Origin of the sequence: Embleya sp. NPDC008237 (assembly GCF_042956465.1) — a bacterium.
In the GTDB taxonomy this organism is placed as follows: domain Bacteria; phylum Actinomycetota; class Actinomycetes; order Streptomycetales; family Streptomycetaceae; genus Embleya.
Genome location: NZ_JBIBGL010000010.1, coordinates 111822 through 168068, shown reverse-complemented (window position 1 = coordinate 168068; position 56247 = coordinate 111822). Strand labels below are relative to the sequence as shown.

Sequence of the window (56247 nt, the reverse complement as noted above, 5' to 3'; positions counted from 1 at the left end):
GCACGACCGACTCCGGGGCATCTCCCGGGCATACGGGGACTGTTCACGTGTCGACATGCGCTCCTACGCAGGTGGGCGGGCGGACGGCGAACCCGCGGCCGGTGGTTCGCCCGCCGCGGGGGAAGCACCGGCCGCATGATTCAGGCAGTGGCGAGAAATGCGCAATATTTTGCTTACGGAGCGTCAGTTGCCGTGTACGGCAAGATCGTTCAGGTCTCCAGCGGCAACAGCTCGGCGGCGAATTCGGTCAGGAACGCGGTCCACGAGCGCGGTGTGCCGGCGGGTCGGATCACGAATTTGCTCACCCCGGCATCGGCATACCGTGCGATCAGCTCGCGCGCGGCGGCCCACCCGGTGGGCACCAACTCGGCGGCGTGCACGTCCGGTCGCTGCCGGCGCAGTGCGCCGAACTCGCGGCTCGGCATGCCGTCGAACGCGACGACCAGGCTCATCCCGTAGTGGTCGTCGTCGACGGTACGCCCGGCCTCGGCCGCGGCGGCCTCGATCGTGCGCCGGGCCGCGCCGGCCTCGTCGGGGGTCAACGCGGCGCCGAGCCAGCCGTCGGCGAGCCGACCCACCCGGCGCAGCGACTGCGGGCCGCTGCCGCCGAGCCACAGGTCGAGCGGGCGGGTGGGTCGCGGGCCCACACGTGCGTGTTCGAAGCGGTGGTACTTGCCCTCGAACGACACGTCCTCGTTTTCGAGCAGGAGACGCACGACGGTGAGCGCCTCGTCCATCACCTCGCCGCGCGGACCCGGAATCGGAAACAGCGGCCGTTCGCGCGCTGTTGCGTGCCGGACGCCGAACACCGGCAGGATCCGGCCCGGCGCGAGCGCCGCCAGGGTGGCGAGTTCCTTGGCCACGGCCACCGGGTTGCGGCCGGGCAGCACGGTGACACCGCTGCCGAGCTTGAGCCGCCGGGTGCGGCCGGCCGCGTACCCGATACCGACGAGCGGATCGGGCAGGTCACCACCGACCAGATCGGGCAGCCACAGCGAGTCGACGCCGACCTGCTCCATGTACTGGACGAGTTCACCGAACGAGGCCGGGTCGGCGGGGTCGCGCGGACCCAGGCCGACACCTATGCGGAGTTTCATGCAGCCAGTTTGCGGGGCGGGCCGGTGTGGCGTGTCGGTTGCCGCGTGGGGGCTGGGGGGCTGGGGGGCCGGGTCGGCGGGTCAGGCGGTGGTGCGAGCGGAGAGGCGGGCTGCTGCGGTGCGTAGTTCGGAGATGTATTCGTGGCGTTCGGTGGGGGTGACGGCGTTGCGCAGTGGGCCGATCTGGAGTTCGTGGGTCGGGTGGCCCCGGGCGTTGCGGACGGGGGCCGCGAGGTAGCTCAGGGGGAGTGGTCGGTCCGAGGTCAACTCGGCGTCGGTGTACGGGTGGGCGCCGATCGAGGCGAGTTGGTCGCGTACTCGCTCGCGCAGCCCCGTGCGGCCCGGGTGTTCGTCCAGCAGGCCCACCACGTCCCGCAGGACGGCCAGCAGTTCGGTCGAGTCGGCGCGTGGTCGCCAGGCGGCGACGCCGTGGGCGCGGACGGTGTCCAGGGTTGCCGCCAACTCGGGTGCGTGGGCGAGCCACGCGGCACGTTCGGCGGCCGGCCGCCATGGCATCACCGAGGCCCCGGCCGGTGGTCGCAGCGGCAGCCGGGTACCCACCCGGATCCCGGCCGGCAGCCGACCCGGCCCCGGTTCCACCGCGAGGAAGACCACGTGATCGACGCCGACCAGGGACAGCGCCACACCACAGCCGACCCGGGCCGCGAGCGCGGCCAACACCTGCGCGGCGCCCGCCGGGAGCCCCACCCGCGCATGCACCGCGTCGGCGACCGCGAGCAGGCCCGGCCCCAGCGTGTAGAGCCGATCGGGCCCGCGCTGCACCCAGCCCGGCGCTTCGAGCGCGGCGAGCACGGCGGTCGCGGTGGACCGGTTCAGATCCAGCCGCGCCGCCACCTCCGACACGCTCAGCCCGCCCGGCGCGGCGGCGAGCAACTCCACGACGGCGACCACCCGATCGGTGGGCGGCGAAGCAACCATGCGGCACCCCTTGTTCGGGCTCGGGATCGTCCTTAGAGTCGATGAATATACGTCACTTCGGCGACGAATATTCGTCGGACGCCACGCGATGGATGCAGTGCGATGGATGCAGTGCGATGCGATGCGCGCGGGGTTGCGGTGTGTGTGCCGCGGCGGCGCCGACGATGCGATGCGGCGCCGAAGGCTTGGACAGGGAGTCCGGATGATCGAATCGCCCGCAGTACGCGAACCCCTCGATCCGTTCGACGCACACGCGCCATTCGATGTCGAGGGGCACGACTTCGCCTTCGACGACATTCCCGACCTGCACGAGGTGCTCGCCGCTGCGCGGGTGCGCAAGCCGTACGCGATCGTGCCGTTCCTGGGTACGCGGGCGGTGTTGTTCCTGACCCACGATCTGGTGACCGCCGCGTTCAAGGACGAGGAGTCGTTCCCGGCGTCCGCGATCTACGCCGCGACCACCGAACCGGTGCTCGGGCACACCATCCAGTGCATGCGCGGCGCCGAGCACCGGATCAACCGCAAACTCGTGGTGCCGGCCTTCCGTCGCAAGCTGGTCACCGACCAGGTCGAGGCGATCCTGGAACCGCTCGCGCACGAACTCGTGGACCGCTTCGAGTCGCGCGGCGAGGCCGACCTGGTCACCGAATTCACGCACGGCTATCCGGTCCGGGTGATCACCCGCCTGCTCGGACTGCCGATGGACGACGAGGAACGTTTCCGCCGCTGGGCCGTCGACCTGTTCCACTTCCCGATGGCGCCGGAGGCGGCCGAGCGCGCGTCGCGCGAGTTCACCGAGTACGTCACGCCGATCGTCGCGCGTCGCCGCACCGACCCGGGCGACGACCTGCTCTCGACGCTGGCCTGCACCGAGGCCGAGGGTCGCCGGCTCACCGACGAGGAGATCCTCTCCTTCCTGCGGCTGTTGTTCCCGGCCGGTGCCGACACCACCTACCTGGGCCTGGGCAACGCCCTGTACGCCCTGCTCACCCACCCCGAGCAGCTGGCCCGGGTGCTGGCCGACCCCGACGAGGAACTGGAATGGGCGGTGGAGGAGTCGCTGCGCTGGGAGCCGCCGGTCGGCCTGCTGCCTCGGGTGTGCCCGGCGCCGGTTCGCGACTGGCAGGGGCTGGGGCTGGACATACCGGCGGAGACGCCGCTGATCTTCGCGATCACCGCGGCCAACCGGGATCCGGCGCACTACCCGGACCCGGACGTGTTCGACATCGGCCGCCGGGTCCGACCGACGCTCGCCTTCGGCGACGGGCCGCACGTGTGCCTGGGCACCTGGCTGGCCCTTGCCGAGATCCGGGCCGCGCTCAAGGTGCTGCTGCAACGGCTGCCGACGATGCGCCTCGCGGCCCCGACGCGGGTCCGCGGGTTGCTCGGCACGGCATTGCGCGGGCCGGAGTCGTTGCGCGTGCGGTTCTAGCGGTTCGCGGCCCGAGGTGAGGTCGGGGCCCGGCGGACGTCGATTGTGCGCGGGGCGCCCCCCGATGGGGCGGGCGCGGCGGGACCGGCGGCGACCCGGGCGCGGCCCTAGAGTGCCCGCGCTGCCGGGATCGCGTCCGTGGCGGCGTCGATGCGTGTCACGTTCTGGAGCAGGCCCCAGACGAAGTCCGCTCGGTAGGTGCTCGTGCCCTCGGTGATCAGGCTCGCCCAGCGGCTCGGCGCGGAACCCTCCAGGTGTCGCAATTCCGGGTAGGCGCGCTCGATGTCGCCGATCACGAACTCCCAGGGCCGCAGGTCGGCCACGCTTTCGGCGGGCGGGGTCGTGGCGGGATCGGCTCGCACGAGCCACTCCTGCCAGACCCGCCCGTCGGGACCGGTGAGGATCTCGAAGCGCAACACCGGCCACAGCGGCAGCACCCACCACTGCGCATCGGCGGTGAGATCCCCGATCCGGCGCTCGGCCCGGCCGGACGGCTCGCCCAACGCGGCCCGGTAGGCGCGGCCCGGGCCGCCGACCGAGCGGCTGCGCACCATGCGCTGCCACTGCGCGTTGACCTCGCGCATCCGAGTGCGGGTGAATTCCAACTCGCGGACGGCGTCGGCGACCAGATCGGGTTGGTAATCGCCCATGCGTCGCAACAACACCAGACAGAACTGATCCGGTCCCACGCTGATCTCCGTACTTGTTCGCAGCCGGCCTCGACGCTATCCACAAAGCGAACGGCCGCGTTGTCATTCCCCGCGGGTCGATTCCGGATCGTTGTCTCCGGCACATTGTTCCGGTGGCCCGGTGGCCCGGTGGCCCGGTGGCCCGGTGGCCCGGTGGCCCGGTGGCCCGGTGTTGCGGTTCCCGGTGCTGCGTCGGCACCGGCGCGGCCCCGCGCGCCGTTCACCGCATTGTGAACGCCGACCCGAGTGCGGGCACCCGGCAACGTGTATGCCGAAGCCCCTGGGATCTGACGGTTCGTCAGCGCTATCGTGAACCCGAAGTCATCGGGCGGCCACCGGGAAGTCGGCGCCGACCCATTACATGGCAAGGGGTGGCACATGATCGACGACTACATCCGCATGCTCGGCGGGGACCGCATCGAGCATCCGGGCGGAACCCTGCTGGCCCACCTGACCCGAGTCGAGGCACTGCTCGGCACCTGGGGCGCACGCCCCGAACTGCGTACCGCCGGCCTGTGCCACGCCTTCTATGGCACCGACGGATTCGCGACCGCACTGCTCCCGCTGGACCGCCGCGCCGAACTCGCCGGCCGGATCGGCGTGGATGCCGAGCGCATCGTGTACTTCTACGGCAGCTGCGACCGGGCCGCGAGCCACGGCACACTGGTCGACGGCCCGTTCCGGGACCGGTTCACCGGCCGCACCTACCGGCCGACCGAGGCGGAGCGACGCGACTTCGCCGAGCTCACGGCGGCCAACGAACTCGACATCATGCGCGTCGCCCCGGACCTTCGGGCGCAGTGGGGCGCCGGGTTGTGGGACCTGCTGGCCGGGTTTCGTCCGCTGCTCAGCGCCGCCGCCTGGGCCGAGTGCGAACGAGTGCTCGGAGACACCAGAGCCGGCACCCGGTAACCGGCGCCGGGCCGAGGGTCAGCGGCCCTCCGGCGTCGGGCGGTGCTCGACGTACTCGACGATCGTGCCGTCGGCGTGCCGAGCGGTGACCCCGGAACCGGTGGGCACACGGCGCAGCGGTTCGAGGATCTCGGCGCCGGCCGCCGCCAGGCGCTCCAGGTAGGGCGCCAATTCGGGGACGAGCAGGGTGCCGGTGGTGGACCGGAACCGCTCCACCGTGGCCGCGGTGCCCTCGATCAGCAGGAAGCCGCCCACGGCCGACAGCGCGATGCCGTATTCGCGGAAGGTGAACCACATGTCGCGCTCGACGCCCTGGAGGTCCTCGTAGAACGCGGTCGCGGCCTCCAGGCCACCGGGCTCGACGAAGACCCGAAGGAACGCGCGCGGCGTGGCGAGCGTGGACGAGTCGTTGCTGCGGCGCCACATGATGTCGGCGGTGGGGTCGGCGTCGGTGGCGGCCTCGATGGCGGACGCGGTGGTGGGGGTAGTGGCGCGGATGGGTTCGGTGGTCATGGGTGTCGGGTTCCTTGTCGGTGCGCCGGCCGGTCGGGCGGCCGGGGTCGATCGGTACGTCCACCACCCTCGCGAGGTCGCCCGGGCCGGGCCAGGCTCCGGTTCATACGGTGAGCAACGGTCATAGGCTGGGCCGATGGGCACCGAGGAGGAGCGGGACCGCCGGCACGAGCTGGGTGGGTTCCTGCGTGCGCACCGCGAACTGCTCACCCCGGAGGACGTCGGGCTGCCCCGATCGCCGCGCCGCCGTACGCCGGGCCTGCGTCGTGAGGAGGTCGCCGCGCTGTCCGGGGTCGGCGTGGCCTGGTACACCTGGCTGGAACAGGGCCGGGTGGACACGTCGCGCCAGGTGCTCGAATCGGTGGCCAGGGCTCTGCGCCTGGACGCCGACGCACGCCGGCATGTCCTCGAACTCGCCGGTTTCCACGTACCGGCCGACTCCGGCCCGGCGCCGGCCGACGGCCTGCGGGCATTGGTCGAGGGCTGGCCGACCAGCCCGGCGCTCGTGCTCGACCGGGCCCTGGACGTACTGGCCTGGAACGACGCCTGGCGGGCGATCCGGCCCGACCCGGCGGCCGTGCCGATGGAGCGCCGCAATCTGCTGCTCATGCTGCTGACCGACCCCGCCCACGAGTCGGGCTTCCCCGAGCGCGAGACGGTCGCCCTCGACCTGGTCCGCCACCTGCGCACCCGTCCCGAGGACGCGCGCGGGCGTACCGTCGCGGCGCAACTGCTGGCCGAACGCCCGGACCTGTCGGCGTGGTGGCGATGCCGGGCGGTGGGCGTGTTCGCGGCCCGGACGGTGCAGGTCAACGGGGTCGCAGCGCGGCCCGTGCGGACGCCTGCCGGCACGGACCGGGCGGCCGAGCAGCACGCGACGCCGGTCGTGCCGCTGCGCTTCACGATGTCGCTCCTGCTGCCTGCGGAGGCACCCGAGACGACGGTGCTGGTCTGGACGCCCGCGGATGCGGTGACGGCTGCCCACATGCTGGACCGGGCGAGCGGCGGCCACCCGATGGCGGAGCGGCCGGCGGCGCCGAGCACGCTTGTCGAGGCGACGGGGTAGAGGGCGCGGGGTCGTCCGGCGGTGGCGGCTGGGCGGGGGCAGGACAGGGCGGGGAGGACAGTGCAGGGCAGGGCAGCGCAGGGCCGGGACGGGGTGGGCCGGTCGTGCCGGTGGCGGTGTGGTCGGGTTCGCTCGGGTGGGTGACCCGCGTGCGGGGCCGGCGTAGGTGACCCGCGTGGGAAACGCGAGTCGGGTGACCGGGTCGGGCGGCTCGGGTGGGGTGGTCCGCACGATGTGACGTACGCAGGCCGGCCCGGGATCAGGCGTCCTCGTCCCCCACGTGGGTGAGTCGGTCGTCGCCGAGCCTGGCCTGCACATCGCGGAACAGGATCGCGAGCAGATCCGCGAGTCGGGTCTGCTGATCCGGGGTCAGGCCGTCGATCAACTCCGCCTCGCGGCCCAATACCCGATCGACCGTCGCCTCGACCAACGCATGTCCCGCCTCGGTCAGTTCGACCTCGACCGAGCGCGTGCGACCGGATCCGGCCCGCCGCACGACCAGGCCCTCGCGCTCGGCCCGGGCGACCCGCTGCGAGATGGCGCCGGCCGTGACGAGCGAACGCCGGCCCAGCTCGCGCGTACCCAGCGTGTACGGCGGTCCACTGCGCCGCAGCACACTCAGCAGGTCCAACGTCGCCGCGTCGACGCCCGCGCCGGCCAGTACCCGGCGACGGTCGTCCCCGAGCAGTTTGGCCAGCCGCCAGATCGGCGTGACGATCCCGATCGAGGACACCGGCGTTCCGGGCCGCTCGCGCTCCCACGCGGCGGCGATCTCCTCGACGGCGTGACCGACGCGCCCGGAACCGCCGCCACCGACCGCCTCCGGATCGGCGAGCGGATCGGCGGCAGCTCCCGTTCGCCACTCGGCCGCGGCCTCGGGGTCGGCGGGTGCCCCGGCCGCGGCCCCGGTCCTGGGCTCGGTTTCGGCCTCGCCCTCGGCCTCGGCCCTGGTCTCGGCCCTGGTCTCGGCCTTGATCCCGGTCTCGGCCTTGATCCCGGTCTCGGTCCCGCCCCCGGTATCCGGCCCGTCCGCACGGGCCGCCGCCGGCGTGCGGGGCGATGTCTCGGCGGGGGGACGGGGCTCGTCGGTTGCCATGAGGCCTCTTCCCGGTGTTATGTTCAGATCTAAATTTAGATCTAAACGACGACGTGGAGGTCATCCTATGGCACGCAACATCCTCGTCACCGGTGGCGGCACCGGCATCGGACTGGCGATCGCTCGGCACTTCGCCGGGCTCGGCGCCGCCGTGACGATCACCGGTCGGCGAGCGGAGCCGCTCACCCTCGCCGCCGAGCAGACCGGGGCTCGGGCGCTGGTCTGCGATCACACCGACCCCGAAGCGCTGATCCGACTGGTGGCCGAACTGCCCGAGCGGATCGACGTACTGGTCAACAACGCCGGCGGCAACACCGACTTCGACCACGGTCCCATCGACGACCTGGCCGGGTACGCTCGCGCGTTCCGGGCCAACCTGGACGCCAACCTGGTCGGCGCGGCGCTGACCACCCGGGCCGTCGAGGACCGGCTCGCCGCCGGCGGCGCCGTGATCGGCATCGGCTCGATCGCGGCCGACACGGGAGCGGGCTCCTACGGCGCGGCCAAGGCCGGCCTGGCCGCCTGGAACGTCGCCCTCGCGGACGCCCTCGGCCCGCGCGACATCACGGCCAACGTGGTCTCCCCGGGCTACATCGCGGACACCGAGTTCTTCCGGGACAACCTCACCGAGGACCGCCGCCGGCAGTTGGTCGCCGCGACGTCGGTGCGTCGGGCCGGCTCGCCGGAGGACATCGTCGGCGCCGTCGCCTTCCTCGCCTCGCCCGCCGCCCGACACGTCACGGGACAGGTGCTGAACGTCAACGGCGGTGCGTACAAGAGCCGTTGACGTCGGAGCGGACGTGGGTCGGTCGGCGGACCCGGTCGGTACGTGCGGACCGTGCCGGGCGCCCGCGCAGCCGGAGCGGGAAACCGGGTTCGCCGGACGGGCGCCGCCCGCATCCGTAGCGTTGGCACCGAGCGGTCCCCGCACAGAAGGCAGATCTCATGGATTCCGGCATGCTGGCAGTGCCCGGAGCCGACCTCTACTACGAGGTACGCGGCTCCGGCCCGGTCCTGTTATTGATCAACGGCAGCAACGGAGACACCGGCCTGTTCGCGGCGCTGGGCGATCGGCTGGCCGACCGGCACACCGTGGTCGCCTACGACCGGCGCGGCAACTCCCGTAGCCGGCTCACCGATTCGCCCGGTGAGCAGCGCATCGACGAGCATGTCGACGACGCACATCGGCTGCTCCTGGCCCTCACCTCCGAACCCGCGGCCGTCTTCGGCACCAGCACCGGCGCCTCGATCGGCCTCGACCTGCTCGTCAGACACCCCGAACAGGTCGACCTGCTGGTCGCCCACGAGCCGCTCGTGGTGGGGCTGTTGCCCGATCCGAAGCAGTGGCACGCGAAGTTCGACAACGTCGCCGAGCTGTACCGGACCGACGGCCCGAAGGCCGCGATGGGCGAGCTCACCGCGCTGTTCGGGCTGTCCGGTCCGCCGGAGCCGGCGGCGGATCTACCCACGCCGGTGCGGGAGTTGCTCGAACGGGTGCAGGCCAACGTGCATTTCAATCTGTCCTATGAACTGTCGGCGTTCGCCCGCTTCGAACCGGACCTGACGGCTCTGCGGGGCGCCCCGCTGGTCCTGGCCGTCTCGAACGAGGGCGCGGAGACGCTGCTCTACCGGACCACGGCACTGCTCGCCGAGCGCCTCGACCTCCCGGTCGTGGAGTTCCCGACCGATCACGTGGGCTACGCCCTGCGGCCGGACGAGTTCGCCGTGGCCATGACCGAGGTGCTCGCCCGGGAATAGTCGATCGCCCGTTCGGGCCACGGCGGTTCGCCGCTTCGAGCGGCCGGGCGGGCTTGTCGGGCTCCGATGGCCTGTGTACCGCCCGGTCGTCCGGGTGGGCCCGGCGCCGCCCGTCCAGGCCGTGTCCGGCGGACGGCGTCCGAAGTCGCCGTGCGCGGGAGCCTGGGCCGTCCCTGGCATCCGTGGTGTCCGGGTATGCCGAAGCGGCCCGGCCGCGTCGGAGTGACGGCGGCCGGGCCGGGTGCGGAACCGGTACCGGGTCAGGCGGTGGCGCCGCCGTCGAGCACGAGGTCGGTGCCGACCGCGAACCCTGCCTCGTCGGAGGCCAGGTACAGGACGGCGGCGGCGAGTTCGGCCAATGTGCCGACGCGGCCGGACGGGTTCGTGTCCTTCATGCGATCCGCCCGCTCGGCCTCGGTCTCGCCGGCACGCAACGACATCGTGGTGTCCAGCGGGCCGGGGCTGACCGCATTGATTCGCACGCCCTCACCGATGTGGTCGAGCGCGGCGTTGCGGGTGAGGGCACTCACGGCCGCCTTCGACGCGACGTACGCCCCGAGGTTGGCGAGCCGGGAGTGGGCGCCGAGGTTGGACGCGATGTTCACGATGGCTCCGCCACCGTTGGCCCGCATGTAGCCGATCTCGTGCTTCATCGAGAGCCACGTGCCGGTCACGTTGATGTCGAGGGTGGCCCGGAAATCCCGTTCGTCGAGATCGGCGAGCGGGCCCACGCCCTGGATCACGCCCGCGTTGTTGACGGCGACATCGAGACCGCCGAACAACTCGACCGTGCGGGCCACGAGCGCGGCCAGGCTCTGCGAGTCGGTGACGTCGGCGGTGATCGCCGCGCCTCGTCCGCCCTCGGCCTCGATCAGCCGGACGGTCTCGGCCAGCGGCGCGGCACCGCGGCCCGCGACCACGACGGCGGCACCCTCGCGAGCGAAGGCGAGTGCGATCTCCCGGCCGGCTCCCGAACCGGCGCCGGTGACGAGGACGGTCTTGGCGGTGAAACGTGCGGACATGATTGTTCTCCCGTGTCTTGCGGTGTCGAGATGGTGAATCGGTGGACGTGGTCCATGGGTGGGCACGATCGCTGGGCCGACGCATCGGCCGGCCGGCGTGCCGTGATTCGTCCGGCCCGGTTGTCGTGGCTTCGGGTGATCCGTGTGCGGCCCGGTGGGGTCGGCCCCGACCGTGGTGTGGTCAGCGGGTTCGGGGCCTTGCGGGTCCGCGGGTCGAGCCGTGCTCGTGGTCGCCGTCCCGGTTCCGGGCCAGGCCGGCCGCCGGCAGCGCGGCCAGGAGGAAGACGGCCCCGGCGGTGCCGAAGGCCCAGGCGTAGCCGGCGATCACGTCGCCGCGGGTCGCGGCCACCGACATCAGCGCGGCCAGGCCGACGGTGGGCCCGAGTTCCATTGCGGTGTTCAGCACGCCGCCGGCCAGGCCCGCCTGATGGGCGGGAACGCCCCCGGTGGTCAGGACGGCGGTGCCGGCGAAGATCAGGGCGGCGCCGCCGGGCAGCAGGACCAGGCCGGGGAGGAGGTCGGGGGCGTATCGGGTGCCCTCGTCCAGACGGGTGAGCAGGAGCAGGCCGACGCCGCCGACCAGCAGGCCCGCCACGGTGATTCGGCTCGGACCGAACCGGTCGATCAGCGGCCCGGCCGCTCGACCGCCCGCGACCAGCGCGAGGGTGAACGGTACGAATGCGCCGGCGGTCGCGAGCGGTGACCAGCCCCGGTCCTGTTGGAGGTGGAGGGAGATCAGGAAGCTGATCAGGCCGGTACCGGTGGCCGCGAGCAATACCCCGACCAGCCCCAGGATCCGGCGCGGATCGCGGACGAAGCCCGGCGGGAGGAGCGGGTCGGCGACGCGCCGTTCGACGGCCGGGAGCGCGGCGAGCAGGATCACGCCGCCGCCGAGCGGGACGACTACGGCCGCCGACGTCCAGGCGTGGTCGCCGGTGACGGTCAGGCCGTATCCCGCGAGGGTGATGCCGACGGTGGCCAGGATCGCGCCGAGCGGATCCGGACCGGGACGCCCGCCGGCCTCGGCCGACGCGCCGGCGGTGGGCCCGGCGTACGTCGGCTTCCCGCCCGGCAGGCGACGCGGAGTCAGGAACAGGGCCAGGGCGGCCACGGCGACCGGAATGGCGAACATCCAGCGCCAGGACACCCAGGTCGTGAGCACGCCCGAGGCGAGGTTGCCGATTGCGGCGCCCAATACGGACAGGCCGCCCCAGGTCGCCATCGCCCGTCGATACGCTCCCGGTTCGGGATACACCCCGCGCAGCACGACCATCGCCGCCGGCGCGGTCAACGCGGCCCCCACACCCTGCCCGAAGCGAACCGCGACCAACACGGCGAAACCCGGGGCGAATGCGGCGACCGCGGATGCGAGGCCGAACACGACCAGCCCCACCGTGAACATCGGGCGTCCGCCGTAGCGATCCGCAAGCCGGCCGCCGAACAGCAGCAGTCCGCTGAACGGCAGCCCGTAGGCGGCACTGAGCAACACCAGGTCGGCCGAGCCCAGGCCGAACTCCCGGCCGATGTCGGGCAACGGCACACCGATGACGGTGATGGTGAAGATGAGCGTGGCCTGCACGGTGCCGAGTACGGCGAAGGCGAGGGCGGCGTGCGGGACGCTCGGCGGATCGAGGCGGGTGGTCGTGCCTGTGGCTGTAGGTGTAGCTGTACCTGCACCCGCGCTTGGGGGTGTCCCCGTGTTCGTGCCCGCGTCCGTCATGCCGGTACCCCCGTTGCCGATAGCTTTTACAGATCGATCGTTCTGGAATAAGGGCATGCGTATGACATCGAGTCGCCGGGTTCGGTGTCGGTGTCGGCGCCGGTTTCGATTCCGATCCGGTGGCGAGCGCGGCGCGTGCGTGGCTCAGGTGAGCAGTACGAGTGCCTGTCGGGTCGCGTCCCGCAGGCGGACGGAGTCCGGGCCGGCCTTGCCGACCACGCGCATCCCCTGGAGCAGGACCAGCAGGAAGCGGGCCAGTGCCTGGGGTTCCCGGTCCGGGCCCAGTTCGCCCTGTGCCCTGGCCCGGGTGAGCGCGACGGTCAGATTGGTCTCCATCTGACTCCAGCCGTACTCGACGATCCGCGCGGCGCCCGCGTCGTGCGCGGCGAGTTCGGCGGCGGTGTTGGTCAGGAAGCAGCCGAGGAATCGGCTCGGCTCCTCGGACGCCTCGCGGGCGAACCGCTCGACCAGTGCCCGAACGGCCGGCAGCACCGGGCCGGGCTGGGACAACTCCTCGAACAACTCCGGGTTGCGGCCCTCGCGGTAGCGGTCGAGCGCCGCGAGGTAGAGGTCGTGTTTGTTGCCGAACGTCGCGTAGATGCTCGCCCGGGCGATGCCGAGGCGAGCCACGAGGTCCGCCATCGAGGTCGCCTCGTAGCCGCGCTCCCAGAAGAGTTCGAGGGCGGACTGCAAGGCGGCGTCGGGATCGAATTCCTTGGTCCTGGCCACGGGCACGACTCTAGGTCATTCAAGAACGTACGGTCAAATAAGGTCGGCTCGGCGCGCCGATGTCGGCCGAACGGCAGGCAGGCCCCGGCCGTCGGCCGGCCGGTGGATGGGCCGGCCGACGGGGCTGCGGGTGCCCGCGCGCGGCCCCGGCCGTCGTGGGTCGCCGGGCTGCGGTGTCAGCCCGCCGCTCGGGTCCAGCGTTCGGCCAACCGGGCGATCCGGTGGGTGAGTTCGGGTGGGCTCTCGACGGTGAAGTCGAGGTCGAGGAAGGCGAGATGGACCGCGAGTGCGTCGATGGAGGAGGCCCCCGTGGTCAACCGGCACGTATCCGCGTCGATCGCCTCCAGGACACCGTCGGTCGCGCCGATCCGGGCCGCGGCCAGTTCCGGCGAGGCATGCAGGAGCACGGTCGCGTGGTGCGCGAAGACCCGGGTGGAGATGCCCGCACGGATGTACGCGGCGACGTCCCGCTCCGGCAGCGCACGCGGCGCGAAGTGCGGGCCGGTCGGCGTGCGCAATCGCATCCGGTCCACGCGATACGTACGCCAGTCGGCCCGGTCGAGGTCCCAGGCCAGCAGGTACCAGCGGCGTCCCGTGCAGGCGAGGCGGTGCGGCTCGGTCGTGCGGACCGCCTCGCGGCCGTCGTGGGTGCGGTAGTCGAAGCGCAGCGTCTCGGCGGAGCGGCAGGCCGCCGCGATCGCGGTCAGGTCGGCGGCGGCCACCGTCCCGCCGCCCACCGGCAGCGCCACGGTGACCGCGTCGAGTGCCTCGATCCGGTGGCGCAGCCGGGCGGGCAGCACCTGTTCGAGCTTGGCCAGCGCCCGGGCCGAGGTCGGCTCGATCCCGGCGACGGTGCCGCCGACCGCGGTACGCAGGCCCGTCACGATCGCGACCGCCTCGTCGTCGTCCAGGAGCAGCGGCGGCAGCGGGCCACCCGCGTCGAGCCGATAGCCGCCGGACATCGTGCGGACCGGGTAGCCCGCCGCGCGCAGCCGCTGCACGTCGCGCCGGACGGTGCGGGGGCTGACGCCGAGGCGTGCGGCGAGTCGGGGGCCGGGCCAGACCGGGGGATCCGGTGGAACGGGACGGTCGGCGCGGTCGCGGCGCTGCGGTTGCGACTGCGGCGCGGGGTCGGATCGCCGCCCGGCCGAGGAAGGTCGCTCGGGCCGGGATTGCCGCTCGGGTGGGGATTGGAGGAGGGCCAACAGGCGAAGCAGGCGGGTCGTACTCTCCAGCGTGTCCATGCGCTCAGCCTGGCGTCGAATGCGGCAGGTTTCCGTCCGCATTCCCTCCTAGTCTTCGGGCATGGAGACCACCACCCTGAGCGTTCGCCGACTCAACCGTGCACTGCTCGAACGTCAGTTGTTGACCCGGCGGCACGCGATCTCGGCGGAGGCGGCGCTCACGCACCTGGTCGGCATGCAGGCCCAGGCTCCGCACCCGCCGTACGTCGGCCTGTGGACCCGCCTCGCCGACTTCGTGCCGACCGAGCTGGCCGATCTCCTGACCGACCGCCGGGCCGTTCGGCTGGGCCTGATGCGTGGCACGGTGCACCTGGTGACCGCCGCCGACTGTCTCGCGCTGCGGCCGGTCGTGCAGCCGATCTACGACGCGGACCTGTATCGCAACCAGTTGCACGGGCTCGGCGACTCGAAGGTCGATGTAGCCGAACTGGTCGCTGCCGGGCGGGAGTTGATGTCCGAGCAACCGCTGACCGCCAAGGCGCTCGGGCTTGCGCTCGCCGAACGTTTCCCGGGCGAGGACCCGAAGGTTCTGGCGCACGCGCTGCGCAGCCGGGCACCCCTGGTCCAGGTCCCGCCGCGTGCGCTGTGGGGCCGCAGCGGTCAATCCGCCTGTACCACGGCCGAACACTGGCTCGATCGGCCACTGGCGGCCGAAACCGCCCCGGATGCCATGCTGTTGCGCTACCTCGCGGCCTTCGGCCCGGCCACCGTCGCGGACATGCAGACCTGGTCCGGCCTCGGCCGGTTGCGCGAGGTGGTCGATCGGCTCCGTCCGAACCTGGCCGTCTACCGAGACGAGGCCGGTCGCGAACTCTTCGATCTCCCCGACGCTCCGTTGCCGCCGGAAGACGCCCCCACTCCGGTTCGGTTCCTCCCGGAATTCGACAACATCCTGCTCTCGCACGCCGACCGCTCCCGGATCATCTCCGAGGAGCATCGCAGACGGGTCTTCACCGTCAACGGCATCATCCGGGCAACCTTCCTGGTGGACGGCCTGGTTGCGGGCGTGTGGCGGCTCACCCGAGCCGGCAAGCCGGTCTCGGCGGGTTCTCCCGCCGCCGGCGCGGCCGGCCCACCCCTGGTCCTCGACATGCAGCCCTTCCACCCGATCACCCGGGCAGCCAAGGCGGCCCTGACCGACGAGGCCACTCGCCTACTGGCCTTCACCACCCCGCACGACCACGAGATCCGCTTCGCCTGAGCGGGCCCGCGGGCGTCCGTGCCCGGTAGGCCCTCGTCCGCGCCGGCGTCGCTGCCGGTTCCGGTGCGCACCTGTGGAGTGCCGGCTTCCCGGTCGTTCGGGGCGCGATCGAAGGCGGCGAGCGGTCCGGGTGGGGCGGTGGGGTCAGACGCGGTTGCGACGGTGGAGGCGGAGGGCCTTGAGCATGGCGACGGCGGCGGCGGTGGAGAGGGCGGCGCGGATGCCGTTCCAGATGTTCCAGGTGGTCTCGAAGTCGGCGCGGGTCTTGGCCGGGTCGATGTCGCCGGCGTGGGCGAGTGCCTGGTTGAGCGGGACGTTGATGCCGGAGGTGGTCAGCACGGTGGTGGTGTAGAGGGCGAGGGCGGTCAGGGTCCAGCGCATGACGGTGGCGGTGTTCGCGTGCTTGCGGAGTTTCCGGGCGGCGATGGCGGGTGCGGCCAGGGCGGCGGTGAAGACGGTGAAGAACAGGGGGTTCTCGATGCCGGTGTTGATCTGTTGCATGGAGTGCACGAAGTCGGCGTCGTCCTTGGTGCCGAGAAGCGGCATCACGACGGTGGAGAAGGCGACGTAGGTGCCGGCCATCAGGATGTTGGCCGCGGCGCCGGCGGTGAGCCAGCGGCCGACGGTGTCCCGGGCGGCGGCGATCGAAGGGGCGGGGGCGGCAAGCGTGTGGTCGACGGCGGCCATGACGAACTCCCTTGGGAATGAAGGTGTTTGATCGGGATCGGCCTGCGGTTTCCGCGTTGTTCCGCCGTCCCGTTCTTCGATGTCCCAAGACTGTCGTCCGCGCTCGGCTCGAACAACGGCCGATCTCGGAACCGTGGTTAACCTCCGGGTTACCGATGCCGGGATCGGTCGCGGTTCACGGCCGGACGGGTACGTCGGCGCCGCGCAGGACCGTGGTCAGGTCGTGGGCCGGGTCGCGACCCACGGGCGCGGCCGGACGGCGTGCCGACAGACGGACCGTATCCGCCGGGAGCCGGGTGATCCGGCCGGAGGCGACCGTGGTGTGCGCCGGGAGGATGTGTGATTCCAGGAGGTCGCCGGCGTCGCGCCAACTGCGGGTTCGGGCCGGCGCGTGCAGCAGGTAGGCATGGTCGTTGTGCGCGGTGCGAGTGTCCGGGACGCGTCCCGCGGCGGCTTGCTCGAACAGGGGGATGGCCCGGGTCCACTGCCCGTTGTCGGCGTGGATCATCGCGTGATGCCAGGTGATCTCGGCGGTGTCGAGCCACCAGGCCCAGTCCGGATCCCGGGCGCCGACGCCTTCCGGGTGTCGGCCGTACGTCTCGCCGATCAGCCTGCGGGCCGCGGCGTGTTCGCCGTACTGATTGAGGGCCCGGGCCCGGCGCAGTACGAACAGGGTCCGCACGCCGGACGGCAGGGCGTCGTCGAGGACCGTGTCGCAGATGCGCAACGCCTCGTCCGGGCGGCGCAGGTGGATGGCCTGCATCGCGAGTCGGGAGAGGGCGAACCGTTCGGCGGAGCGATCACCGGCCAGACGCGCCGTCCGGACGGCCCGGGTGCTCAGTCGACGGGACAACGCGTGTCGATCGGCGTCGTAGGCCGGCCGGCGATCTGGTGGGCTTCGGAGACGGCGGACAGCCGGTCCCGGGACGGCCTGCCGGTCAGGGCGCCGCGCGCGCCGAGCGGACCGCGGGAGTGAGGATGGCGCCGGCGCCGAACCGGGTGTCCAGAGCCACGATGTGCGCGCTGTACTCCCGCAGTTGCCGGATCTCCTCGACGTCACGGGCGTGGTACGGCCGCGGTGCCGGATCGGTGATGGGGGAGGAGGTTCGGCGCCGACGCCGATACGGAAACGGGCGTCGACGGCACTGCGGGTGTCGGTGACGGCACCGCTGCCGCTGTCGAATTCGAGGAATCACGGTCCACGGACTGACTCTCCGCCGATGTCCTGTTCTCGGAGGCTCGCACCATGAGATCACGACGTCGGTGCGCGGGAACGACGGAGGAGTTCGGGAGCCGGGTCCGCCCGTGTGTGTTCCGCCGGGAACCGACCGGGCCGGTCCTCGACGGCCGGCGTACGCACGGTGTGCGGCGTCAGGCTCCGGGGAGTGAGGTGCCTTCCCCTGGGACCAAGCGCCGGACGGGACGCGTGTCGGAGCCGGCGAGTTGGCCCAGAAGGCGTTCGGCGAGGGCGAGCCCGGCGTCGTTGTAGATGCCGTCGTGGATCAGGAACGCCTGTGCCGGGTCGACCTCTCGCACGTAGTCCGCGGCGTCGCCGAGTTTGAGCCAGGGGGCGCCCGCCGGCACCAGCAGCGTGGGCACCGCTTCCTCGGGAACGGTGAACGCGTCGCCGGGATGGAAGAGGCGGCCGTCGATCAGGAAGCCGACGTTGTCGATGACGGCGATGTCCGGGTGGATCACGGCATGCTTCTCGCCGTACACGTGCACCGCCACGCCCTGCGCGCCGCCGATCTCGAACGTGTCGCCGTGCGTCACCGCGTGGATGCGGCCGGCCAGATCGGGGAACTGCGCGGCGACGGCCGGATTCGTCCAGATCTCCAGGTCCGGGTCGGCCGCGGCGGCGGCCCGCAGCGCGTCGGGAACGACGTGGTCGAAGTGCTCGTGGGTGATCAGTACGGCGTCGGCGCCGACCATCGCATCGGCTTCGCTGAAGGCGCCGGGATCGATCACGATGGTGCCCCGGTCCGTGGTCAGACGTACGCACGCGTGGCCGAGCTTGGTGAACTGCATGGCTGCTCTCCCGGATGTTCCTGCTTCGTGATGCCTGGTCGGTGCTGCGGTGCCCATCGGTGCCGCGGTGCCGCGGCTCCGTGGTGCCTGTTGCCGCTGCCCCCGACGATCATGCCAAGGTGATCGGGACGGGGCGGCGGAGCGGGGGCTGCGGCTGCGAGACAATCGATGCATGTACGACGACCAGCAAGAACCGACCGAGTCGATTCCGGTGGGGCGGGCGACGGATCTCGGTGCGGCGTTGCTGATGCCCGACATCGACCGGCCCCGCGCGTGGTTGCTCACGCTCAACGATTCGCCCCAGTCGTACGTGGATCTCGACCAGCCCGAGCACCTGGAATTCGAGTACACGCGGCGCCTCGGCCACGTCGTGGATCTCGTGGCCGAACCGGGGGCACCGATCGCCGCGCTGCATCTGGGCGGCGGCGGGCTGACGCTGCCCCGCTACATCGCGGCCACCCGGCCCGGCTCGGCGCAGACCGTCGCCGAACTCGACGGGGAGCTGGTCGCGTTGGTGCTGGAGCACCTGCCGCTGCCGACGGGCGGGACGATGGACGTTCGCACGGGCGACGCCCGGGCCGAGCTGACGGCGCGGCCGGACAACTCGGCCGATCTGGTGATAGCCGATGTGTTCGGGGGAGCCCAGGTGCCCGCGCACCTGACGTCGCGGGAGTTCGCCGCCGAGGTGGCCCGCGTGTTGCGGCCCGGCGGGGTGTACGCGGCGAATATCGCCGACGGCGGCGACCTCGACTTCGCGCGGGCGCAAGTGGCCACCCTGCGGGCGGTGTTCCCGGAGGTGGCGTTGATGGCCGAGCCGGGCGTACTGCGCGGCAGGCGCTTCGGCAACCTCGTCGTCGTCGCCTCCGCGATCACGTTGCCGGTGTCCCAGTTGGCCCGGCGAACGGCCGGCGACGACACGCCGGCCCGGGTGCTCTCCGGGATCGAGGCCCGGGTGTTCTCGCGCGATGTCGCGCCGGTGACGGATCGCACGGCCACCCCGTCGCCGGCTCCGCCCGGGGGCACCTTCCGCATCGGATGAGCGAGCCGGACGACTCGCCCGACCGGATGGCGCGTCCGCGTCGTCCGGGAGGGGAGCCGCGTTTCGGACGGGGCTCGGGGCTCGGGACCGGCTCTTCGGCGCGGTGCCGGAGCAGTGGACCGCCGACCGAAGGGATCCGCGAGGGAGTGGACCCGCGACGTGTGGAGTGACAGGGTGGAGTCGTCAGCCATTTATCCGTGTTTGGTGTGGAAGGTGGCGAAATGCCATGGCTGAACATGCACACGCCGCATTGATTCGTCAGGGGTACGAGGCGTTCTCCTGCGGCGACCTGGACACCCTGCGCTCGATGATGACGACCGACTGCACGCAACACGTACCCGGCAACCACAGGCTGTCGGGCGACGTCAAGGGCGTGGAAGCGATCCTCGACTACTACGTACAGCTCGCCACCGAGACGGACGGCACCTTCCGGGTCGAGCTGCGACACCTCTTCGTCGACGGTCGCGGCCATGTGATGTCGGTACACCGAGCAACCGGCAAGCGCGCGGGCAAACTGCTCGACCAGATGGGCGGCATCGTCTTCCGCATCGTCGGCGAGAAGATCACCGATCTCGACGAGTGCGTCGAGGACATGACGGCGGCGGAGGACTTCTGGGCCTGAAACGACCGCGATCGGGCGGCAACCGCCGCTCCGGCGGCGCCCAGGCGGGTGTCAGCCGGTGGTGGCGGGGCGGGGTCGGTCGGCCGTGGGCGAGGTGAAGGCGCGGCGGTAGTCGGCGGGGGAGATGCCCAGGCGGGCGGCGAAGTGGTGGCGCAGGTTGGCGGCGGTACCCAGGCCACTGCGCTCGCCGATCTGCTCGATGGGGAGGTCGGTGGTCTCCAGAAGCGACTGGGCCCGGGCCAGGCGCTGGGTGAGCAACCATTGCAGCGGCGTGGTTCCGGTGGCGGCCTGGAGGCGGCGGAAGAAGGTACGCGGGCTCATCCGGGCGCGGCGGGCCAGGTCGTCGACGGTGAGCGGACGGTCGAGGTGGGCGCCGGCCCAGTGCAGCACCGGGGCCAGGCCCTCGTCGTCGGTGGCGGGGACGGACAGATCCACGAACTGGGCCTGGCCGCCGGGTCGGTGGGCCGGGACCACCAGTCGGCGGGCGAGCTGGTTGGCGATGTGGGCGCCCAGATCGGTACGCACGATGTGCAGGCACAGGTCCAGGCCGGCGGTCATGCCGGCGCTGGTGAGCACGGCGCCGTCGTCGACGTACAGCACGCTGTCGTCGACGGTGACCTTGGGATGACGGCGGGCCAGATCCTCAGTGTGCGCCCAGTGTGCGGTGGCCCGGCGGCCGTCCAGGAGCCCGGCGGCGGCGAGTGCGAAGGCACCCGTACACAGCGAGACCATCCGCGCCCCGGCGTCGGCCGCGGCGCGCAGGGCGGCGAGGAATCCGGCGGGCAACTCGCGGTCGTGATCCACGCATTCCTGCGGCACGGCCACCACGATCACGGTGTCCGCACCGGCCAACGCGTCCCATCCGTATGGGGTGCGAATCCCGAAACCGAAACCGGATCCGCTCCCGTTCGCGTTCCCGCTTCCGGAGTCGCCGGCCTCGGCCACAGTCGGCCCGGACCGAGTCGGCCGCTCCGCGCAGACACGGAAGTCGTACCACCGATCCGTGAGTTCGGGCTGAGGAGTGCCGAACACCGCACACGCGAGCGCCAGTTCGTACATGTCCCACGGCGGGATGTCCGTGTCGTCGATCACCGCGACGGCGACGGATCCCGGTCCGGTCGCGCGGGCGTGCGCAGGTCGGTCGTGCATGACGAGACAGCCTAGTGCCGCGCCCGGCAACGTTCACCCCGTCGCGGCGCCCGGCACGGCACCTCGCCGCCCCGCCGAAACGTCCGAGTACTCCAGTACGAGAACGTTCCGGCGGCACGCCGATGCACCGCACCGAACACCGCGACGGGGCAAACGTTGCCGGGCGCGGCACTAGAGCATCGGTGGCACGAATTTTTCGCTCACAGGCATTCCTGCCACTGTCCGCGCCTTCCGGGCGCTGCGAGGGTTGTTCGCGTCGCCGGAAACGCCGGCCGCCGAGGGCGGCGAAGCGGCGCGACCCATGCACGAACGGGCACGAGTGCCCGGCGCCACGAACGAAGGACGAACATGAAGCACGAAGCCGAAACCGAAGCCGTGACGGTCATCGGACTGGGATCGATGGGCCGCGCGCTGGCCGAGGCGTTCCGCGCCGCCGGCCATCCCACCACGGTGTGGAACCGCTCCGCGGCGAAGGCCGACGAGGTGGTTGCCCGGGGCGCCGTGCGCGCCGACACCGTGGGCGCGGCGATCGCGGCGAGTCCGCTGATCGTGGTCTGCGTCCTGGACTACGACGCGATGCACACGATCCTCGCCGCCGACGAGGCCGCACTCGCCGGGCGGACACTGGTCAATCTCGCCTCGGGTTCACCCGAACAGGCCCGGGAGACCGCCGCGTGGGCGGCTCGGTCGGGAGTCGCCTACCTCGACGGCGCGATCATGTCCACGCCGCCCGGGATCGGCTCGCCCGACTCGATGTTGCTCTACAGCGGCGATCCGGCCGCGTTCGCCCGGCACGCCGCGACCCTGCGAGCGCTCGGCGACCCGGTCGACCTGGGGGCCGACGCCGGCGTCGCGAGCCTGTACGACACCGCGCTGCTCGGGCTGATGTGGGCGGCGCTGACCGGCTGGTTGCACGGCTCCGCCGTGGTCGGCGCGGACGGGGTGAGGGCGGCCGACTTCACCCCGATCGCCAACCGCTGGTTGAGCCACGCCGTGGCCGGCTTCATCGGCGAGTACGCCGCGCAGATCGACGCCGGCACCTACCCCGGCGACGACGCCACACTGGACGTGCACCTGGCGACGATGGACCACCTGGTACACGCGAGCCGAGCACGCGGCATCGACACCGCGCTTCCGGAGCTCTACCGCCGATACACCCGACGCGCGATCGCCGCCGGCCACGGCTCGAACGGCTACGCCCGACTGATCGAGGAACTCCACACGTAACCGCACCACCCCGACGACCCGCACCCGCCCCCGGCGCGTCGGCGGTGCCTCGCTACCCGGCGCCGAAGGCGCCCGACAAGCGGCTCAGACCTCCGCCGGCGTCTCGTTGTACACGCCCGCGTAGTCCTGACCCGACAACTTCTGGATCGCTTCCATGATCTCGTCGGTGATCTCGCGCCGGGCCCGGGCCACGTCCTTGCGCTCGTAGTGGTGCGAGAAGTCGAGCGGTTCGCCGAAGCGGATCAGCGCGCGCGGCGACAACTTCGGGATGTTCGAGCCGATCGGCTGGACCTGGTCCGTGCCGATGATCCCGACGGGCACCACCGGGCAGCGCGCGGCGAGCGCGAGCCACGCGACGCCGGTCCGGCCGCGGTAGAGCCGGCCGTCGCGGGAGCGGGTGCCCTCGGGGTAGATCCCGAACGCGTCGCCGCGTTCGAGCACCGAGAGCGCGGTCTCCAGGGCGGCCTTCGCCGCGCTGTGCGTGCCTCGGGGCACCGGGACGGCGCCGATTCCGGAGAAGAAGGCATTGCTGACCCGGCCCTTGAGCCCGGGGCCGTCGAAATACTCGGCCTTCGCGAGGAACGACACCTTGCGCGGCATGACCACGGGGATCGCGACGCTGTCAACGAACGACAGGTGGTTGCTGGCGATGATGACCGGGCCGGTCATCGGTACATTCTCGCGGCCCTCGGTCTGCGGGCGATAGATCGCCTTCGCGGTGGGCGCCACGACGCCATGCATGAACTTGTCGATCAGCACGGATCCCCCGTGGGAGTGGGTGAGGTCTGGAAACACGCGCCACCTTATCGAGTCTGCGGCACCCCCCACGACGCGTGTACCCACCTGCACCGTTGACGCAGTGTCAAAAGTTCGTCACGACCGCGGATCGGGGTGATCGGTGCCGCTCCGCGCGGCCGTGTTCACACCCGTCGGGCGAGCGATTCCAGCAGCAGGTCGAGCACATCTTCGAAGGGGCTGCCCGCCATCTCCTCGGCCAGGTGCCGGCGGACCGTGCCGATCGCCGGATAGTCCGCGTTGGGCAGCGTGTTGTACGTCTCCTCCCAGGATCGGTCGTCGGCCTCGCGCACCTCGGGCGCGAGTGCGGTGTAGGACGCCTCCAGGGCCGCGTGCGCGAGCACGGTGTCGATGAACGCGCGGTAGTAGCGGACCGCGTCGGCGGGGGAGAAGCCCGCCGAGAGCAGCAGCGCGACCCCCATCTCCACGGCCCGGAACTCGTTGTGTCGCCGGGTCACCCGGGCCGCCGCGATCGCGGCCACGCGCGGGTGGCGCAGATAGCCCTCGCGCACCCGCAGGCCCAGTTCGCGCAGCGACGCCACCCAGTCGGGGCCCGGTCGGTAGCCGATCAGCGTCTCGCCGATCAGGAAGTCGGCGATCGCGAGCAGCAGGTCGTCGGTACTGCGGAAATACCGGTAGATGGCGGTGGGGTCGCATCCGAGCGCGGCGCCGAGCTTGCGCACGGTCAGCGCCTCCGCGCCTTGGTGCCCGATCAGGCGTACCGCACAATCGACAATGACATCCTCGGACAAAACCGTCCCCGACTTGGTCGGCCGGCGTCGGCGACGTTCACTCACCACCCGGTCCGCTCGATCCCCCCGGCCCACCTGCTCCATGCGCTCCACACGTTCCTCCGAAGCCGGCTCGGCGTGCGCCGTGCCCGATCTCTCCCGGCCGCCCGGTCCCCGAGCCGCTGTCTCGGTCCCCGAGCCACGGCCCTCGGTCCCCAAGCCTCCTCGGTCCGCCCACCGATGTCCTCGGTACCCATGTCGCCGTCCGCTGCGGCATCGTGCTCGCGCAGATCTTATGTCAACACCATTGACGTAATTCTGACGCAGGCTGTTTCATCGGCGTCCACCCCCTGTCAGCTTTAGCCTCCCTTGGAGCGCCGATGTCCACGAACCTGCCCCGGGACGATCAACCGCCCGCGCTGCGCAAGTCGCTCGGTGTCGTCGACGGCATCGCGGTCGCCGCGTCCAGTACGGCGGCCACCACGAGCATCGGCGTCGGCATGGGCAGCCTGGCCGCCACCGTCGGCCTGGCCACACCGGCGATCATCCTGATCGCCTTCCTGCCCATGCTCGGCATCGCCGGCGCGTACGCCCGACTCAACCGGGTCGAGCCGAACTGCGGCAGCGGCTATGTCTGGGTCGGCAAGTCGATCGGCCCGTATTCCGGATTCCTCACCGGCTGGGTCGCCCTCGCCGGATCGATCATCTTCCTCGCGTACACCAGCGCGATCACCGGTTCGGTGCTGCTCCAGTTCGCCAACAAGGCCGGCTGGCACGAGTTCGCCGGGCTGACCCTGGACCCGAACTCGACCAAGCTCAGCACCGTCCTGGGCCTGGTCGTCCTGGTCGTGGTCACCGTGCTCGCGATCACCGGCGTGCACCAGGCGACCCGGTTGCAGACCTATCTGCTCGTCTTCGAGTACTCGGTGCTGTTGATCTTCTGCGTCTGGGCGATCGCCTCCGGCGAGCAGCCGTTCTCGTTCTCCTGGTTCAACCCGTTCGAGATCGACTCGGCCTCGGACTTCGCACAGGGCCTGGTGCTCGCGGTGTTCTTCTTCTGGGGTTGGGACGCGGCGTTCAGCGTCACGGAGGAGACCAGGAACCCCGAGGACTCGGCCCGCGGCGGACTGATCGCGCTGTTCGTGATGCTCGGCATGTTCCTGCTCGGCGCGATCGCCTTCCAGCGCGTGATGACCGCTCCGGAACTGGCCGAGAACGGACCGCAGGGCCTGACCTTCCTGGGCGCGCACCTCGCCGCCGACCCGTGGGCGAGCCTGCCGCTGCTCGCGCTGATCTTCTCCGCGATCGCCTCGCTGCAGTCCGGCGTCATCCCCACCGCGCGCGGCATGCTGGCGATGGGCCGCGACCAGACGCTCGGCAAGGTGTGGACCCGGATCCACCCGACCTTCGGATCGCCCGCGGTCGGCACGCTGCTGATCATGGCGATCGCCGCCGGCACCGCCGTCCTGGCGATCGGCATCCCCAAGCTCAACGACATGATCCTGGCCGCGGTCAACTCGATCGGCCTGATCGTGGCCTTCTACTACGGCCTCACCGCCATCGCCTGCGCGGTTCGCTTCCGGCCGACCCTGCGCACCGACCGGCGTGAGGGCGTGCGTGCGGTGGTCATCCCCGGGCTGAGCGGACTGGCCCTGCTGGGCGTCGGCGCCTACCTTGCGTACGACTACCTGACCATGAGCGACAGCTTCGAACTCAGCCCCGACAACGGCTGGTTCATGTTCTCCGTGCCGGTGGTGGTGATCGTCAGCGGGCTGGGCTTCGCCGCCTACGCCAAGTACGTCCGCAAGTCGCCCTACTTCGAGACGGGCCGGGGCACCGACGGCGACGCGATCGAGCTGCCGATGGACCGTTACAACGACGCCGCCGATTTCGACGCATTCAAGTCCGAGGGAATCGTATGAGCACGACCGAGCAGACCGTCCCCGCCGCCTCCGCCGCGGCCCCTGTTCCCGCGGGCACCGTCGGCTCCGCCGCCGCGCGGTCCGCCTCCTCCGCGGCCGCCGACCTCGTCTTCACCGGCGGCGCGGTGTACACCGTCGACGCGGCGCGCAGCCGGGCGAGCTCCGTGGCCGTGCGCGACGGGCGGATCATCGCGGTCGGACACGACGAGGTGCGCGACCTGATCGGTGATCGCACGGAGGTCGTCGATCTGGCGGGCAGGCTGCTGATCCCGGGCTTCCAGGACGCGCACGTGCACCCGGTGGGCGGCGGCGTGGAAATGGGTCAGTGCGACCTGTCCGAGCACGAGACGCTCGCCGACTACCGGCAGGCGGTGCGGGCATACGCCGACGCCAACCCGGACGCCGAGTGGATCACCGGCGGCGGATGGTCGATGGAGGCGTTCCCGGGCGGCCTGCCGCACCGGTCGATGCTCGACGACCTGGTTCCGGACCGGCCGGTGTTCCTGCCCAACCGGGACCACCACGGCGCGTGGGCCAACAGCGCGGCGCTGCGGCTGGCGGGCATCACCCGGGACACCCCGGACCCGGCCGACGGCCGCATCGAACGCGACGCCGACGGTGAGCCGACCGGCGTGCTCCAGGAGGGGGCGGCCGATCTGATCGGTCGGCTGCTGCCGCCGCTGACCGCCCAGGACCAACTGGCCGGCCTGCTCCGGGCGCAGGAATTGCTGCACTCGCTGGGTGTCACCGCGTGGCAGGACGCGCTCCTGGGCGCGCACGCGAACATCAGCGATGCGAGCGCCGCGTACCTGACGGCGGTGGACCGCGGGCTGTTGACCGCGCGCGTGGTCGGCTCGTTGTGGTGGCAGCGCGACCGCGGGATCGAGCAGATCGACGAACTGCTCGCTCGGCGCGAGGCGGGTACGCGCGGACGGTTGTCCTGTACGACCGTCAAGATCATGCAGGACGGGGTCGCGGAGAACTTCACCGCCGCGATGCTCAGCCCGTACCTGACGTCGTGCGGGTGCGCCTCCGACAACAGCGGGATCAGCTTCATCGAGCCGGAGGCGCTGCGGCGGTACGTCACCGCCCTGGACGCGCACGACTTCCAGGTGCACTTCCACGCGCTGGGCGACCGCGCGGTCCGGGAGGCGCTGGACGCGGTGGCCGCGATGCGCGCGGCGAACGGGTGGAAGGACACCCGGCCGCACCTGGCCCACCTCCAGGTGGTGCACCCGGCCGACATCGCGCGGTTCCGCGAACTCGGCGCGAGTGCGAACATGCAGCCGTTGTGGGCCGCCCACGAGCCGCAGATGGACACGTTGACCATCCCGTTCCTGGGCGCGGAGCGGGCCGGGTGGCAGTACCCGTTCGGCGCGCTGGCGCGCAGCGGTGCGACGCTGGTCGCGGGCAGCGACTGGCCGGTGTCCAGCCCGGACCCGATCCAGGGCATCCACGTGGCGGTGAACCGGCGGATCCACGGGGCGGACGCGCCGGTCTTCCTCCCGGAACAGCGGCTTGACCTGCACACCGCGCTGGCGGCGTACACGGCGGGCAGCGCGTATGCGAACCACCTGGACGACACCGGCAGCATCGTGGTGGGCAACCACGCGGACCTCGTGGTGCTCGACCGCGACCCGTTCGCGGCCCCGGAGAGCGAGATCGGCGCGACCCGGGTGTCGGAGACGTTCGTGGGCGGGGAGCGGGTGTTCGGGAGGTAGGAGCCGAGGCTTGGCCTTGGCCGGGGGCCTGGTCGGGTCCGGACTCGAAAGGGGGCCGGACCCGGCAGCTCCAGGCTTGATCGGTGCGGTGCGGCGCGCGGCTTGACCGGGGCCGGGATTGCTCCGGTCCCGGCCTGGTCGGCTCCGGGTGTGGCCGGCCCGGGATGGGTCAGGACGGATCGTCCGCTTGCCGGGTGGCGGTGCGGACGAGTTCGGCGATCCGTTCCCGCTGTGCCGGCTCGGCGGTGAACGTGACGATCTTCTGGTCCGGCCGGTCGGCCACTTGCAGCACCACGTGGGTGAGGTCGAGGCGCCCGAGGAGCGGATGCCGAAGGCGCTTCCGGCCGGAGGACAGCGCGCTCACATCGTGTCGGGGCCACCACGCATCCGCTTCCGGCCCGGCGGCGCGCAGCCGGCGGATCAGGTCGGCGAAGGCCGGATCGCCCGGGTGGTGGTCCGCGGCGGCGCGGAACCGGGCCAGCGCGCCGACGGCCTCGACCTCCCAGTCGACGAGCCGGGTGCGCGCCTCGGGGGCGACCAGGGTCCACCAGACGATGTTGCGTTCCTCGGGCGGCAGCAGCGACCAGTCGGTCCACAGCGCCCGGGCCGCGTGGTTGGCGGCGAGCACGTCGAAGCGGCGGCCGGTGACGTAGGTCGGGTCCGGGTCGAGGCGGTCGACCAGCGCCGCGACGCCGGGGGCGAGTACCTCGGCGGCCGCGCCGACGGGCGCGGCGGTCGGCTCGCACGTCGCGAGGTGGATCAGATGGGCGTGTTCGGCCGGTTCGAGCCGCAGCGCGGCGCCGAGCGAATCCAGGACCTGGCGGGACGGGCGCACGTCGCGGCCCTGCTCCAGGAACGTGTAGTACGTGGTCGAGATCGACGCGAGGCCGGCCACCTCCTCGCGGCGCAGCCCGCGGGTGCGGCGGCGGGTGCCCGGCGGGAGGCCGACGTCGACGGGTTGGAGCCGGGCCCGGCGAGAGCGCAGGAAGTCGGCCAGTGCGCGGGCGGGTCGATGCGGGGCCGGGGGATCGGCGGCCGGGAGGTCGGGGGCCGGGGGATCGGGGCTCGGGTGATCGAGGCCGGGGCGATCGGGGCCGGGGTGACCGGGGCCGGAATGGTCGGGCGGCGCCGGGTTCGGAGCGGTGGGCATCCTGGCGGTTCCTTGCGGGTTTCCTTGATCGATTTCGATGGGTTCTGCTCGATAGCGGTCGGATCTGCTTGAGATCCGGTTGATCCTGGTACCACTGTTACCAGTAAAAGCGGTCTCTGGATACCAGTGTGGGGCCTGTCTAGGGTCGTCGACATGACCACCATCAAGACGCGAACCCCGGGACGACAGGGGCTCACCGTCTCGGCTCTGGGCCTCGGGTGCATGGGCCTGTCGCAGGGTTACGGAGCGGCCGACGACCAGGAGTCGATCGCGCTCGTGCGGGCGGCTCTCGATCTCGGGGTCACGCTGCTGGACACGGCGATGAGCTACGGCTCGGGCCACAACGAGGAACTGCACGGCCGGGCCATCGCCGGCCGCCGCGACGAGGTCGTGTCGGCCACCAAGTTCGGCATCGAGCGGGGCGCCGACGGCACGCCCAGGGTGAGGGGAACGAAGGCGTGAGTGTGAAGACTGTCGACGAGTGGATCGAGATCGACGTGCCGGGCGCGCCGGCGCCGATGTCGGGGTATCTGGCCCGGCCCGACGGGCCCGGACCGCATCCGAATGTGCTCGTGGGCTTCGAGATGTTCGGCATCACCGGCTATGTACGAGGCGTCGCCGACATGCTCGCCGGGCTCGGATACCGGGCCCTGGTACCGGACTTCTACCATCGGGCGGGCCGCCGCATCGAGTTGCCCGCCGACCTCGACGGGCGGGCGCGCGGGCTCGACCTGGTCGGTGGGCTGACCCGGGATGGTGTGCGCGCCGATGTCACGGCGGCCATCGCGGAGTTGGGCCGGCGGTTCGGCGACGATGCGCCCACCGCGATGGTGGGGTTGAGCGCGGGTGGGCACATCGCCTACTACGCGGCGACGCAGGTGCCGTTGGCGGCCCTGGTCGCGTTCTATCCGGGTTGGCTGACCGGCACGGAGATCGGCTTGGGGCGGCCGGAGCCGACGGTGACGCTGACTCCGTCGATCGCGCGGTACGACACGCCCGTGCTGGTGCTGATCGGTGGAGAGGACCACCTCTACCCGGCCGCCGAGCGGGATTCGATCGCGCGGCTGTTGGCCGAGGCCGGAGTGCGGAACGAGTTCGTGGTGTACCCGGACACGCCGCACGGCTTCGCGTGCGAGGAGCGCGATACGTACCGTCCGGCCGCGGCAGAGGACGCCTGGGCGCGGGCCACGGCGTTGCTCGCGGAGGCGCTGAAGGGATAGCGGCCGGGCCGACGGCGGGCTGCGAGTGCCCGCCGCCGGCGGAGTGCGGGCCGGGCGGGGTCGACCCGGTCAGTCGGCGGCGGTGTGCGCCCGGGCCACCGTGAGGCTGTCCTCGTAGACGTGGTAGCGGCTGATCAGGCCCGCCTCGACGGTGACGTGCAGCGCGCACCGCGCCCGGAAGGCCGTACCGGTGGACGCGGCCGTACGCCGGATCTCGGTCAGCAGCACCGCGTCCGGACCGTCGACCAGGATCCGCAGGTCGGGTGTGGTGCCCGGTTCGTCGGCTTCCTGCGGACGGTCGTCGGTGTGCGCCGCGGCCAGTTCGCGAAAGTGCGCGGCGACGTCGGCGCGGGTCGAACGCGGCCGGATCCACGGTGTCGACGGGTGGCCCTCGGCCGGCCAGTCGAGCAGCCAGTCCACGCCGTCGGCGAAGAGTTCGGCGATCCGCTCCGGGTCTCCCGACCCGACGCGGCGGACGAATTCGGCGACGACGGCATACGTACCGGGCGTCGGGTCGGTCGGCACGGTGAACTGCTGGTCGTGCCGGATGCGGCCGTCGGGGCCGAGTCGTACGACCACCCGCCCGGTCCATGCCACGTCGCCGCCGGCCGCCGGAACCATGTGGGTCGTGAAGGTGATGGCGCCGTGATGACCGACCGCGTCCCCGGCCGCGCGGAAGACGAATCCGCCCTTGTCGACCAGCTGTTCGTAGGCATCGGTGACACGATCCAGGAGCGCGTCGTGGCCGATGTGCCGTCCGGACGAGATGGTTTCCATCCCGTCCGGCGCCCACAGCGCCTGGACGGCGGCCCGCCGGGCGTCCGGGTCCGGCTCGTTCCACACGGCCACGTAGCGGTCGACGAAGTCGTCGATGTCGATGTCGGTCGGGGCGGGGGCGGAGGTGGGGTCGACGGTTTCGTCGGTGGGGTGAATGGCGTTCATGGGCGGAACGTAGACGCGCTCCACTGACACGTTGTGTCAGTGGAGTCGGGCAGACTCGCCGGATGCGGGCGAGTCGGCTGGTCTCCATCCTGTTGCTGCTCCAGACCCGAGGGCGGGTCACCGCTCGGGAGATCGCCGACACCCTGGAGGTCTCGGTCCGGACGATCTACCGGGACATGGAGTCGTTGAGCGCGGCCGGGGTGCCGCTGTACGCGGATCCGGGCCATCGCGGCGGATACGAACTGCTCGACGGATTCCGCACCCGGCTGACCGGCCTCACCACCGGCGAGGCCGAATCGTTGTTCCTCACCGGTCTGCCGACGGCCGCCGCCGATCTGGGCCTGGGCACCGCGGTGACCGCCGCACACCTCAAGCTGATGGCCGCGCTCCCGCCCGAACTGCGGGACCGCGCCGGGCGGATCGCCGAATGTTTCCACCTCGACGCGCCCGCCTGGTACGGCGCCGACGACCACACCCCACACCTGACCGAGGTCGCGGATGCGGTGTGGAACCGGCGACGGCTGCGCATCCGCTACCTCCGCTGGGCCGAGCCGCACGAGAACACGCGGGTGGTGGACCCGTACGGCGTGGTGCTCAAGGCGGGTGCCTGGTACCTCGTGGCGGGACACCGGGAGGCGCCCGTCGACGCGGGGGCGGGGGCCGGGGCGGCCTCGGGGCCGGGCATGGGCGTGGAGGCGGTCGGGGGTGGTCCGGCCGGAGGCTCGCCGGACGGCGGCGCAGACGGAGCCCGGATCCGTACCTATCGGGTGTCGCGGATCCTGGATGTCCAGGCCCGCGCGGAGACGTTCGAGCGACCGGTCGGGTTCGCGTTGGCGACGTACTGGGAGGACTACCTGGACCGGTTCGACCGCCGCCGACATCGCGCGTCGGCGACCGTGCGGGTGTCCCCGAGCGCGATGAAGCGGTTGGTGGACGTGCTGGAGCCGGTCGTCGTACGCGCGGCTCGCACGAGCGCGACCCGGCCCGACGCCGACGGCTGGGTCGAGGTCGTCCTCCCGATCGAGTCGGTCGATTCGGCGATCACGACCCTCCTCCCGTTCGGCGGCGACGCGGAGGTGCTCGGGCCACCGGAACTGCGGTCGGCGATGCGCGCGGCGGCGGCGGCCTTGGCGCGGGTGTACCGGTGTCGCGACGCGGGCACCGGGACGCCCGAGTGGTGATCGGGCGATTTGTGAAGATCTGCCGAGGCTCCGCAGAAGCCCCGCAGAGTCCCCACGGAGGCCCCGCCCGAGATCCGCCGAGGAGATGGCCGCAAACCAACCGGATGCGGGACTTCCGGATATTGCATTCTTTGCCGCGGCTATACGTATCCCGGCGAACGGGAGCCGGTTCGAGCGTGCACAATCAAGCCTTTGCCTGTCGATCATGAACGACGCCGAGCCCCGATGGGGCCGACGCTTCGTGCCGCCGGCATGACCATTTCGTGCGCAACCGACGCGTTGGCGAAGCGGGTTGTTGCTCGGGGCACAACCCGGAGTCGCGGACGGCGAAGCCGGATCGTAGGGTCTCGTGCATCGTGATCCGCAACCGGCCGAGCCGCGTGCGCGGCCGGGCGGCGGGGTTGTGGAGTTGTGAGGCTTTGAAGGAACGGGGAGGCCAGGTCACCGCCGCTTGCCGGATTCTGCCGGATCCGGTCGGAGCTTTGAGGAAGACGGGCCTGCGGTCCGGGGTGTTCGGGCCCTCGGGCCCGGTCGGGACCGGACGCCGCCGAGGCGATCGGCTCGGCTGCCGGGCGATCGAGTGGATCGAGAGACCACCGGATCGCATGGTTGGACGCCGGAGTGATCAAATGTCCGAGTGACTCTGCGGGGCGCACGTCCGATCCGCCCGCGTCCCGCAGTTGGCCCGATAATTGGGCCGGGCCAGGGCCCGTCCATCCCGATCCCGCCGCGTCGCGCCCGGCGGGATCGGGGGACGGGCTCCGGTGCTCACGGCGTCATCGGGCGGGCATCGGATGCGACGCGCCCGGGTCGAGATCGCGCGACCAGGCCACCTCGCGGCCCAGTCGGCCGCTCGCGCGGAACAGGGCCACCTGGTGCGTGTCGGCCAGGACCGCCAACAGTCGGGTACGGTCGGCCGGCTCGAAGCCCAACCGCTGCCGGAACGGACCCGACCGCCGGCTGAACAACCACGCCCGCCGGGCACCGGCCGCGGCGGCGCGGCCCAGTACGAAGCGAGCCGGTTCGAGCCCCAGACCGCGCCCCGAGCATCCTGATCCACCGCGACGCTACGAATCAGTGCGTGATCGCCGGCGGCCGACAACTCCTACCCCGCGCTGCCGCACACCCTGCCGCCGCCGTCCCGAAGCAACCACAAGCGCACTTCGGCCGCATCGAGCCCACTGAGCGTGAGATCGGCCCGAACCAGGAAGTCGAGCACATCGGGAAGGTCGGCGGGAACGAAGGGGACGAGGGCGGACGCGGCGGTCCCGACGGCCGGCACACCGCCGCCGACACCCGCGCCTCCCCGGTCGGTGCCGGTGGGTCTCCTGGAACTCCCGGCGTGGATGGTCTCGTCCGTATGCGCGGCTGCCCCGACGTCCATGCCGCCGAGTCTAGGAAGCAATCGCGGCACGAAGAGGGTGGGGGGTCAGGGTCCGGGGGCGGTGGGTGGAGGGAGCAGGGCGGTGGCCAGGGAACGGACCGAGGTGGTGAGGCGGGCCGGGCCGCCGTTGTCGGTGATGTGGCGGACCAGGTCGGCGTCGAACATGCCGAGGAGGGTGTGGGCCACGAAGTCGACGTCCAGCTCGGGGTGGGAGTGGGTGAGCAGGTTGGTGATGTGAGCGTGCCAGCGCAGGTAGGTCGGGTCGGTGTACTTGTCCTCGGCGCAGGCGCGTTCATGTGCGGCCAGCAGGACGATGTTGCCTGCGGCGAGTTCGGCGAGGGCGTCGAGGAAGGCCGGGAGGCGTACCTCGGCGGGGGCTTCCGGGCCCAGAGGTGGTGGGCCGTCGGCAATCGCCTCGCCGAGTACGAGGGCGCGTTCCTCGAGGAGGGCGCGGAGCAGGCCCGTGCGGTTGCCGAAACGGCGGAACACCGTGCCTTTGCCGACGCCCGCCGCCGCCGCGACCTTGTCGAGGGAGACGTGCTCGAAGCCGTGTTCGGCCAGCAGGTCTTCGGCGGCTTTCAGGATTGCGCGGCGGTTGCGCGTGGCATCGGCGCGCTCGTGAACCGGCTGGGACACAGGGGCTCCTGGGAGGGGTCGTCGCACGGGGCTCGACGGACAGGGGTGACTCGGCAGGGGTGTGCGGGTGGCTTCCGCAGTGTTCTTCGAGGATGGGGTTCTTGAACAATCGGACTGGCAGTCCGTATATTACTCGCGGCTATCCGGACTGACGGTCCGTATGGTGGTGAGTGGTGTTCGTGGTTCCGTGCGGCCGGGCGGTCTGCGATCGAGGTGATCGGTGGTCGGTCGGGTAATCGAGGGGGCAGGTATGGCCGTTCGTGCTCTGGTGGTCGATCCCGAGGCGACGGGTGGGATCCGGGAGGCCGAGATATCCGAGCCGGAACCGGGGCCGGTCAGGTGTTGGTCGAGGTGCGGCACGTGTCGGTCAACCATGGTGATGTGCGTACGGGCGTGTGGCCGGCCGGGACGGTGCCGGGATATGACGCGGCGGGCGTGGTGGTCCGGGCGGCGGCGGACGGACGTGGGCCGGCGGTCGGTAGTCGGGTCGTGGCGTGTGTGACGGGTGCGTGGGCGCAGCGGGTCGCCGTCGGGGTCGACGCGCTGGCGGAATTGCCCGACTCCGTGGATTCGGCGGTGGCTTCGGCGCTGCCCGTGGCCGGGCTCACCGCGCTGCGGGCGCTGCGGGCGAGTGGTCCGGTGGCGGGTCGGCGGGTACTGATCACCGGTGCGGCCGGGGGCGTCGGGCGGATGGCGGTACAACTCGCGGCCCGGGCGGGCGCGCGGGTGATCGCGTCCGTCGGTACACCGGAACGCGGCGCCGGGTTGACCGAACTGGGCGCGGCCGAGGTCGTGGTGGGCCCGGAGGGGGTCGACGAGCCGTTGGATCTGGTGCTCGACACCGTCGGCGGCCCCCAACTGGTGACCGCTTGGGGGAAGTTGGCGCCCGGAGGCGTCGTGCAGAGCATCGGTTGGGCCTCGGGGGAGGCGGCGGTGTTCCCGCCCTATTCGACCTTCGCGGTGGGAGCGGCTCGGACGCTGAGCTCGTTCGGTGACGCGAGCGAGCCGGGGGCCGATCTCGCCACGCTGGTCGGGCTGGTGGCCTCCGGTGAACTCGTGGTCCAGATCGGTCTGCGCGAGCCGTGGGAGCGGGTGGGGGAGGCGTTCGCGGCACTCGCGGGACGACGGGTGGCGGGGAAGGCGGTGCTCGACGTGGCGCCGGCCGATGCCGCTCTCGCGAGGGGTTGAGGGCGGTCGGTGCACGCCTGGGGCCTGCGCGGACCGGTTCGGCGGTGCGCGGAGGGGGCGCGGGCGATCGGTGGTCGGGCGGGGTGGATTGCCTTACGCGGTCGGCGAAATCATCTCGCGTCGATGATCGGCCGGCGGGTGATCATGCCTATGGTTGACGCGATCGAACCAGCGTCTTGCATGGGGGACCGTTCATGATCGTCGAATACATCCGCTACACGATCGCCGAAGCGGACAGCGCCGAGTTCGAGGCCGCGTACGCACGCGCGGCCGAGTCGCTCGCGGCCGCGCCGGAGTGTGTGGACTACGAGTTGAGCAGATGTCAGGAGGAGGCGTCCGCCTACATCCTGCGGATCCGTTGGACCTCGACGGACGCGCACCTCAACGGCTTCCGCAAGGGCGAGCACTTCGCCGCGTTCTTCGCCGCGATCCGGCCGTACGTCACCGCGATCGAGGAGATGCGGCACTACGCGGTGACCGACGTGGTGGGCAAGGGCGGTTCGACCCCGACGCTGTACGAGTGGGCCGGTGGCGCGCCCGCGTTCGAGCGACTGTTCGGCACGTTCTACGAGCGGGTGGCCAAGGACGAGATCCTCGCCCCGGTGTTCGCGAACATGGACCCGCACCATGCCGAGCACGTGGCGTCCTGGCTGGGCGAGGTCTTCGGCGGCCCGTCCCGGTACAGCACCGAGTTGGGCGGCCACCGGCACATGGCCTCGCGGCACCTGGGTCGAGGGATCACCGAGACACAGCGCCGTCGGTGGGTCGCACTGCTCCTGGAGACGGCCGACGACGTGGACCTGCCGGCCGACCCGGAGTTCCGCGGTGTACTCGCGTACTACCTGGAGTGGGGCACCCGGATGGCGATCCTGTACTCCGGGCCCAACCCGCCGCCGCTTCCGGAGTCGCCGATGCCGCGCTGGGACTGGGGGCAGACTCCGCCGTACCTGGGCTGACCAGATCCGGTCTACCCGATCCCCGCCGGGCTCGGCGGGGATCGGGTCCGGTCCATGCGTGGTCGCCGAGGACGGGGCTCCTCGGCGACCGGCGCGGGACGCGTCCCATGCGCGGCCGGGGCGCGCTCGACCCATGCAGCCGGTTCACCGTCAGCCGTGCGCGGATCACGCTCCCGCGGCGCGGGTGGTTCGGGGCCCGCCGCCGGTGGAATACCCAAAGGGATCCAGGACGGATCGAACACCGGTGACGATCGAGCAACCCGACGCCAAACCTCCGGGTCCGCTACGCGCGTCGGCCACGGAGCGCAGTCGACCGACTCCTTGCACAATCGTCCACATATGCGGCCAAACGGGCGCGGCGCGTGGTAAACCCAAAATCTGGGTAATGGTAACCACTCCGCTTGGCAAGGATTCCCGCTTCGAGTCGACCGCCCCCTCGTCGCACCGGTCATCGACACGGCAGCATCTGCGGCGTCGATGTCACTCGTGACAGATCCGTCACATGGAGGAACACCCACGTGAAGAGACACACTCTCGTCGCGTTCGCAGCCGCCACTACCTTGGTGGGCGGGCTCCTGACCCTCGCGCCGCCGGCTTTGGCGGACGACTCGCCCGCACCCCAGGCCGAGTCCGCATCCACCCCCATTGCCTGGAAGAACTGCGGCAGCTCGAACTACCCGACGCTGGAATGCGGTTCACTCCAGGTCCCGATGGACCACAGCAACCCCGGCGGTCGGCAGATCACCATCGCGGTGTCCCGGATTCCGCACACCGCGGCGAAGTCGCTCGGCCCGCTGCTGGTCAACCCCGGCGGCCCCGGTGCGCCGGGTCGAGGACTGGCCGGCTACGTCGCGAAGAACCTGCGCCCCGAGGTGGCCGCGCAGTTCGACGTGATCGGCTTCGACCCTCGCGGTGCGGGTGCCAGCGAGCCGCACCTGGACTGCGTACCGGGCTTCAACAACCCGGTCCGCCCGGACACCGTCCCGGACAACTTCGGTGAAGAACTGACCAACATCAAGCGGGTGTACCAGTACGCCCAGGCGTGCGGCGACAAGTACGGCGACTTCCTCAAGCACATGAACACGCCGGCCTCGGCCGCGGACATGGACTCGATCCGCGCCGCCCTCGGAGCCAAGCAGATCAGCTACTTCGGGTATTCGTACGGTACTTACCTCGGTGCGGTCTACGCCAAGCTGTTCCCGAGCCGGGTCAAGCGACTGGTGCTGGACAGCATCGTCGACCCGAGCAAGGACAGCATCTGGTACGGCGGCCAGCTCACCCAGGACGTCGCCTTCAACAACAACATGAAGGCCTTCTTCGGTTGGGTCGCCAAGTACGACGCGAACTACCACCTGGGTACCGACCCGGCCAAGGTCGAGCAGGCCTGGTACACGATGCGCGACAAGCTGAGCAAGAACCCGGCCGAGGGTGTCGTCGGCGGCGCCGAGGTCGAGGACGCGTTCGCGCAGGGCGGCTACAACGACTCGACCTGGGCCGAACTGGCCGAAGGCTTCTCGGGATACGTGGTCGACAACGTCACCGCTCCGCTGCGTACCGCGTACGAGGATCTGGCGGCGGCGAGCCCGGGCAACGACAACATCAACAGCGGCTACCTGGCCACCCAGTGCCGGGACGCGGCTTGGCCCAAGGACTGGGCGACCTGGCACCGGGACGCGGTGAAGACCTACGCCAAGGCGCCGTTCCTGACCTGGAACAACGTCTGGTTCAACGCGGCCTGCGCGTTCTGGCCGACGTCGAGCCTCAAGCCGGTGAACGTCGCCAACGACAGGTTGCCCAAGACCCTGCTGTTCCAGGCGACCAACGACGCCGCGACCCCGTACGAGGGTGGCGTCACGATGCACCGCCTGCTCCGTGACTCGGCCCTCGTGGTCGAGCAGGGCGGCCGCAACCACGGCATCTCGCTCAGCGGCAACAGCTGCCTGGACGACTACCTGAACGAGTACCTGGTCACCGGCAAGACCCCGAAGGGCAGGGGCCACGGCCCGGCCGACGCGGTCTGCGGGAAGCTCCCCGACCCGGTACCGAACCCGGCGGAGGCGGACCTGAAGACCGCCGCCGCGCCGAAGCTCGCCAAGACCGACCTGTAGGTCTGCAACACGGCAACACGGCAACACGAACGCCAAGGCAAGGTGTCAGGGCACCACGCCGACGCGACAACCGCACTGCGCGTACATCCGGGCCCGCCGCGAAATCGGCGGGCCCGGGTGCGTTCCCGGGCGCCCCCCGAACTCCCGCCAACCGCACGGTGGTTCACACCCGTTGTGCGCGCCGGTGCGATGTGGCCGACCTCGTCCTGCCGTAAGGTCTGCTGCCGAGGTTCCGGTGAAGGGGGACGGCGGTGCACCTGACGGGTGTCGGCAAGCGATATGCCCTGCGCGGCCCATGGGTGCTGCGCGGAGTGCACCTACACCTGCCGCGCGGTGGGCTGGTCCGGGTCGAAGGCGACAACGGCAGCGGCAAGTCCACACTGTTGCGGGTCGTCGCCGGGGTCTGCGAACCGACCACCGGCAGCGTCACCGAACGTGGCTCGGCCGCCTACGTCCCCGAACGATTCCCGCCCGAACTGCCGCTCACCGCCCTGCGATACCTCACCCACCTGGGCCGACTGCACGGTCTCACCGGCCGGGAGAGCCGGCGGCGGGCCGAGGACTGGGCCGAGCGGCTGGACTTCGCGGACAAGGTACGGGCGCCGCTGCGCGGGCTGTCCAAGGGCACCTGCCAAAAGGTGGCGGTCGCCCAGGCGTTCATGGCCGAACCGGATCTGCTCGTCCTGGACGAGGCGTGGACCGGACTCGACGCCCCCTCGCGCGACGTCCTGGACGGTTGTGTCGTCGAGCGGGTCGAGGCCGGCGCGACCGTGGTCTTCGTCGATCACGACCCGCGCCGCCTGGCGGACGAGGTGACCGACACGTACCGGGTCGAGGCGGGTGCGGTCGTGCCCGCGATCTCCACCGCGAACGCGATCCGGGTGGTGATCGACATCGACAGCGGCCACCGGCCCGAACTCGACCGCCTGCCCGGCGATCCCGTCCGCGAGGAGACGCGACCGGGCGTGCTTCGGCTGCACAGCACCACGGCGCACTCCAACGCGTTGTTGCGTCATCTGCTCACCGCCGTGCCCGGGGTGAGCGTGCGCGCGGTGCACCGGGAAGGAGACGGCGCGTGATCTCCGCCGTGGTGCGATATCAGGCCGCCCTGGTGTTGCGGTCCCATCGATGGGTGCCGCCCGCGCTGGTCTACGCCGCGGTGATGGCCATCGGCGCGGCCGGCGGCGACCCGTTGCTTGCCTCGTTCGGGTGGGCCGCCGCCGCGATCATGCCGATTGCGGTGTGGCTCACGCGGGTGTCCGTCACGGTCGAGCCCGCGGCGGCCCGACACACCACCTCGGCCGCGGTCGGACCCGGCCGTGCGCATCTCGCCGCGCTGTTGATCGCCCTGGTCCTGACCTGTGTGCTCGCCGCGCTGTGCACCGCGGCCCTGGTCGCCTCGACCGATCGGATCGCCAACCACGCCACGCACGGCGTGAGTCGGGGCGAGGCGATCGCCGCGGGAGCGGTGGCCCAGCTCGTCACCATCCTGGCGGGCGTCGCGATCGGCGCGCTGACCAACCGCCCGCTGATGCGGCGCCCCGCGTACGCCGTCCCGCTCGCGGCGCTGGCCACCCTGACCGCACTGGTGGTCACGGGCAGCCCGGCGGCGCGCGTCCTGGAGGTGGTCACCGAAGCCGCCAAGCACGACCGGGTCGACCTGCCGATCACCCAACTCGCGATCGTGGCGGGCGTGTTCGTGCTGTCGGCCGCGGCCGCCTGTCGAGTCGCGTCCCGGGTGGAACACGACTGAGCCGCATCGCGTCCGCACCGGGTCAGGATGCGCCGAGCCACTCGGCCAGGTAGGGCGGGATCTCCTGGTCCCGGTCCGGGCGGATCGGGCCGCGGGTGGTGGTCAGCGGGACCACGCCGGCGTAGTGCGGCAGGTCGAGGTCGTCGGGGTCCTCGGCCAGGCCGTGGTCGCGGATCTTCGCCGCGACCCGGTCCAGTTCCAGTCGGAAGACCGCGGTCTGCGCGTTCTCCTTCGGGTTGGGTTGGCGGACGTCGTCGGCGCGACCCGGGACCAGGTGGTCGATGATCACCCGGTAGGCGTGCAACTGCTCGTCCGGGTCGGTGACATGCACCAGCGGGCCGTGTGCGATCACGCAGCGGTAGTCCATCGAGTGGTGCATCGCCGAGCGGGAGAGCACCACCGAGTCCACGTGGGTGACCGAGACCGCCACCGGCAGGCCCTCCGCGCCGCTCGCGCGCGCGGCCAGGGCGAGCTGTCCGCCGCTGGAGGTGTGCAGGTACAGCCGTTCGCCGTCGCGGCCGAACGCGAGCGGGAGCAACTGCGGCAGGCCGCCGAGGGTGAACGAGACGTGGGCGAGGAAGCCGGCGTCGAGGATCGCGTGTACCGCCTCGACGTCGTAGCTCATGCGGTCGCGGTGCCGATGCGGGGTGGTGGCCGCGGTGACGGGGTAGTCGGTCATCCGAAGATCCTTTGTACTAGTTCAAAATGGTGATTGGGGTAGTACAATAGAGCCGGCTCCGGGGAGGATGTCAACGGCATAATCCGACGATCCGCCGGATGTGAACCCGCGGCCGGAATCCGCTCCCGGATCCCGGCTTCGCATCCCACCCCCGGAAGCCGCCACCCCGGCATCCCGCAGCCACACCCCGCAGCGCGACGCCCAGACGCAGGAGAACCATGGCCATCACCGGTCGCACCGCCGCCGACATCGCCGCATCCGTCGAACGCGACCTGCACGCACGCGAACTCGCACCCGGCGACGCGCTGCCGCCGGTGCGCGCACTCGCGGCCGAACTGGGCGTCAACGCCAACACCGTCGCCGCCGCGTACCGCACCCTGCGCGAGCGGGGCATCGTGGAGACCCACGGTCGGGCCGGCACCCGGATCCGGGCCCGCCCGGCGACCACCCGGCGCGACGACCTGGGCCCCGGCGTGCCACCCGGCACCCGCGACCTGTCCAACGGCGAGCCCGACCCCGCCCTGCTGCCGTCGCCGGCCTTCCCCGATCCGAGCGGCTGGCGACCGCTCTACCTGCACGGCGCCCTGTACGAGCCGTTCGCCGACGCGGCCCGGGTGGTGCTGCGCGCCGGCGGCGTGGACACCACCCACCTGGCCGCCACCTCCGGCGCTCTGGACGGCATCGAGCGCGCGCTCACCGCGCACCTGCGGCCCGGCGACCTGGTCGCGGTCGAGGATCCGGGCTGGGGCAACCTGCTCGACCTGCTCGCCGCGCTGAACCTGACCCCGCGGCCGATCCCGGTCGACGACGACGGCCCCGACCCGGCCGCGACCGAGGCCGCGCTGCGCGCCGGCGCCCGCGCGTTCGTGGTCACCAGCCGCGCGCAAAACCCCACCGGCGCCTGTGTGTCGGCCGAACGGGCCGCCGAACTGCGCCCCATCCTGGCCGCGCACTCGCACGTGGTGCTCCTGGAGGACGACCACGGCAACGACATCTCCGGCCTGGACCTGCACACCCTCACCGGTGTCGGCACCCACTGGGCGCACATCCGCTCGGTGTCCAAGGCCTACGGGCCGGACCTGCGCTGCGCGATCCTGACCGGCGACGCGGTGACCGTCGACCGGATCGGCGGCCGGCAGCGGCTCGGCCCCGGCTGGGTCAGCCACGTCCTGCAACACGCGATCGCGCACGCGTGGACCGACCCCGACGTGGCCGAACAAATCCGACTCGCGCGCGAGACGTACCGGGTGCGCCGTACCCGACTGATCGACGCGCTGCGCGCCCGTGGAGTGGCCTCGGTCGGTCGGACCGGGATCAACGTGTGGATCGAGGTGCCCGACGAGACCACCGCCGTGGCCGGCCTGCTCGCCCGGGGCTGGGCGGTCGCCCCCGGCTCGCGATTTCGGATCACCTCCGCGCCCGGCCTGCGGATCACCGTGTCCACCCTCACCGCCGAGGAGACCGAGCGGTTGGCCGACGCGGTGGCCCTGGCGGTACGGACCGGGAATCGGCGGCAGACGCGGTGAATCCCCGGGGCGGGTCATCGCGTGGGCGAATCATCCGATATGAATCCGGTATGAGAGGTGGGGCAAACCGAACCACCAGGTCGGGGGGTGTCACCCTCGATCCGGGTGCCCCGCGCCGGGGAGCATGAGCACACTCCACCATCACGACCGTTACGCCCCCGAGGATGCCCCCATGCACACGTTCCTGAAGGCCCCGTTCACGAGACGAACGTGGGCCGAGGCCGGCTACGCGATCCTCACCTTCCCGCTCGCGATGTTCGGCTTTGCTGCGATCTTCCTGTTCGCGGTCTTCGGGGTCGCGCTGACCGTCACCCTCGTCGGCCTGCCGATCCTGGCCCTCGCGGTGATGGGCGCACGGGCCTGGGGCGGTGTGCACCGGGGGCTCGCGCGCGCCATGCTCGGGGTCGAGACGCCGCCGCTGCGCACGTTCCGGCCCAAGCGCGGCCCGCTCGGGCTGCTGGGTTCCTCGCTGGGCAACGCCGAGGGCTGGCGGGCGATCGCCTACCACGTGCTCAAATTCCCGCTGAGCGTGCTGACGCTCCTGGTGACCGGCACATTCTGGTGCTACGGGCTGGTCATGCTGGCGTACCCGCTGCTCCTGGTCGTGTTCGACCCGCACACCACCGACGCGCACGGCGTCGACCGCCGCTCGGGAATACAGATCAACGAGCTGTACTTCGACACCTGGCCGCTCGCGCTGCTGGTGAGCCTGTCCGCCATCCCGATCCTGCTCATCGCCCCCTGGGCGGTCCGCGGGGTCGTCCACCTCGATCGGCTGCTCATCCCTGCCCTGCTCGGGCCGACCAAGTCCGCACAGCGGGTGGCCGATCTGGAGGAGACCCGGGCGATCGCCGTCGACGACTCGGCCGCGACGCTGCGCCGGATCGAACGCGACCTGCACGACGGCGCGCAGGCCCGACTCGTCGCGCTCGCGATGAACCTCAGCATGGCCAAGGAGAAGTTGGACACCGAGGACACCGAGCGGCCGATGGACGTGGACCGCGCCCGCACGCTCGTGGACAGCGCGCTGGGCAACGCCCGCGAGGCGATCGTCGAACTGCGCGACCTCGCCCGGGGCATCCACCCACCGGTCCTGGACCAGGGCCTGGACGCCGCGCTGGCCACCCTGGCCGCATGCAGCGCGGTCCCGGTGCAGGTGCACACCGACATCGACGTGCGTCCGCCCGCCACGATCGAGACCATCGCGTACTTCTGCGCCGCCGAACTGCTCACCAACGTCGCACACCACTCCGGCGCGAGTGCGGCGACGGTCGATGTACGGGTCCGGGACGGCCGGTTGCGCATGACGGTCACCGACAACGGCAGCGGCGGGGCGAACGCGAGCAAGGGAAGCGGCCTCACCGGCCTGGTCGAACGCGTACGCACGGTGGACGGCACGCTACGGATCGTCAGCCCACCGGGCGGGCCGACCGAGGTGACGGTGGAACTGCCGGCCGGCGGGTGAGTACCGACCGGGATATCGGGACCGAGGGGTGGTCGGGGCATGGGACGATCGAGCCCATGCGCATCGTCATTGCCGAAGACGCCGCGATCCTGCGGGACGGCCTGGTTCAACTGCTCCTCGACCGCGACCACGAGGTCGCGGCCGCCGTCGCGGACGCCGACGCCCTGCGGGCGGCGGTGGTCGAGCACAAACCGGACGTGTGCGTGGTCGACATCCGGATGCCGCCGACCCACACCGACGAGGGCCTGCGGGCCGCGATCGACATCCGCCGAAGCCACCCCGGCATCGGGGTGTTGGTCTTCTCGCAGTACATCGAGACCCGGTACGCCGCACAACTGCTCGGCGGCAACGCGGCGGGCGTCGGCTACCTGCTCAAGGAACGCGTCGTGGACACCCGGGACTTCACCGACGCACTGGAGCGGGTCGCGGCCGGCGGCACCGCGCTGGACCCCGAGGTGGTCACCCAGCTGTTCGGTGCCGGACTGCGCAGCGGCGGCCTGAGCACGCTCACCCCGCGCGAGCACGAGGTGCTCGGACTGATGGCCGAGGGCCGCACGAACGCGGCGATCGCGAAGAAGCTGGTGGTGACCGAGCGCGCGGTGGAAAAGCACGTCGGCAACATCTTCACCAAGCTCGACCTGCCGCCTTCGGACACCGATCATCGTCGGGTGATGGCGGTGTTGCGCTACCTACAGCTCTGAGCGCCGGCCGGCTCCGAGCGCCGGCGCCGTGGAGCGGTGTGGGATGTCCGGATCGCCCCCTCCGTGATCCGCGCATCCCACACCGTCCTCGGGCCGACCTCGGCATCGGCCGCGGCGGCCCCCGGGGCGGATCTCCTCAGGGCAGTGCCGGTTCTTCGACCCGCACGTCGGCCCGCGTACAGTCGACCGCGTTTCGCGCGCCGAGCACGATCGAGGTGAACGCGGCCGGTCCGGGGCCGGCCGCGGGCGTGATGGTGCCCACCTCGTGCGTGCCGTAGGCGGTCTCGTCCGCACCGTCCACGCCCAGTGCGACGATCGCCGACACCAGCGCCGCCAGGATGCCCGCCGTCGCCGCGGGCACGGCGAGTCCGCGAGTCACCCGACCGCTCTCACCGGCCGGGCGGCACGCCACGCCCTGCGCACCCGTGTAACGGTGCTCCGCCGCCGCCACTCCGGCGCCGAATGCCAAGGCGTGGCCCGGTCGTTCCGAAGGCAGGTCGCCGCCCCCGGCCGGATGTGCCGCTCGTCCGTCGCGCTCCACCAGGGGATGCGCGCCATCGAACCCGTGCCGCTCGGGTCGCCGTCGAACCTGGTCGGCGCCGTGGCCGGCTGCGGGTCCCGCCGCAGCAGCCGCGAGCACGGGGCGGGCGCCCGGTGGCCGCCGCCACCGGGCGTTCCCGCATACGCCAAGGGCGCGCCAAGCCGCGCCCCCGTGGGCACCGGATCGGTGGGAGCCGTGCTTTCGCTGCGGTCGAATACACGCATGCGCGACCTCCCCCGAAACGCCGTGCCCGCCCCACCCCGGGCGGGCACGGCGTAGCGCGAGGCTAGGGCCGTTCCTTGTGGGTTTCCTGTGAACGGGTCGCCGGGGAAGGGATTTTCCCGGCGGACCGGGGCGCCGCGCGGGATTTCGGTACGTCGGCCCGCGTGCGGGACACGGCCGACGCGGGCCGGGGGTCCGACGTGCCGGGCGCGGGCGGATCCGCCGGCCCCGGGGTCCGGATGCCCAACCAGGCGCGCTCCCGGGCCGCGACCGGGTCGGCGCGCAGCGGCAGGACCACCTCGATCCGGGTGCCCCGTCCCGACGGCGGTACCCCGACGGTGACCCGGCCGCCGTGCAGCGCGACCTGCTGGGCCACCAGGGTCAAACCCAGTCCGGCGCCGGGACTGTCCGGGCCGCGCCGAAAACGCTCGAAGACCACCTCGCGCAATTCCGGTGCGATGCCGGGCCCGTCGTCGTCCACGCACACCACGCCGCAGTCCATCCCGGGCAGCACCTTCACCAGCACCCGACCCGCCCCGTGCACCAGCGCGTTGCCCACCAGGTTGTCCACGAGCAGGCGCAGCCCGGGTGCGAGTCCGTACACGACCACCTCGTGCGGCGCCTCGACCCGTACGTCGAACGTCTCCGGGTCGGTCGACTCCTCGGCACCGGGCCTGCGGGTCGGCGCGGCGCGGACCGCCGCGTGCGCGATCTCGCCCAACTCGACCGGCCCGAACGCCGATGCGTCCACCAGATCGCCCTGGGCGAGCGCGCGCAGCGCGGTCAACACCGACAACACCCGTTCGTGGCCCACCCGTAGGTCCGCGACCACGTCCTCACGCTCGGGCGAGGCCAGATCCGGATAGGTGGCCAGCACGTCCAGATCGGTACGCATCCCGGTGAGCGGGCCGCGCAGTTCGTGGTCGACGGTGGCGGCGAACGAGCGTGCGGTCTCCAGCGCTTCCCGGGTGCGCGCGGTCTGCGCCGCGTACCGGCCCAGCACGTCGTCGAGGGTGCGGCCGAGTTCGTCCACCTCGACCACGCCGGACGGCACGTGCACCGCGTCGTGCGCGCCGTCGTCCGGATCCAGCCGGGCCGCCCGGCGACGCAGCGCGCGCAGCGACCGGGTGGCCGCGGCGCCGGCGGCGAGTCCGGCCAGCCCGGACAGCGGCACCGTGAACGCGGTGACCACGTACACCCGGCGGCGCAACAGCGCGGCCTGCGCGGCCGGTTCGCCCGAGGGCACGAAAACGTACAACGAGCCGCCCGGCAGTGGCCGGGTCACCATCCGCCACGAACGCCCACCCGCGTGCACCGTCACCGGGGACGGCGCACGCGCGGGCAGCTGCGCATCCTCCGGCGGCTGGGGGCCCACCAACAGCGGCCCCTCCGGGGTGTCGAGGCGGAGGCCGACGTCCAGGGCCAGGCCCAGGATCCGGTACTGGCGGGTGCGGATCGCCTGTTGGCGCTCGTCCAGGTCGGCCCGGGCCAGGATCCGTGCGGGCGGGGTCAGGCGGTCGGCCCGTTGCTGGAGCTGCTGCTCCTGACGTTGCATCAGGTCGTGTCGGGCCCAGCGCACCACGAGGGTTCCCGCGCCCAACACGAGCAGGGGCACCAGGACGGCGACCGACAGTGCGACCCGGGTGGAGAGCTTCATCCGGAACCGCCCGAGGCACGCAGGACGAAGCCGACCCCGCGCACGGTGTGCAGCACGCGGGGTCGACCGCCCGCCTCCAACTTGCGGCGCAGGTAGCTGACGAAGGTGTCGACCACGTCCGTGCGCACGTCGAAGTCGTAGCCCCAGACCCGGTCCAGCAGTTGATCCCGGGTCAGCACCAGGCCCGGATTGCGAGTGAAGACCTCCAACAGCGCGAACTCACGACGGGTCAGCTCCAGGGCGGCGCCGTGGCAGGTCGCGACGTGCGCGGCCACGTCCACCGCGACCGGGCCGACCCGCAGGACCGGCTCGCCGGCGCCGACCGTCGGGCGCCGGCGGAGTAACGCCCTTAATCGAAGGTCGAGTTCGCGCAGATCGAAGGGTTTCACCAGGTAGTCGTCGGCGCCGCTCTCCAGCCCCGCGATGCGATCGGCGGTCTCGTCGCGCGCGGACAACATCAGGACCGGCGTCTCGGCGCCCCGGGCCCGCAGCGCGGCGCACACCTCGATGCCGCTGACGCCGGGCATGGCCACGTCCAGGACCACTACCTGCGGGTCCAGCGTGCCGGGCGGGATCGACGCGGCGGGCACGATCGGCGGTGCGGGCGCGATCAGTTCGAGTGCGCGGCCGCCGTCGGGAGCCAGGGTGACGCGGTACCCGGCCAGGCGCAGGCCACGCTCCAAGGCCCGCCGGATGGAGGGGTCGTCGTCCACGACCAGGACGTGCGGCGGGTGGTCGGTGTCCGGTTCCGCGGTCACCGGGTCGTGGCCTCCGTTTCCGCGGCGGATGCATGCGGTATATGCCGCCGGCCGAACGCCTCGATGCGATGTGTGCTGCCCATGTCGTCGGCTCGACCCATGTCGTCCCCCGGAAGGCTGTTGCCGCTGTCGCCGAAGTTGTCGGTGCACAACCTATGGCGGGAAAGCATGTGCTGTACGGCGAATGACGGCTCGTCAACGAGGTGGTGGGGAAGGGGCGTCGGGGTGGTCGGGGGGTGGTGTGCGGGGTGGGGCGGGCAGGGTCGCCCGGGGCGTGTCCGTCGCCGTGGCGGACATCCAGCGGAACCAGTTCGTGCGGGTGATCGGGATCTGCGGGTTGTGCAACAGCCACAACACGTGCCCGGCCTGATCCCGGGTCCACGGCTCGCCGGAGACCTGCGCCTTCGCCAACCGGGCGCGCAGGTCCTCGCCGTCCACCACGCGGGCGATCCGCGAGTACTCGCGGTCCTTGCACCGATGCCGGCGGTACAGCACGAGTTCGACGAGGTCGATCAGGCGGGCCCGGGCCGGGGCGTGGTGGCCGGGGACGGCGAGCAGCCGGATCAGCCGCTGCTTGGTGCTCCAGACCTTGGCATGCCGGGTCCATTCGACCGGAAACCGGGCCTCCCATTCCAGATAGGTCAGCGCGTACGGCAGACCGCCCCAGTCGGGCACCTCGGCGGGCTCGGGCGGCTCGGCGAGCAGGGCCGCGGCGGGCGTGCGCAGCCACGCGGTGCGAAAGCGCCGCCAGGCCGCCTCCTCGGCGGTGACCGAGCGGGGCACCCGCAGCACGATCGTGTCGTAGGCGGCGCGGGCCTCGCGGGTGTCCCGGGTCACCTCCAGATACCGGTCCAGGGCGCGTCGGTGCGCGATCTCGTCGTCCGACACGAGCGCGCGCATCCAGCCCAGCCGGGTGTCCCAGTCCTCGATCGCGCCGCGTTCCGTCACGCCGACGATCTACCCAGGTGTCCGCAGAACAAGTCCGCCATCGGGCGAGCCGCGCCGGGGGACTCGTCGCGGTGGACCACGGGGTGTCCGCCTCGACGGGTCTCGGGGGGCCGGGGTCGGGGCGCGTGGGGCGCTTATGGCGCTGGGTGTGTCTGCTGCGACGGGTTTCGCGGGCCCGGGCTGCGGTCTCTGCGGGGCTTGCGGCGCTGGGTGTGTCTGCTGCGACGGGTTTCGCGGGCCCGGGTCGCGGTCTCTGCGGGGCTCGCGGCGCCGGATGTGTCCGCTTCGGGGCGCGGCGAGCGGACGGTCGCCGTGCGTGCGGGGCGACGGTCCGGCCGCAGAGGGCTCGGGGGCGATGTGCCGGCGGGGGTGCTCGGGCGGGGGTGCGCCGGCGGGGGCCGGGGCGGGGGTGGGATTCGTCGGTCCGGCGGCCGGGTCAGGCGCTGCCCGTGGCGAGTTGGGGGGTGCGGGTGATGCGGCCGGTGAGCGCGAGCGGTGGGGTGTTGGGGTGGGTGGGGCGCGGGGGGAGGGCGGCGACGCCGGAGCGGTTGGGGCCGGCGGTGGCGAGTTCGGCGCGGATGCGCACCTCCATCAGGGCGCCGGCGGGTGCGGCCAGTGCCTTGGCGAGGAGTTCGCAGGCGGCTTCGGTGCGGCCCTCGGCGCGTTCGACCACTGCAAGCGCGTAGAGCGCGTAGGCGCCGACGGGGGTGAGCCCCTTGGTGCCGGTCAGCCGCAGGGCCTGCCAGGCGCCGTCGCGCGCCTCGGCGATCCGGCCCTGGGTGGTCGCGGCCATCGAGAGCGCGGCCAGGAACCACGCGGCCAGCGTGCCCTGCCCGGTGGAGCGGGCCAGCCGCAGGCCCTCGGCGGCGTGCGTCTCGGCCTCCACGGCCCGCCCGGACAGCGCGCCGGCCACCGCGAGCGGCATCAGGGCCGCGGCGAGGGCGCCCCGGGCGCCGTGGGTGCGCAGTACCGCGGCCTCGTCGAGGAGGACCTCGTAGGCGGCCTGGTCGGTGGCCGCCGCGTGGACCGCCAGCGGGGTGACCTCCCACAGCGCGATGCCCAGGCCGTACAGCCGGGCCCGGGTGGCCGGGGCAACCATCGCGGGCGAAACGCCGTCGGCGCCGAGTGCGGCCACGACGGTGCGCAGCGGATCGTCGTCGGCCAGGGGGAGGGCGGACAGGGCGGCGCGGGCCTGGGTGGTCCGGGCGCGGTCGCCCGCCTCCCATGCGGCGCCGGTCGCGGCGAGCAGGAGCGCGGCGCGGCCATGGGCCGCTTCCAAGAGCAGTGCTCCCGCTTCGGAGCGGTGTCCTTCGGCGTGCCGAAGGGCGGCGCGGAGCCGGATCGCGGTGCCGGACGAGTGCGCCGAGGCGCCCTCGTCGACGACGCCGGCCAGGTCGGTGGCGTCGGCGGTGTCGAGCAGGGTGCGGGCACGGGCCGGGAATCCCGCCTCCCACGCGGCGTATGCCGCGGCCACGTAACGGCGGCGGGCCACGGGGGCGTCCGAGGTCAGTCGGGCGGCCTGCTCCCAGGTCGCGGCGGCGGCGCCCGCGCCGAGCTCGCGGCGGGTGCGGCCGGCGCCGGCTTCCAGGGCGGCGGCGAGGTCGGCGTCGGGGCCGGTGGCGAGCGCGGCCAGGTGCCACGGTCGCCGGTAGGCGAGAGCACCGCTCGCGGCGTAGACCAGTGCTCCGTGCAGTGAGCGGCGCTCCGCGGGGGTGAGCGAGCGGCGCACCTCTTCGCGTGCCGCCGCGTTCCGGAACCGCACCCGGTGCTCGGCGGCGTCGACCAGCCCGGCCCGCAACACCGCGAGCCGAGCGCTCCGCCCGATGCCGATCCGGCGGCCGGCGACGGCCAACTGGTCCAGGTCGGCAGCCGGTTCGAGCGCGGCCAACGCAAGCAGCCGACGCGCATCCTCGGGCAACGCCGCGAACGGCACGTCCCCACCCGCGACCGCCGCACCGGAACCCGGCCGGCGCCCCCCGGCCTCGGCGGCGCCCCGGGACGTCTCCGTCGCCGGTCGCGCTGCCGCAACCGCGTCGAAAGGCCCGACGCCGTCCGGGAGTCGCCTGCCTGCGGGGCCGACTCCGTCGCCGGCGGCCGCCGTTGCCCGCTCTGCGCCGTCGGCGACCGGGAACACGGCGTCCGCCGGGCCGGCTTCCGGCCGACCGCGTCGGGTGTCCGACGCCGGGTGGCTCGTCACGGGCTCCGTTGCGCGGGTTGTGCGATCGGTGTCGGTGTCGGTGGGCGTGTCGGTGTCGTTGACGGTGGCCGTGGCCGTGTCGGCGTCGATGCCGGTAACGGTGCCCGTGTCAGCGCCGGTGTCGGGGCCGGAGGGCCGGCCGGCGGAAGCCGCCCCGCCCATGGCCGGGCTGTCGCCGACCCTGCGATCCGAGGCTGCCCGCTCGGCTGCACCGGGCTCGACCCCGCTGCCGCCGGTCGCGCTGCTGTCGGCCGCGCTGCCGACCATGGCTCCGATCGTGCCTTCGCCTGCGGTGCCCGAGGTGCCCGTCAAGCCGGCGATCCCCCCGCCCGCGCCTTCGCCCGCCGCGCCCGTCGATGCCGGCGCCTCCGCCGCGCCCGCACCGCTCGCGATCCCGCTGTCCACCTCGCTCGCGACCCGTGCGCCCGCGCCCCCGGCCGGCTTCGCCGCTGCCGAGTTCGCGTCCGCACCCGCGCCTTCCCGCGTCGCGCGAAGGACGGCGATCGGCACACCCTCGGCGCGCCGCGCGATGTAGGCGACGACCGCCGCCGAGGCCGCGTCGAGCCAGTGGGCATCGTCGACGAGGATCAGGACCGGTTGTTCCCGGGCGGCGATCAGGACCAGCGAGCAGGCCGCCGCGGCCACCACGCCGCGATCGGCCGCGCCGGGAGCCAGGCCGAGCGCGGTGCGCAGCGCCTGGGCCCGGGTGTGCGGGAGTCGACCGATTCTCGGGTGCAGGCCGGCCAGCAGTTGGCGCAGTGCGGTGTAGGGGAGGGCGCCTCCGCCGCGCGGTCCGCCCGTGCGCAGCACGGTCATCCCCTTCGCCTGCCACATCGCCTCGCCCAGGAGCGTCGTCTTGCCCGCCCCCGCGGCCCCGCGCAGCACGATCGCTCCGCCGTCACCGGCGCGCGTCCGTTGCAGCAGTGCCGTGACGGCGGCCAGTTCGTCGTTCCCTCCGTGAAGCACGGAAACTCTCCTCGCATCTCGCTCACACCCCCGTGGTGTGGCCGGCGGCCCCGCCGGATCCGGCCGGACCGCCGCACTATGAGCCTGAGCTTGCCCGTTCCCGGTCAACACATGTTCAACATTCACTCAACGTGTGAAGTCCGGACCAAGTAATTACGGACATGTGACACCGACATCGGGTCGACGTCACGCCGGCATCCGGCTGAATATCCGTCAGTCTTTCGGCTGAAGGTCCGTCCGAATGCCCGTCAGTCCTTGTACTCCGGTCGTCGCTTGTCCTTGCGGGCCCGAATGGCCTCCTCGAAGTTCTCCGTCGTCAGTCGCACGTACAACTGGGCGTGCCCCTCGTGGTCCATGTGCGAGTGCATGCTGCTCGCCTCCATGCCGGACCACAGCAACCGTTTGGTCACTTCCACCCCCACTCGACTGAACCCGATGATGCGCTCGGCGAGTTCGTACGCGTCGTCGAGCAACTTCTCGCCCGACACCACGCGCGACACCAGTCCGATCCGCTCGGCCTCGGTCGCGTCCACGTCCCGTCCGGACAACATGATCTCGAATGCCCGAGACGACCCGATCGCCCGGGGGAGCAAATAGCTGATTCCGAGCTCGCTCGCGGTGAGTCCGTTGTTGATGCCGGCCGCCCGGAAGTAGGCCGTGTCGGCGGCGATTCGGATGTCGGTGGCGGTGGCGAGGCAGAAGCCGCCGCCGATCGCCGGGCCGTTGATCGCGCCGATCACCGGTTGGTGCATCCGGCGCAGTCCCAGGATCACGTCGTCCAGGATCTCCATCGAACGGCGGGCGATGCTGGTGCGGGTCAGGCCCTTGATGCCGGGGATCCGGCCGGAATTCTCCAGATCCGCACCGGAGCAGAAGCCCCTCCCGGCACCGGTCAATATGACGACACGCGTATCGTTGTCGGCACTCACGGCTTCCAGAGCCTCACGAAAGGGGACCATGACGTCGAAGGCCATGGCGTTCATGCGGTCCGGTCGATTGAGGGTGATGAGCGTGACATGGGGGCGGGGCTTGTCGACGAGTACGAAGGACATGGGGGCGTCATCCTCGGCATGATTGAGGGGCAAAGGGCTTCGAGTCGCACGGTGTCGGACCGGGCGACCGGGGAACCGAAGAGTGCGAATCCGGTTCCGGTGCCGCCGATCGGGACGAGTCGCCCGATCGTCGACCGGGCGGTCGACCACGAACCGGCCGACGCGACACGTTCGGTGTCGCGCCCATGGTTCGGGGCGCGTGCCCGGTCCGCAGTGCGGGCCTGGTTCGGGACCCGCACGTGGTTCGGGACACGCAAGCCATTCTTGACCAAGTCAATGAAACCGCTCAAGGCCGATCCGCGGCTCTTCGACGCCTTCGCGGGCGACTACGACCGCTATGCGGGACTGTGCGACCCCCTGGGCGAGTGGCTGGCCGGGCTGCAACTGACCGGTGACCGTGCGTTGGACGCCGGCTGTGGCTCCGGCCGCCACGCACTGGCCCTGGCCGGCTCCTACACCGACGTGCTGGCCGCGGACGTGAGCGCGCCACTGATCGAGGTCGCCCGGGTGCGCCGCCCGCACGAGCGGATCCGCTACGAGGTGGCCTCGCTGACCGACGTACACGACGGCGAGGGCTTCGACCTGGTGCTGAGCATGGGCACCCTGCACCACCTCCCGGACCTGGGCGCGGCGTTGGCGCACCTGAAGTCGCTGGTCCGACCCGGCGGCGAGATCGTCCTGGTCGACAACGTGGCCACCGTGCCCGCCGCGACGCGCCGGCAGTACATCGCCGGTGCCGCCCGCGAACTGGCCCGCGACCTTCGTCACATGCGCGCCCGGGACGCCTGGTGGTTGTACCGCTTCCGCACCGGCGCGGCATGGCTGGACCACCTGATGTCGGACCAATACCTGACCCGCGCGCAGTATCGGGCCCGCTACGGCGCGGTCTTCCCGGGCGCGGACTTCGTCGACCTGTCCTTCGCCACCGCGATGCGCTGGCGCCGGGCCGACGGCTCGGCGGCGGTATAGGAGGTCGGCGCGCTGCCCGGACAGGCCACGACCCCGACCGCGCCGGTGCGGGTCGACCTGGGCGCGGTGGCATACCCGACGGCGCAGATCGACATGGCGCGCCGGGTCGCCGAGCGGCAGCAGGAACTCGCCCCCTACCGGCTGTTCTTGCTCACCCGCCCGCCGGTGATCACCTACAGCGCGCGCACCCCGGCCGCCGACCTCCCGGATCCGACGTCGCCGATCCCGTCGGGCGGTGAGTCGGACCCGGTAAGAGTCGGCACGTGTTGTCCGTCCGGCACGCGGGCGGGGTTCGGTCCGGTGCTTCGCATTCGTGTTGCTCGTCCGCCATGCGGCCATGCCCTGTTCGGCTCGGCCGACTCGGGCTCGGTGGCCCATCCGGCCACCCCCGCGCCCGCCGCCCACCACCCGTCGGGTCGGCGGCGGGCGCAGCGGGGTCAGTCGGCGCGGATGCCGGTGACGTCCCACAGGTGGTGGATCGGGTCGTGGATGAAGTAGCGCGCGAAGGACTCGACGGTGAAGGTCGTGCCGTCGCTGCGGTTGCCGGTGCGGGTCCACTGGTCCTCGGCGACCGCCGCGAACGCGTCGGCCAGCGTGGCGCCGGCCGTCGCGAGGTCGGCCGCGACCCGGATCGGGTCCTGCTCGGCGTAGCGCGACTCGACGGCCGTCGCGTCCTGGTCCCAGTTCGCGAAGTCCGGGCCGTCCTGCGTCAGCATCAGCCGCAGGCGCTCGTCGAACAGGACGAAGACGTCGCGGACATGGCACGCGTACTCGGTCGGAGACCAGGTGCCCGGGTTCGGCCGGACGCGCAGTTCGTCGCCGCCGGAGACGAGCAGCTCGTGCCATGCGGCGGCGTTCGCGCGGGTCAGGGCGGGGACTCGGGCGCGCGGGACGGCCGGGGTGTCCAGGCCGCAGTCGGGACAGGCCGACTCGAGGACCCACGTCCAGCTCTTGGTCTCGGGAGTGATCATGCGCCGAGAATGGCCCACCCGACCCGGCTCGAACAAGGCATTTCCCCGCGAAGGCTACCGTTCGCCGCGGGCTACCGGTCCGCCGCGGGGCCGGCGACGTTCGCGATCATGCGTCGCAGGACGCGCACGGTGGTGGCGTAGTCCGCGTCCGAGATGCCGTCGTGGATGTGGGCGCGCACCGAGGGGCCGATCGCCTTGACCCGCAGCCGGGCCGCTTCCCCCTCCGGGGTCGCCGCCAGCAGGTGGTCCGGCGTCTCGGCGAGCCAACCGCGGGCGACGAGCGCGGCCGACTCGGCGGCGAGGTCGTCGCCGGGCAGCAGGTACTCGCTCATGGCCGCGGTGAGGTCGGCCACGGAGCGCGGCTCGCCGTCGGGCGAGAGGTCGTCGGTGGAGAGGTGCCGCAGCAGCCAGAACTGCGGCTGGGTGAGGCCGAGCTCGGCCTGCCGGCTGCGGATGTAGGCGATCACCTCACGGTGCGCGAGCCCGGTCCAGTAGCCGACGGGCTGCCCGGCGAGTTCGGCGTCGGTCTCGGTCTCGGCGACGGTCGCGGTCGTGGCTTCGGTGTTCATCGGCGTGTCCCTTCCGGCCTGTGGTGATCATGAGACTAATCCGCACGATGGGGCTCCGAATCCGTGGCGCTACGGGGGTTCCACGGTGCCGCCGGCATCGAGTGTGGGAGCGGATCGCCCTTCGCGAACGCGGACGGTCGGGGCGCCGCCCGAGCGTGATTCGTGCCGCATGCGGACGACCCGCCCTCGCCCGGCCGCGGCACGTCCTACGATCGGGGACATGTTCGTGATCACGTTGACCTACGTCGCCCCCCTCGAGGACATCGACGCGTTGCTGCCCGGGCACCTCGAATGGCTCGACCGGCATTACGCGACCGGCACGTTGCTGACCTCCGGCCGTCGGGTGCCCCGTACCGGTGGAGTGATCCTGGCGCGTGCCACGGATCGGGCCGCGCTCGACGCCGTGCTTGCGGAGGACCCGTTCCGCCGCGAGGGCGTGGCGACGTACGACGTTGTCGAATTCGTGCCCACCAGGACCGCGCCCGGGCTCGAAGGGCTGCTTCCGGCGGACTGAAGTGCCGTCCATAGCCGTTCATTTCCAGCACATTTGATGGCGATAACTCACCAATTGAGACAACAAACGAGTACAGGCTTCCGCATTCACGCCTTCGGGTGATTTCGTGTTGAGAACACACCCGGTTCGGGCGATGGGCGTCGTCCACCCGCCGGGGCGTGCATTCCGCGCCGGGTACCCCAACCGCAGCACCCCTTCTCCGCTCGGCGCCATACCCGGGTACACCGGACACGACGGCACAGCTTGCGACAGGACGTGTGGGGGAGGCGCTGACCGATGCGCGTGCGAGAGACCCGACTGCCGGGGTGGCCTGCGGAATTGTTCGTCCCCGAACTCCCGGTGGCCACCGCCCGGCTGCGTCGACGGGTCGCCGACTCGGTTGGTCCCGACGGCGCGGTGCGCGGTCCGTGCCGCAGCCGTGTGCTCGAATCGGCACTGTTGCTGCGCCTTCTGGAGCGCACCGGTATCGAAGCCGATCACCACCGCCGGGTCGCCGGTTTCCTGACCGATTGCCTGGCCGGCGCCGAACCCCTGGACCGGTTGCTCGCAACGATTGCTTTACGCCACGTCGGCGACACCTCCGAACACGGCGCGGGCGACCTGCTCGACCGATTTCTGCGCCGGGCACCGGCATTTCTCAACGCCCGCAAGCGGG

The 56247-nt window shown here is 72.1% G+C and carries 53 protein-coding genes and 1 pseudogene (1 of these 54 cut by a window edge); 25 read left to right on the top strand and 29 right to left on the bottom strand.

All coding sequences use genetic code 11. The features are described 5' to 3' along the window. Positions 1-209: 209 nt before the first annotated feature. Positions 210-1097, bottom strand: a complete 888-nt coding sequence (locus tag ACFZBU_RS25885) for a TIGR03854 family LLM class F420-dependent oxidoreductase (protein WP_391586037.1) — start codon at positions 1095-1097, stop codon at positions 210-212. Positions 1098-1178: 81 nt separating this feature from the next. After that, positions 1179-2036: a helix-turn-helix domain-containing protein gene (locus tag ACFZBU_RS25880; RefSeq protein WP_391586036.1), complete on the bottom strand. Its 858-nt coding sequence runs from the start codon at positions 2034-2036 to the stop codon at positions 1179-1181. Positions 2037-2238: 202 nt separating this feature from the next. On the opposite strand from ACFZBU_RS25880, the gene ACFZBU_RS25875 reads away from it, so the two are divergent. Further along, positions 2239-3468, top strand: coding sequence for a cytochrome P450 (locus tag ACFZBU_RS25875; RefSeq protein ID WP_391586035.1), 1230 nt, complete (start codon positions 2239-2241; stop codon positions 3466-3468). Between the two features lie 107 nt (positions 3469-3575). Here the strand turns inward: ACFZBU_RS25875 and ACFZBU_RS25870 are convergent, their stop codons facing one another. Next, positions 3576-4157, bottom strand: coding sequence for a hypothetical protein (locus ACFZBU_RS25870; protein ID WP_391586034.1), 582 nt, complete (start codon positions 4155-4157; stop codon positions 3576-3578). 378 nt (positions 4158-4535) lie between these two features. Here ACFZBU_RS25870 and ACFZBU_RS25865 point away from each other — a divergent pair, with 378 nt between their 5' ends. Further along, positions 4536-5069: a DUF6817 domain-containing protein gene (locus tag ACFZBU_RS25865; protein WP_391586033.1), complete on the top strand. Its 534-nt coding sequence runs from the start codon at positions 4536-4538 to the stop codon at positions 5067-5069. Positions 5070-5087: 18 nt separating this feature from the next. Here the strand turns inward: ACFZBU_RS25865 and ACFZBU_RS25860 are convergent, their stop codons facing one another. Next, complete coding sequence (locus tag ACFZBU_RS25860; protein WP_391586032.1) at positions 5088-5582, bottom strand: VOC family protein; 495 nt, start codon at positions 5580-5582, stop codon at positions 5088-5090. A 136-nt stretch (positions 5583-5718) separates the two neighbouring features. Between ACFZBU_RS25860 and ACFZBU_RS25855 the strand changes: the two genes are divergently transcribed. Next, positions 5719-6648, top strand: coding sequence for a helix-turn-helix domain-containing protein (locus tag ACFZBU_RS25855; protein ID WP_391586031.1), 930 nt, complete (start codon positions 5719-5721; stop codon positions 6646-6648). Positions 6649-6907: 259 nt separating this feature from the next. Here ACFZBU_RS25855 and ACFZBU_RS25850 read toward each other — a convergent pair whose 3' ends face one another. After that, positions 6908-7420: a MarR family winged helix-turn-helix transcriptional regulator gene (locus ACFZBU_RS25850; RefSeq protein ID WP_391586241.1), complete on the bottom strand. Its 513-nt coding sequence runs from the start codon at positions 7418-7420 to the stop codon at positions 6908-6910. A gap of 391 nt (positions 7421-7811) precedes the next feature. Here ACFZBU_RS25850 and ACFZBU_RS25845 point away from each other — a divergent pair, with 391 nt between their 5' ends. Further along, complete coding sequence (locus tag ACFZBU_RS25845; protein WP_391586030.1) at positions 7812-8531, top strand: SDR family NAD(P)-dependent oxidoreductase; 720 nt, start codon at positions 7812-7814, stop codon at positions 8529-8531. 170 nt (positions 8532-8701) lie between these two features. After that, positions 8702-9502, top strand: a complete 801-nt coding sequence (locus ACFZBU_RS25840; protein WP_391586029.1) for an alpha/beta fold hydrolase — start codon at positions 8702-8704, stop codon at positions 9500-9502. Between the two features lie 260 nt (positions 9503-9762). On the opposite strand, the gene ACFZBU_RS25835 is transcribed toward ACFZBU_RS25840, so the two are convergent. The 4 genes from ACFZBU_RS25835 to ACFZBU_RS25820 form a co-directional block, all read right to left on the bottom strand. Continuing rightward, complete coding sequence (locus tag ACFZBU_RS25835; protein ID WP_391586028.1) at positions 9763-10524, bottom strand: SDR family NAD(P)-dependent oxidoreductase; 762 nt, start codon at positions 10522-10524, stop codon at positions 9763-9765. Between the two features lie 181 nt (positions 10525-10705). Further along, the gene (locus tag ACFZBU_RS25830) at positions 10706-12244 is read right to left on the bottom strand and encodes an MFS transporter (protein ID WP_391586027.1); all 1539 of its coding nucleotides are present in this window, start codon (positions 12242-12244) and stop codon (positions 10706-10708) included. A gap of 144 nt (positions 12245-12388) precedes the next feature. Beyond that, entirely contained in the window at positions 12389-12973 is a 585-nt protein-coding gene (locus tag ACFZBU_RS25825; protein WP_391586026.1) for a TetR/AcrR family transcriptional regulator, read from the bottom strand. Between the two features lie 176 nt (positions 12974-13149). Continuing rightward, a complete protein-coding gene (locus ACFZBU_RS25820) occupies positions 13150-14217 on the bottom strand; it encodes a helix-turn-helix transcriptional regulator (RefSeq protein WP_391586025.1) in 1068 nt (355 codons plus the stop codon). Positions 14218-14278: 61 nt separating this feature from the next. On the opposite strand from ACFZBU_RS25820, the gene ACFZBU_RS25815 reads away from it, so the two are divergent. Continuing rightward, complete coding sequence (locus ACFZBU_RS25815; RefSeq protein WP_391586024.1) at positions 14279-15418, top strand: winged helix DNA-binding domain-containing protein; 1140 nt, start codon at positions 14279-14281, stop codon at positions 15416-15418. Positions 15419-15562: 144 nt separating this feature from the next. On the opposite strand, the gene ACFZBU_RS25810 is transcribed toward ACFZBU_RS25815, so the two are convergent. The 3 genes from ACFZBU_RS25810 to ACFZBU_RS25800 form a co-directional block, all read right to left on the bottom strand. Beyond that, positions 15563-16105 (bottom strand): anthrone oxygenase family protein, encoded by a 543-nt coding sequence (locus ACFZBU_RS25810; protein ID WP_391586023.1) that lies wholly within the window; start codon positions 16103-16105, stop codon positions 15563-15565. A gap of 175 nt (positions 16106-16280) precedes the next feature. After that, the gene (locus ACFZBU_RS25805; RefSeq protein WP_391586022.1) at positions 16281-16958 is read right to left on the bottom strand and encodes a hypothetical protein; all 678 of its coding nucleotides are present in this window, start codon (positions 16956-16958) and stop codon (positions 16281-16283) included. A gap of 518 nt (positions 16959-17476) precedes the next feature. Beyond that, positions 17477-18133 (bottom strand): MBL fold metallo-hydrolase, encoded by a 657-nt coding sequence (locus ACFZBU_RS25800; protein ID WP_391586021.1) that lies wholly within the window; start codon positions 18131-18133, stop codon positions 17477-17479. 172 nt (positions 18134-18305) lie between these two features. Here ACFZBU_RS25800 and ACFZBU_RS25795 point away from each other — a divergent pair, with 172 nt between their 5' ends. Both ACFZBU_RS25795 and ACFZBU_RS25790 read left to right on the top strand, forming a co-directional pair. Beyond that, positions 18306-19172 carry a spermidine synthase gene (locus ACFZBU_RS25795; protein WP_391586020.1) on the top strand — a complete coding sequence of 289 codons (867 nt, stop codon included), beginning with the start codon at positions 18306-18308 and terminating at the stop codon, positions 19170-19172. A 226-nt stretch (positions 19173-19398) separates the two neighbouring features. Further along, a complete protein-coding gene (locus ACFZBU_RS25790; RefSeq protein WP_391586019.1) occupies positions 19399-19794 on the top strand; it encodes a nuclear transport factor 2 family protein in 396 nt (131 codons plus the stop codon). Between the two features lie 51 nt (positions 19795-19845). Here the strand turns inward: ACFZBU_RS25790 and ACFZBU_RS25785 are convergent, their stop codons facing one another. Then, the gene (locus tag ACFZBU_RS25785) at positions 19846-20943 is read right to left on the bottom strand and encodes a GlxA family transcriptional regulator (RefSeq protein WP_391586018.1); all 1098 of its coding nucleotides are present in this window, start codon (positions 20941-20943) and stop codon (positions 19846-19848) included. A 156-nt stretch (positions 20944-21099) separates the two neighbouring features. Between ACFZBU_RS25785 and ACFZBU_RS25780 the strand changes: the two genes are divergently transcribed. Beyond that, positions 21100-22170, top strand: a complete 1071-nt coding sequence (locus tag ACFZBU_RS25780) for an NAD(P)-dependent oxidoreductase (RefSeq protein WP_391586017.1) — start codon at positions 21100-21102, stop codon at positions 22168-22170. A gap of 84 nt (positions 22171-22254) precedes the next feature. Here ACFZBU_RS25780 and ACFZBU_RS25775 read toward each other — a convergent pair whose 3' ends face one another. Next, positions 22255-22965, bottom strand: coding sequence for a lysophospholipid acyltransferase family protein (locus ACFZBU_RS25775; RefSeq protein WP_391586016.1), 711 nt, complete (start codon positions 22963-22965; stop codon positions 22255-22257). 125 nt (positions 22966-23090) lie between these two features. Further along, positions 23091-23801 carry a TetR/AcrR family transcriptional regulator gene (locus tag ACFZBU_RS25770; RefSeq protein ID WP_391586015.1) on the bottom strand — a complete coding sequence of 237 codons (711 nt, stop codon included), beginning with the start codon at positions 23799-23801 and terminating at the stop codon, positions 23091-23093. A 275-nt stretch (positions 23802-24076) separates the two neighbouring features. On the opposite strand from ACFZBU_RS25770, the gene ACFZBU_RS25765 reads away from it, so the two are divergent. Together ACFZBU_RS25765 and ACFZBU_RS25760 are read left to right on the top strand one after the other, a co-directional pair. Further along, entirely contained in the window at positions 24077-25618 is a 1542-nt protein-coding gene (locus tag ACFZBU_RS25765) for an APC family permease (protein ID WP_391586014.1), read from the top strand. Next, positions 25615-27339, top strand: a complete 1725-nt coding sequence (locus ACFZBU_RS25760) for an amidohydrolase (RefSeq protein ID WP_391586013.1) — start codon at positions 25615-25617, stop codon at positions 27337-27339. Before ACFZBU_RS25765 ends, ACFZBU_RS25760 begins: the two co-directional genes overlap by 4 nt. A gap of 169 nt (positions 27340-27508) precedes the next feature. On the opposite strand, the gene ACFZBU_RS25755 is transcribed toward ACFZBU_RS25760, so the two are convergent. Continuing rightward, entirely contained in the window at positions 27509-28489 is a 981-nt protein-coding gene (locus tag ACFZBU_RS25755) for a helix-turn-helix transcriptional regulator (RefSeq protein WP_391586012.1), read from the bottom strand. A 153-nt stretch (positions 28490-28642) separates the two neighbouring features. On the opposite strand from ACFZBU_RS25755, the pseudogene ACFZBU_RS25750 reads away from it, so the two are divergent. After that, a pseudogene (locus tag ACFZBU_RS25750) lies at positions 28643-28948 on the top strand (aldo/keto reductase); the annotation flags it as partial. Continuing rightward, entirely contained in the window at positions 28948-29709 is a 762-nt protein-coding gene (locus ACFZBU_RS25745; protein WP_391586011.1) for a dienelactone hydrolase family protein, read from the top strand. The pseudogene ACFZBU_RS25750 and the gene ACFZBU_RS25745, both read left to right, overlap by 1 nt. 69 nt (positions 29710-29778) lie before the next feature. Here the strand turns inward: ACFZBU_RS25745 and ACFZBU_RS25740 are convergent, their stop codons facing one another. After that, positions 29779-30651 (bottom strand): nuclear transport factor 2 family protein, encoded by an 873-nt coding sequence (locus tag ACFZBU_RS25740; RefSeq protein WP_391586010.1) that lies wholly within the window; start codon positions 30649-30651, stop codon positions 29779-29781. Between the two features lie 62 nt (positions 30652-30713). Here ACFZBU_RS25740 and ACFZBU_RS25735 point away from each other — a divergent pair, with 62 nt between their 5' ends. Further along, positions 30714-31832 (top strand): helix-turn-helix transcriptional regulator, encoded by a 1119-nt coding sequence (locus ACFZBU_RS25735; RefSeq protein WP_391586009.1) that lies wholly within the window; start codon positions 30714-30716, stop codon positions 31830-31832. 776 nt (positions 31833-32608) lie between these two features. Here ACFZBU_RS25735 and ACFZBU_RS25730 read toward each other — a convergent pair. The 3 genes from ACFZBU_RS25730 to ACFZBU_RS25720 form a co-directional block, all read right to left on the bottom strand. Beyond that, positions 32609-32764, bottom strand: coding sequence for a hypothetical protein (locus ACFZBU_RS25730; protein ID WP_391586008.1), 156 nt, complete (start codon positions 32762-32764; stop codon positions 32609-32611). 173 nt (positions 32765-32937) lie between these two features. Further along, complete coding sequence (locus ACFZBU_RS25725; protein WP_391586007.1) at positions 32938-33216, bottom strand: hypothetical protein; 279 nt, start codon at positions 33214-33216, stop codon at positions 32938-32940. Positions 33217-33261: 45 nt separating this feature from the next. After that, the gene (locus ACFZBU_RS25720) at positions 33262-33852 is read right to left on the bottom strand and encodes a TetR/AcrR family transcriptional regulator (protein ID WP_391586006.1); all 591 of its coding nucleotides are present in this window, start codon (positions 33850-33852) and stop codon (positions 33262-33264) included. A gap of 360 nt (positions 33853-34212) precedes the next feature. Here ACFZBU_RS25720 and ACFZBU_RS25715 point away from each other — a divergent pair, with 360 nt between their 5' ends. The 5 genes from ACFZBU_RS25715 (at position 34213) to ACFZBU_RS25695 (ending at position 39857) form a co-directional block, all read left to right on the top strand. Then, positions 34213-35040 (top strand): zinc-binding dehydrogenase, encoded by an 828-nt coding sequence (locus tag ACFZBU_RS25715; RefSeq protein ID WP_391586005.1) that lies wholly within the window; start codon positions 34213-34215, stop codon positions 35038-35040. 194 nt (positions 35041-35234) lie between these two features. Further along, on the top strand, positions 35235-35996 hold the full coding sequence (locus tag ACFZBU_RS25710; RefSeq protein ID WP_391586004.1) for a group II truncated hemoglobin: 762 nt from the start codon (positions 35235-35237) through the stop codon (positions 35994-35996). A 710-nt stretch (positions 35997-36706) separates the two neighbouring features. Then, positions 36707-38104, top strand: coding sequence for an alpha/beta hydrolase (locus ACFZBU_RS25705; RefSeq protein WP_391586240.1), 1398 nt, complete (start codon positions 36707-36709; stop codon positions 38102-38104). A 251-nt stretch (positions 38105-38355) separates the two neighbouring features. Then, entirely contained in the window at positions 38356-39183 is an 828-nt protein-coding gene (locus ACFZBU_RS25700; protein ID WP_391586003.1) for an ATP-binding cassette domain-containing protein, read from the top strand. After that, on the top strand, positions 39180-39857 hold the full coding sequence (locus ACFZBU_RS25695; RefSeq protein WP_391586002.1) for an ABC transporter: 678 nt from the start codon (positions 39180-39182) through the stop codon (positions 39855-39857). The genes ACFZBU_RS25700 and ACFZBU_RS25695 overlap by 4 nt, the downstream gene beginning before the upstream one ends. A 22-nt stretch (positions 39858-39879) precedes the next feature. On the opposite strand, the gene ACFZBU_RS25690 is transcribed toward ACFZBU_RS25695, so the two are convergent. Next, complete coding sequence (locus ACFZBU_RS25690) at positions 39880-40536, bottom strand: pyridoxamine 5'-phosphate oxidase family protein (protein WP_391586001.1); 657 nt, start codon at positions 40534-40536, stop codon at positions 39880-39882. Between the two features lie 218 nt (positions 40537-40754). Here ACFZBU_RS25690 and ACFZBU_RS25685 point away from each other — a divergent pair, with 218 nt between their 5' ends. The 3 genes from ACFZBU_RS25685 (at position 40755) to ACFZBU_RS25675 (ending at position 44228) form a co-directional block, all read left to right on the top strand. Then, positions 40755-42062, top strand: coding sequence for an aminotransferase class I/II-fold pyridoxal phosphate-dependent enzyme (locus tag ACFZBU_RS25685; protein WP_391586000.1), 1308 nt, complete (start codon positions 40755-40757; stop codon positions 42060-42062). Between the two features lie 172 nt (positions 42063-42234). After that, entirely contained in the window at positions 42235-43527 is a 1293-nt protein-coding gene (locus tag ACFZBU_RS25680; protein ID WP_391585999.1) for a sensor histidine kinase, read from the top strand. A 56-nt stretch (positions 43528-43583) separates the two neighbouring features. Beyond that, on the top strand, positions 43584-44228 hold the full coding sequence (locus ACFZBU_RS25675; protein WP_391585998.1) for a response regulator: 645 nt from the start codon (positions 43584-43586) through the stop codon (positions 44226-44228). Between the two features lie 136 nt (positions 44229-44364). Here ACFZBU_RS25675 and ACFZBU_RS25670 read toward each other — a convergent pair whose 3' ends face one another. The 6 genes from ACFZBU_RS25670 to ACFZBU_RS25645 form a co-directional block, all read right to left on the bottom strand. After that, positions 44365-44607: a hypothetical protein gene (locus ACFZBU_RS25670; RefSeq protein WP_391585997.1), complete on the bottom strand. Its 243-nt coding sequence runs from the start codon at positions 44605-44607 to the stop codon at positions 44365-44367. A 448-nt stretch (positions 44608-45055) separates the two neighbouring features. Beyond that, the gene (locus ACFZBU_RS25665; RefSeq protein WP_391585996.1) at positions 45056-46648 is read right to left on the bottom strand and encodes a sensor histidine kinase; all 1593 of its coding nucleotides are present in this window, start codon (positions 46646-46648) and stop codon (positions 45056-45058) included. Then, the gene (locus tag ACFZBU_RS25660; protein WP_391585995.1) at positions 46645-47406 is read right to left on the bottom strand and encodes a response regulator transcription factor; all 762 of its coding nucleotides are present in this window, start codon (positions 47404-47406) and stop codon (positions 46645-46647) included. Before ACFZBU_RS25660 ends, ACFZBU_RS25665 begins: the two co-directional genes overlap by 4 nt. A gap of 195 nt (positions 47407-47601) precedes the next feature. Further along, positions 47602-48354: a hypothetical protein gene (locus tag ACFZBU_RS25655; RefSeq protein ID WP_391585994.1), complete on the bottom strand. Its 753-nt coding sequence runs from the start codon at positions 48352-48354 to the stop codon at positions 47602-47604. A 436-nt stretch (positions 48355-48790) separates the two neighbouring features. Beyond that, a complete protein-coding gene (locus ACFZBU_RS25650; RefSeq protein ID WP_391585993.1) occupies positions 48791-51517 on the bottom strand; it encodes an AAA family ATPase in 2727 nt (908 codons plus the stop codon). Between the two features lie 248 nt (positions 51518-51765). Beyond that, positions 51766-52569, bottom strand: a complete 804-nt coding sequence (locus tag ACFZBU_RS25645) for an enoyl-CoA hydratase (RefSeq protein WP_391585992.1) — start codon at positions 52567-52569, stop codon at positions 51766-51768. A 264-nt stretch (positions 52570-52833) separates the two neighbouring features. Between ACFZBU_RS25645 and ACFZBU_RS25640 the strand changes: the two genes are divergently transcribed. After that, entirely contained in the window at positions 52834-53538 is a 705-nt protein-coding gene (locus ACFZBU_RS25640; RefSeq protein WP_391585991.1) for a class I SAM-dependent methyltransferase, read from the top strand. 437 nt (positions 53539-53975) lie between these two features. On the opposite strand, the gene ACFZBU_RS25635 is transcribed toward ACFZBU_RS25640, so the two are convergent. Both ACFZBU_RS25635 and ACFZBU_RS25630 read right to left on the bottom strand, forming a co-directional pair. Next, positions 53976-54509, bottom strand: coding sequence for a DinB family protein (locus tag ACFZBU_RS25635; RefSeq protein WP_391585990.1), 534 nt, complete (start codon positions 54507-54509; stop codon positions 53976-53978). A 71-nt stretch (positions 54510-54580) separates the two neighbouring features. After that, on the bottom strand, positions 54581-55078 hold the full coding sequence (locus ACFZBU_RS25630; RefSeq protein ID WP_391585989.1) for a MarR family winged helix-turn-helix transcriptional regulator: 498 nt from the start codon (positions 55076-55078) through the stop codon (positions 54581-54583). A 220-nt stretch (positions 55079-55298) separates the two neighbouring features. On the opposite strand from ACFZBU_RS25630, the gene ACFZBU_RS25625 reads away from it, so the two are divergent. Together ACFZBU_RS25625 and ACFZBU_RS25620 are read left to right on the top strand one after the other, a co-directional pair. Next, positions 55299-55592: a YciI family protein gene (locus ACFZBU_RS25625; protein WP_391585988.1), complete on the top strand. Its 294-nt coding sequence runs from the start codon at positions 55299-55301 to the stop codon at positions 55590-55592. 276 nt (positions 55593-55868) lie between these two features. Next, positions 55869-56247 carry the beginning of a prenyltransferase/squalene oxidase repeat-containing protein gene (locus ACFZBU_RS25620; protein ID WP_391585987.1) on the top strand. Its footprint extends 1319 nt past the window's final position, so the window shows 379 of its 1698 coding nt (coding positions 1-379); the start codon lies at positions 55869-55871; its stop codon lies off the right edge, out of view.

Coding starts and splice junctions, on each gene's coding strand:
- ACFZBU_RS25885 (WP_391586037.1), bottom strand. CDS start 1,097: ATGAAACTCCGCATAGGTGTCGGCCTGGGTCCGCGCGACCCCGCCGAC.
- ACFZBU_RS25880 (WP_391586036.1), bottom strand. CDS start 2,036: ATGGTTGCTTCGCCGCCCACCGATCGGGTGGTCGCCGTCGTGGAGTTG.
- ACFZBU_RS25875 (WP_391586035.1), top strand. CDS start 2,239: ATGATCGAATCGCCCGCAGTACGCGAACCCCTCGATCCGTTCGACGCA.
- ACFZBU_RS25865 (WP_391586033.1), top strand. CDS start 4,536: ATGATCGACGACTACATCCGCATGCTCGGCGGGGACCGCATCGAGCAT.
- ACFZBU_RS25860 (WP_391586032.1), bottom strand. CDS start 5,582: ATGACCACCGAACCCATCCGCGCCACTACCCCCACCACCGCGTCCGCC.
- ACFZBU_RS25855 (WP_391586031.1), top strand. CDS start 5,719: ATGGGCACCGAGGAGGAGCGGGACCGCCGGCACGAGCTGGGTGGGTTC.
- ACFZBU_RS25845 (WP_391586030.1), top strand. CDS start 7,812: ATGGCACGCAACATCCTCGTCACCGGTGGCGGCACCGGCATCGGACTG.
- ACFZBU_RS25840 (WP_391586029.1), top strand. CDS start 8,702: ATGCTGGCAGTGCCCGGAGCCGACCTCTACTACGAGGTACGCGGCTCC.
- ACFZBU_RS25835 (WP_391586028.1), bottom strand. CDS start 10,524: ATGTCCGCACGTTTCACCGCCAAGACCGTCCTCGTCACCGGCGCCGGT.
- ACFZBU_RS25830 (WP_391586027.1), bottom strand. CDS start 12,244: ATGACGGACGCGGGCACGAACACGGGGACACCCCCAAGCGCGGGTGCA.
- ACFZBU_RS25820 (WP_391586025.1), bottom strand. CDS start 14,217: ATGGACACGCTGGAGAGTACGACCCGCCTGCTTCGCCTGTTGGCCCTC.
- ACFZBU_RS25815 (WP_391586024.1), top strand. CDS start 14,279: ATGGAGACCACCACCCTGAGCGTTCGCCGACTCAACCGTGCACTGCTC.
- ACFZBU_RS25810 (WP_391586023.1), bottom strand. CDS start 16,105: ATGGCCGCCGTCGACCACACGCTTGCCGCCCCCGCCCCTTCGATCGCC.
- ACFZBU_RS25800 (WP_391586021.1), bottom strand. CDS start 18,133: ATGCAGTTCACCAAGCTCGGCCACGCGTGCGTACGTCTGACCACGGAC.
- ACFZBU_RS25795 (WP_391586020.1), top strand. CDS start 18,306: ATGTACGACGACCAGCAAGAACCGACCGAGTCGATTCCGGTGGGGCGG.
- ACFZBU_RS25790 (WP_391586019.1), top strand. CDS start 19,399: ATGGCTGAACATGCACACGCCGCATTGATTCGTCAGGGGTACGAGGCG.
- ACFZBU_RS25785 (WP_391586018.1), bottom strand. CDS start 20,943: ATGCACGACCGACCTGCGCACGCCCGCGCGACCGGACCGGGATCCGTC.
- ACFZBU_RS25770 (WP_391586015.1), bottom strand. CDS start 23,801: ATGGAGCAGGTGGGCCGGGGGGATCGAGCGGACCGGGTGGTGAGTGAA.
- ACFZBU_RS25765 (WP_391586014.1), top strand. CDS start 24,077: ATGTCCACGAACCTGCCCCGGGACGATCAACCGCCCGCGCTGCGCAAG.
- ACFZBU_RS25760 (WP_391586013.1), top strand. CDS start 25,615: ATGAGCACGACCGAGCAGACCGTCCCCGCCGCCTCCGCCGCGGCCCCT.
- ACFZBU_RS25755 (WP_391586012.1), bottom strand. CDS start 28,489: ATGCCCACCGCTCCGAACCCGGCGCCGCCCGACCATTCCGGCCCCGGT.
- ACFZBU_RS25740 (WP_391586010.1), bottom strand. CDS start 30,651: ATGAACGCCATTCACCCCACCGACGAAACCGTCGACCCCACCTCCGCC.
- ACFZBU_RS25735 (WP_391586009.1), top strand. CDS start 30,714: ATGCGGGCGAGTCGGCTGGTCTCCATCCTGTTGCTGCTCCAGACCCGA.
- ACFZBU_RS25725 (WP_391586007.1), bottom strand. CDS start 33,216: ATGGACGTCGGGGCAGCCGCGCATACGGACGAGACCATCCACGCCGGG.
- ACFZBU_RS25710 (WP_391586004.1), top strand. CDS start 35,235: ATGATCGTCGAATACATCCGCTACACGATCGCCGAAGCGGACAGCGCC.
- ACFZBU_RS25705 (WP_391586240.1), top strand. CDS start 36,707: ATGGACCACAGCAACCCCGGCGGTCGGCAGATCACCATCGCGGTGTCC.
- ACFZBU_RS25690 (WP_391586001.1), bottom strand. CDS start 40,536: ATGACCGACTACCCCGTCACCGCGGCCACCACCCCGCATCGGCACCGC.
- ACFZBU_RS25685 (WP_391586000.1), top strand. CDS start 40,755: ATGGCCATCACCGGTCGCACCGCCGCCGACATCGCCGCATCCGTCGAA.
- ACFZBU_RS25680 (WP_391585999.1), top strand. CDS start 42,235: ATGCACACGTTCCTGAAGGCCCCGTTCACGAGACGAACGTGGGCCGAG.
- ACFZBU_RS25675 (WP_391585998.1), top strand. CDS start 43,584: ATGCGCATCGTCATTGCCGAAGACGCCGCGATCCTGCGGGACGGCCTG.
- ACFZBU_RS25665 (WP_391585996.1), bottom strand. CDS start 46,648: ATGAAGCTCTCCACCCGGGTCGCACTGTCGGTCGCCGTCCTGGTGCCC.
- ACFZBU_RS25645 (WP_391585992.1), bottom strand. CDS start 52,569: ATGTCCTTCGTACTCGTCGACAAGCCCCGCCCCCATGTCACGCTCATC.
- ACFZBU_RS25635 (WP_391585990.1), bottom strand. CDS start 54,509: ATGATCACTCCCGAGACCAAGAGCTGGACGTGGGTCCTCGAGTCGGCC.
- ACFZBU_RS25630 (WP_391585989.1), bottom strand. CDS start 55,078: ATGAACACCGAAGCCACGACCGCGACCGTCGCCGAGACCGAGACCGAC.
- ACFZBU_RS25625 (WP_391585988.1), top strand. CDS start 55,299: ATGTTCGTGATCACGTTGACCTACGTCGCCCCCCTCGAGGACATCGAC.